Genomic DNA, 57,067 nt, shown 5'->3' on the forward strand with positions numbered 1-57,067 from the left:
GGTTGAGCGAGGTGTAGGCGAGACCGTTGAGCAGGACCCGCTCGGGCAGCATCTCCGGTTCCAGGAAGAGGACTTCGAGCTGGGCCCGCCGCAGATTGAGCGAGCCCTCCACGGGCGGACCCTTGCGCATCCAGAGCTCCCCGATCGTGCTGCTGCTCAGCCGCAGCGCGGCATGGTCCGGGTTCGACAGCTGGGTGTACGACAGGTCAAGGCGTCCCCCGATCCGGGCGCCGCGCAGTCCGATCCAGCCCTGTACGCGCGCGCGGCGCACGAGGACATGACTGCCGACGCTGAGCGTCTCCCCGTCCAGAGCGGCGAGTTCGGGCCGGGTGAGCCGGGCCTCGTCGAGGTTGACCGAACCGCCGACCTCGGCGCCGGACAGCCGTATCTCGCCCTCCACCCGCAGCCCGGGTGCCCACAGGTCGTCGCCCACGGTCGCCTGGTTGAGCTGGAGCGCCGGTTCCGGCGCCGCCGGCGCGCTGATCTCCGCGCCCTCCATGTACAGGCTGCCGGCGATCTGGGCCCCGGCGAGCCGCACCACACCCCGGAACCGGGAGCGCGTCATGCGCAGGATGCCCTCCACGTGCACGCCGTGCGAGACCAGGCCGGGCAGCACCGACTCGCTCAGGTTCAGTTCGCGCAGCCGGCAGCCGTAGAAGCGGGGCACCTCGTCGAAGTAGCAGTGCCGCAGGCGGGCGGGGTGGTCGATGGCGCCGTACTGGAGGTCGAGCATGCCCGTGATCCGGGCGCCCGCCAGGTGGAGCGTTGCGATCTCGCCGTCCTCCTGGGGGCCGCCCAGGAGCAGCGACCGCAGCACGACCGCGCGCACCGTCCGTTCCGGCCCCCACCGGGCTCCCGCGGCCGCGTCCTCGTCCTGCGCGCAGCGGAAGTCCACCGGCTCCCCGCGCGCGAAGGCGTGCCACACCCGTCGTTCGGCCGGTGTCAGGTCCTCGATCTCCATCGCGGGGACTCTGACCCGGCCGGACCACGCATGTCAACAGGGCTTCTACGGACGCACGTTCCACTCGGCGACGACCGGCCGGCCGTGCTCCGTCGACAGCCGGCTCACCGTCCCCGTCGCCAGCTGGAAGAGGCGGCCCTCGGCGGGCGGCAGCCCGAGCCGGCGGGCCGCGAGGACGCGCAGGAAGTGGCCGTGCGCCACCAGGACCACGTCGCCGTCGGTGAGCAAGTCCCCGATCCGGGCGAGGACCCGGTCGGCGCGGGCGCCGACCTCCTCGGGCGACTCACCCGGGTGGCCCTCGGTGCCCGGCGGCACCCCGTCCGTCCACAGGTTCCAGTCGGGACGGGTGCGGTGGATCTCCCGGGTGGTGATCCCCTCGTAGCCGCCGTAGTCCCATTCGTGCAGGTCGGGATCGGATATCGCCCCGACGACGCCCGCCAGCTCCGCGGTGCGCGCGGCGCGGCTCAGCGGGCTGGTGAGCGCGCGCGCGAAGGCCCGGCCGGCGAGGAGTGGAGCGAGGGACTTGGCCTGTTCCTCGCCGTGCCCCGTCAGGGGCAGGTCGGTCCAGCTGGTGTGCTGTCCCGTGACGCTCCACTCCGTCTCACCGTGGCGGACCAGCAGAAGATCCCCCACGGCCCGCTACTTCTCCGCCGACTCGACGGCGTGCCCGCCGAACTGGTTGCGCAGGGCCGCGATCATCTTCATCTGGGGCGAGTCGTCCTGCCGGGACGCGAACCGCGCGAAGAGCGACGCCGTGATCGCGGGCAGCGGCACGGCGTTGTCGATCGCCGCCTCCACCGTCCAGCGGCCCTCGCCGGAGTCCTGCGCGTAGCCGCGCAGCTTGCCCAGGTGCTCGTCGTCGTCGAGGGCGTCGACCGCGAGGTCCAGCAGCCACGAGCGGATGACGGTGCCCTGCTGCCAGGAGCGGAACACCTCGCGGACGTTGTCGACCGAGTCGACCTTCTCCAGCAGCTCCCAGCCCTCGGCGTAGGCCTGCATCATGGCGTACTCGATGCCGTTGTGGACCATCTTCGCGAAGTGGCCGGCGCCCACCTTGCCCGCGTGGACGTAGCCGTACGGGCCGTCCGGCTTGAGCGCGTCGAAGATCGGCTTCAGCCGGTCGACGTGCTCCTTCTCGCCGCCGACCATCAGCGCGTAGCCGTTCTGCAGGCCCCACACGCCGCCGGAGACGCCCGCGTCGACGAACCGGATGCCGTGCTTGCCGAGCTCCTCGGCGTGCTTCTCGTCGTCCGTCCAGCGGGAGTTGCCGCCGTCGACCACGGTGTCGCCGGGCTTGAGCACACTCGTCAGCTGGTCGACGACGCCCTGGGTGACGGCGCCGGCCGGGACCATCACCCAGATCACGCGCGGCGCCTGGAGCCGGTCGGCGAGTTCCACCAGGTTCTTGACGTCGGAGAGCTCGGGATTGGTGTCGTACCCGACGACCTCGTGGCCGGCGTTGCGCAGGCGCTCGCGCATGTTGCCGCCCATCTTGCCGAGACCAACAAGACCGATCTGCATGTCAGCTCACTTCCTGAATTCGCGGTAGGCGGCCACGAGCGCGGCCGTGGACGGGTCGAGACCGGGCACCTGTGCGCCCTCGGTCAGGGCGGGTTCGACGCGCTTGGCGAGGACCTTGCCGAGCTCGACGCCCCACTGGTCGAAGGAGTCGATGTTCCACACGGCGCCCTGCACGAACACCTTGTGCTCGTAGAGCGCGATGAGCTGGCCGAGCACCGACGGGGTCAGCTCACGGGCCAGGACGGTGGTCGTCGGGTGGTTGCCGTGGAAGGTCTTGTGCGCGACCAGTTCCTCCGCGACGCCCTCCGCGCGCACCTCCTCCGGCGTCTTGCCGAAGGCCAGTGCCTGCCCCTGCGCGAGCATGTTGGCCATCAGCAGGTCGTGCTGGGCCTTCAGCTCGTCGCTGAGCTCCGCGACCGGCCGGGCGAAGCCGATGAAGTCCGCCGGGATCAGCTTCGTGCCCTGGTGGATCAGCTGGTAGTAGGCGTGCTGCCCGTTGGTGCCGGGCGTGCCCCACACCACCGGACCCGTCTGCCACTCCACCGCCCGGCCCTCACGGTCCACGGACTTGCCGTTGGACTCCATGTCGAGCTGCTGGAGATACGCGGTGAACTTCGACAGGTAGTGGCTGTAGGGCAGTACCGCGTGCGACTGGGCGTCGTGGAAGTTGCCGTACCAGATGCCCAGCAGACCCATCAGCAACGGCGCGTTGGCCTCGGCCGGGGCGGTGCGGAAGTGCTCGTCGACCAGGTGGAAACCGTCGAGCATCTCCCGGAAGCGGTCCGGGCCGATGGCGATCATCAGCGACAGCCCGATCGCCGAGTCGAAGGAGTACCGGCCACCGACCCAGTCCCAGAACTCGAACATGTTGGCCGTGTCGATACCGAACTCCGCGACCTTCTCCGCGTTGGTCGACAGCGCCACGAAATGCCGGGCCACCGCCCGCTCGTCACCCAGCTCCGCCAGCAGCCACGAACGCGCCGACGTCGCGTTGGTGATCGTCTCGATCGTGGTGAAGGTCTTGGACGCGACGATGAACAGCGTCTCGGCCGCATCCAGGTCCCGCGTCGCCTCGTGCAGGTCCGCGCCGTCCACGTTGGACACGAAGCGCACCGTCAGCTCACGGTCGGTGAAGGCCCGCAGCACCTCGTAGGCCATCGCCGGACCGAGGTCGGAGCCGCCGATGCCGATGTTGACCACGTTGCGGATCCGCCGGCCGGTGTGCCCGGTCCACTCACCCGAGCGGACCCGCCCGGCGAAGTCGGCCATCCTGTCCAGCACGGCGTGCACGCCGGGCACGACGTTCTCGCCGGCGACCTCGACCACCGCGTCCCGCGGCGCGCGCAGCGCGGTGTGCAACACCGCACGGTTCTCGGTGGGGTTGATCCTCTCGCCCCGGAACATCGCGTCCCGCAGCCCGAAGACGTCCGTGGCCACCGCCAGCTCCTGGAGCAGGGCCAGGGTCTCGTCGGTGACGAGGTGCTTGGAGTAGTCGATACGCAGATCGCCGACGGTGACGACGTACCGCCGCGCACGCTCGGGATCGGCCGCGAACAGCTCCCGCAGATGCGCCTTCCATGCGGCGCGATGGTCCTCCAGAGCGGTCCATTCGGGCCGCCGCGTCAGCAACGGGGTGTCAGACATGAGCAGGCGTCTCCTTGGTGCCCTCGCCCCGCAGGGCCACGGCGTACATCTCGTCCGCGTCGAGGCGCCGCAGCTCCTCGGCGATCAGTTCGGAGGTGGCGCGCACCTTCAGCGCGAGGGTGCGCGGCGGCTGGCCCGGCAGGGACAGCGTGGCCAGCGGGCCCTCGGGCCGGTCGATGAGGATCTCGCCGCTCTCCGTGCCCAGCCGCACCCCGGTCACGACCGGGCCCGCGGTCTGCACCCGGTCGACCGTGACGTGCAGCCGCGCCTCCAGCCAGCGGGCCAGCAGCTCGGCGCTCGGGTTGTCGGCCTCGCTCTCCACGGCCGCCGAGGTGATCGGCAGCCGGGCCTGGTCCAGGGCCGCCGCCAGCATCGAGCGCCAGGGGGTCAGGCGGGTCCAGGCCAGGTCGGTGTCGCCGGGCGCGTACGACCGGGCGCGGGCGTCGAGCGCGGCCAGGGGCGCCTCGACGGCGTACATGTCGGTGATCCGGCGCTGGGCGAGCGCCCCGAGCGGGTCCTTGGCGGGCACCTCGGGCGCGTCCACCGGCCACCACACGACGACCGGCGCGTCGGGCAGCAGCAGCGGCAGCACCACGGAGTCGGCGTGGTCGGACACCTCGCCGTAGGTGCGCAGCACCACCGTCTCGCCGGTCCCGGCCTCGGAGCCGACGCGCACCTCGGCGTCCAGCCGGGACTGCGTGCGGTCGCGCGGGGAGCGGGCGTGCCGCTTGATCACGACCAGGGTGCGCGACGGGTGCTCGTGGGAGGCCTCCTCGGCCGCCTTGATCGAGTCGTAGGCGTTCTCCTCGTCCGTGACGATGACCATCGTCAGGACCATGCCCACGGCCGGGGTGCCGATGGCGCGGCGGCCCTGCACCAACGCCTTGTTGATCTTGCTTGCCGTGGTGTCGGTCAGGTCGATCTTCATGGCCTGCGCCAGCTCCGTCCGTCTCGTGCGAGCATCTCGTCGGCTTCCGCGGGACCCCAGCTACCCGCGACGTACTGCGCGGGCCTGTCGTTCGCGGCCCAGTACCCCTCGATGGGGTCGAGGATCTTCCAGGACTCTTCCACTTCCTGGTGACGGGGGAACAAATTGGCGTCACCCAGGAGGACGTCGAGGATGAGCCGCTCGTACGCCTCGGGGCTCGACTCCGTGAAGGACTCGCCGTAGGCGAAGTCCATCGTCACGTCCCGGATCTCCATCGACGTGCCGGGCACCTTCGAGCCGAACCGGACCGTCATGCCCTCGTCCGGCTGCACGCGGATCACGATCGCGTTCTTGCCGAGCTCCTCGGTGGCCGTGGAGTCGAAGGGGGAGTGCGGGGCCCGCTGGAAGACCACCGCGATCTCCGTGACCCGCCGGCCGAGGCGCTTGCCGGTGCGCAGGTAGAAGGGGACGCCCGCCCAGCGGCGGTTGTCCACGTTCAGCTTGATCGCGGCGAAGGTGTCCGTGGTGGACGCCGCGTCGATGCCGTCCTCCTCCAGATAGCCGAGCACCTTCTCGCCGCCCTGCCAGGCCCCCGTGTACTGCGCGCGCACCGTGTGCAGGCCGAGGTCCTCGGGCAGCTTCACCGCCTTGAGCACCTTGAGCTTCTCCATCAGCAGCGAGGAGGCGTCGAAGGAGGCGGGTTCCTCCATCGCGGTGAGGGCCATCAGCTGAAGGAGGTGGTTCTGGATGACGTCCCGCGCCGAGCCGATGCCGTCGTAGTAGCCGGCGCGGCCGCCGATGCCGATGTCCTCGGCCATCGTGATCTGCACATGGTCCACGAAGGACCGGTTCCAGATCGGCTCGAACATCTGGTTGGCGAAGCGCAGCGCCAGGATGTTCTGGACGGTCTCCTTGCCCAGGTAGTGGTCGATCCGGAACACCTGCTCCGGGTCGAACACGTCGTGCACGATCGTGTTGAGCTCCTGCGCCGAGCGCAGGTCGTGGCCGAACGGCTTCTCGATCACGGCCCGCCGCCAGGAGCCCTGCGGCGCGTCGGCCAGCCCGTGCTTCTTCAGCTGCCGGACGACCTTCGGGAAGAACTTGGGCGGCACGGAGAGGTAGAAGGCGTAGTTGCCGCTGGTGCCCCGGGAGGCGTCCAGCTCGTCGACGGCCGAGCGCAGCTGCTTGAAGGCGGCGTCGTCGTCGAAGTCCCCGGGGACGAACCGCATGCCCTCGGCGAGCTGCTGCCAGACCTCCTCGCGGAACGGCGTCCGCGCGTACTCGCGCACCGCGTCGTGCACGACCTCGGCGAAGTCCTGGTCCGCCCAGTCCCGGCGGGCGAACCCGACGAGCGAGAAGCCCGGCGGCAGCATGCCCCGGTTGGCCAGGTCGTAGACGGCCGGCATCAGCTTCTTGCGCGAGAGGTCACCGGTGACGCCGAAGATCACCAGCCCCGACGGCCCGGCGATCCGGGGCAGGCGACGATCCCGGGCGTCGCGCAGCGGATTGCTCCAGTCGGGGGAGGACCCGGCCGGCCCGGCCGCCGCCTCGGCGACCTGCTCCCCTGTGGTCGGTTCGGTGCTCATTCCCCGTCAACTCCCTTGCCCGTCAATGACTTCGTCACGGCGTCCAGCAGCTCCTGCCAGGCCGCCTCGAACTTGGCGACCCCCTCGTCCTCCAGCTGCCGCACCACCTCGTCGTAGGAGATCCCCAGCCGCTCCACGGCGGCCAGGTCGGCCCGTGCCTGCGCGTAGCCGCCGCTCACGGTGTCGCCGTGGATGCGGCCGTGGTCGGCGGTGGCCTCCAGCGTGGCCTCCGGCATGGTGTTGACCGTGCCGGGAGCGACCAGGTCCTCCACATACAGGGTGTCCTTGTACGCCGGGTCCTTCACACCGGTCGAGGCCCACAGGGGGCGCTGCTTGTTCGCCCGCGACCCGGCCAGCACGGTCCACCGGCCGGCCGAGAAGACCTCCTCGTACGCCGCGTAGGCGAGCCGCGCGTTGGCCAGCGCCGCCCGGCCCTTCAGCGCCAGCGCCTCCTTCGTGCCCAGTACCGTCAGCCGCTTGTCGATCTCGCTGTCGACGCGGGAGACGAAGAAGGACGCGACGGAGTGGATGCCGGCCAGGTCGATCCCCGCCGCCCGCGCGTTCTCCAGGCCCGCCTGGTAGGCGTCCATGACCTCGCGGTAGCGCTCCAGCGAGAAGATCAGCGTGACGTTGACGCTGATGCCCGCACCGATCACCTCGGTGATGGCCGGCAGGCCCGCCTTCGTCGCCGGGATCTTGATCATGACGTTGGGCCGGTCGACCAGCCAGGCGAGCTGCCGGGCCTCGGCGACGGTGGCGCGGGTGTCGTGCGCGAGGCGCGGGTCGACCTCGATGGAGACCCGGCCGTCGCGGCCCCCGGAGGCCTCGTACACCGGGCGCAGGACGTCCGCGGCGGCCCGGACGTCGGCGGTGGTCATCATGCGCACGGCCTCGTCGACCGTGACGCCCCGCACCGCGAGGTCGGCGAGCTGCTCCTCGTAGCCCTCGCCCGAGCCGATGGCGGCCTGGAAGATGGACGGGTTGGTCGTGACGCCGACGACGTGCCTGGTCGCGACGAGCTCGGCGAGGTTGCCGGAGGTGATCCGGCTGCGCGAGAGGTCGTCCAGCCAGATCGACACGCCCTCGTCGGACAGCCGCTTGAGTGCTCCCGCGGTGGCGGATGCTTCGGTCACAGTGATCATCTTCTTTCTTGCGATCGGATCAACCACGCGCGGCAGCGAGCGATTCCTTGGCCGCTGCGACGACGTTCTCGGCGGTGAAGCCGAACTCGGCGAACAGGGTGGTGGCGTCGGCCGAGGCGCCGAAGTGTTCGAGGGAGACGATGCGTCCTGCGTCACCTACGAAGCGGTACCACGTCAGGCCCACGCCCGCCTCGACAGCGACACGCGCCTTCACGGACGGCGGGAGCACCCGCTCGCGGTACTCGCGCGGCTGCTCCTCGAACCACTCCACGGACGGCATCGACACCACCCGGGTCGGCACACCGGCCTCCTGGAGCCGCTCGCGGGCCTCGACGGCGAGGCGCACCTCGGAGCCGGTGGCGAGGAGGACGACCTGGGGCGTGCCGCCCTCGGCCTCGAAGAGCACGTAACCACCGCGCGCCGCGTCCTCGTTCCGCTCGTAGGTCGGTACGCCCTGCCGGGTGAGGGCGAGGCCGTGCGGGGCCGGGTTCGTGGTGTGCCGGCGCAGGATCTCGGCCCAGGCGACGGCGGTCTCGTTGGCGTCGGCCGGACGGACGACGTTCAGCCCCGGGATGGCCCGCAGGGCGGCCAGGTGCTCGACGGGCTGGTGCGTCGGCCCGTCCTCGCCGAGGCCGATCGAGTCGTGCGTCCACACGTAGGTCACCGGCAGCTGCATCAGCGCCGACATGCGCACGGCGTTGCGCATGTAGTCCGAGAAGACCAGGAAGGTGCCGCCGTAGACGCGGGTGTTGCCGTGCAGGGCGATGCCGTTCATCGCCGCGGCCATCGAGAACTCGCGGATGCCGAAGTGGATCGTACGGCCGTACGGGTCGGCCTCCGGCAGCGGATTGCCCTTCGGCAGGAAGGACGACGTTTTGTCGAGGGTCGTGTTGTTCGAGCCGGCCAGGTCGGCGGAGCCGCCCCACAGCTCGGGGATCACCGGGCCGAGCGCCTGCAGCACCGCGCCGGAGGCGGCGCGCGTGGCGACCGACCGGCCGGCCTCGAAGACCGGCAGCTTCTGCTCCCAGCCCACGGGCAGCTCGCCCCGGCTGACACGGTCGAACTCGGCTGCCCGCTCCGGCTCGGCCTCCCGCCACCGCGCTATCCGCCGGTCCCAGGCGGCGTGCGCCTGTGCTCCCCGGTCGAGGGCACGGCGGCTGTGGGCGAGCACCTCGTCGGCCACCTCGAAGGTCCTGTCGGCGTCGAAGCCGAGCACCCGCTTGGTCGCCGCGATCTCGTCCGCGCCCAGGGCCGAGCCGTGCGAGGCCTCGGTGTTCTGCGCGTTCGGGGCCGGCCAGGCGATGATCGTGCGCATCGCGACGATGGAGGGGCGGTCCGTCTCGGCCTGGGCCGCGCGCAGCGCCGCGTACAGCGCCTGCACGTCGATGTCGCCGTTCTCGGCGGGCTCCACGCGCTGGGTGTGCCAGCCGTAGGCCTCGTAGCGCTTCAGCACGTCCTCGGAGAACGCGGTCGCGGTGTCGCCCTCGATGGAGATGTGGTTGTCGTCGTAGAGGAAGACGAGGTTGCCGAGCTTCTGATGGCCCGCCAGGGACGATGCCTCGGCGGAGACGCCCTCCTCCAGGTCGCCGTCGGACACGATCGCCCAGACGGTGTGGTCGAAGGGCGAGGTGCCCTCGGCGGCGTCCGGGTCGAACAGGCCGCGCTCGTAGCGGGCGGCCATCGCCATGCCGACGGCGTTGGCGGCGCCCTGCCCGAGCGGCCCGGTGGTGGTCTCGACGCCCGCGGTGTGGCCGTACTCCGGGTGACCCGGGGTCTTCGAGCCGTGCGTGCGGAAGGCCTTCAGATCGTCCAGGCTCAGTTCGTACCCGGCGAGGAAGAGCTGGGTGTAGAGGGTGAGCGAGGTGTGGCCGGGGGACAGGACGAAGCGGTCACGGCCGGTCCACTCGGGGTCCGCCGGGTCGTGCCGCATCACCTTCTGAAAGATCGTGTACGCCGCCGGGGCGAGGCTCATCGCGGTGCCGGGGTGGCCGTTCCCGACCTGCTGTACGGCATCGGCCGCCAGCAGGCGGGCGGTGTCGACGGCACGCCGGTCGAGATCGGTCCACTCGAAGTCGCCGGGCCCGTCGGGTGTCTGCGTGCTCATCTGTAGGCAGTCCTCTTCAAAAGGTCATCGAAACCAGCGTTCTGGCTGGTCGGACGCGTTCGACCTTAAAAGTCTGACTTTTTGGCGGGAAGGTGGGGGTGTGCCAGCCTGTGGTGAAAGTGGGACACGCCTGCGGGCGTCGAGACGGTGCGAGAAGGACATGGCGGACAGATCCATCCAAGGTGGTAGCAGGGGGGACGGCATCCGGACGTTCGCCTTCCCGGTCGAGCAGAGCGTCTGCGGCGTCGGCATGCAGGTCGGCGTCATGGATCCCGACAGCGACTGGCACGCGGACGCTCCGGTGGACCGCATTCACCGCATCGACTTCCATATCGTCATGGTCTTCGGCGGACCCGTACGGCACATGGTCGACTTCACCGAGTACGAGGCGAAGGCCGGCGACGTGCTGTGGATCCGCCCGGGGCAGGTGCACCGCTTCACGGCCCCGAGCGAGTACCGCGGAACGGTCCTGACCATGCAGCCCGGCTTCCTCCCGAGGGCCACGGTCGAGGCCACCGGCCTGTACCGCTACGACCTCCCGCCCCTCCTGCACCCCGACGCCACCCAGCACTCCGCCCTGCGCGCCTCCCTGGCCCATCTGCGACGCGAGTACGAGGACGCGGCGACGCTCCCCCTGAGCCTGCACACCGCGGTGCTGCGGCACTCCCTCAGCGCGTTCCTGCTCCGCCTGTCCCACCTGGCCGCCAGTGCGGCGACGGCGGCGGAGCAGCAGGCGGGCACCACCTTCACGCTGTTCCGCGAGGCGGTCGAGCGGGACTTCGCCACCAACCACAGCGTCAGTGCCTACGCCGACGCCCTCGGCTACTCCCGGCGCACCCTCGTCCGCACGGTCCGCGCCGCCACCGGCGACACTCCCAAGGCGTTCATCGACAAGCGCGTCGTCCTGGAGGCCAAGCGCCTCCTCGCCCACACCGACCTGCCCATCGGCCGCGTCGGCGCCGCGGTCGGCTTCCCGGACGCGGCGAACTTCTCCAAGTTCTTCCACCAGCACACGGACACGACACCAGCGGCGTTCCGCGCGGAACTGCGCTAGGGCCGGAGCCGGCGGTACCTCGGTGTCAAAGGCCCCCGGCGGCTCCGGCCCGCAGATCCAGGGCGCGCAGCGCCAGATGGTCCCGGACCCGCTGGACGCAGGTTCCCCACTGGCGGCTGAATCCGGGGTGCGCCTCCAGGTGTGCCCAGACCGCGTCCAGCCGGGACGGGCCGCCGACGTTCGGAAGCCACAGGTGCAGCAGCTGATCCACCACGGTGCGCAGTTCACCCGTGGCTCGGACGGAGTCGTGACCGGAGCAGGCACGGTCCACCACGGGGGTCACGGTGGACAGCAGCCAGTCGTGCAGGGCGATGTCCTCACACAGGGTCGCCAGTTGCCCGGGCGTCGCCGCGGTCGTCGCGGCGAAGCCCAGGCGCAGGGTTCGAAGTTCCTGGTCGACGAGCGAGAACTCACCGCGGAAGCCGTCGCCCGCCAGTACCGAGGCCCAGCGCAGCCTGGTGCGCCGGGCCCGCAAGGGAGTCCGCCGATCGAGCGACGGCGCCGATCTGATCCGCCCGAGCAGGGCCTCGCTCACCGCCCCCGGGTCCAGGTCGGCGGGATCGCGTCCGGTCAGGAAGCGGTGCGCGACATCGGCCGGAGCACCTCGGCCGCTCAGCTCGACGACGCCCGGACGCTCCAGATAGTGGCCCCAGGGCAGCCGCCGCTCGCCCCCGGTCGCCAGTACGGCACGTGTCGAACCCTGGACCACTCGGCCGTCGAGCACGCCGGCCCGCGTCAGCAGCGTCCCGATTCCGCGCACCCTCGCTCCGGAGCCGGCCGTGAGCGGACAGTCCACGCCGTGGACGACGTCGGCGGAGACCGCACGCCGGACCGGCCGCTCACGCGCCATGACCCGCTCACCCGGTACGAAATCCAGCAGCGTCACCACAGCTTGAGGCGGCAGCGGCCGCAAGTTCATGAGCAGTGCGGTGCGAACCTCGCCGATCACGACCAGAGGTTCGCCGGACGTCGGGGACGCGCCGCTCATGCTCCGCCGCCCAGGGTGCCGCTCGCGGTGAAGGCGTACAGCACCCGCTCGGTCAGCGCGGGGGGCAGCTCCATTCCCTCGGCCCCGGCGCGCTCGATCACCTGACGCACGGCGGCGGGGTCCGCCGCGGTGTGGTCGAGGATCACACGCACGGCGTGCTCGACGGGGAGGAAGCGGCTGTCCAGCACGGAGAAGGTGCGGTACGCGCAGAACGGCGCGGCCCGCGAGTCGAGCCGGACCAGCGGAGCCAACTCCTGCCAGTCGTCCGGAAAGCCGTTCTCGTCCCAGGGCTGTGCCGGCAACACGGCCTCCCCCTCGTTCCGTAGCAGTCCCAGCCGCAGCATCTGCCACACGGCCGCCAGGAAGGGGCACGACCACAGACGCCCGCCTGAGGCGTCCTGCGACCACAACTGTGCGTCGAGGAACACGGAGTGCCGGCGCGCGCCCAGTTCGGTCGGCGCCTGCCAGGCCGGAGCGGACATGGCTTCGGGCGCGCGGTCGGACGGGGAGCGCTCGCCGTTGCACAGCCAGCCGGACTCCTCGACGGGCGGGCGGGCGCCATTGCTGCCCACGGAAGGTTCCGGGACCAGCCGGGCGAGCAGGAGCGCGGCGGTCTCCACACCGGGCACCGCGGCACAGGCCGACTCACGCGCGAGATAGTCGATCCGCAGACCGGCCTGGTCCGCGGCCCTCAGCACCATGGGAACCACTTCGGCCGGGGAGGCGAACGGCGTGAAGTAGTCGTCGATGAGGAAGCAGGTGCTGACCCGCCGCTTCGGGCCGGCGAGCGCATGGGCCGTGGCCGCCCAGGGCGCGACATGGGCGAAGTGAGTGCGTAGCCGCTCAGGCCCCTCCGCGAAGTCCTCCATGTACAGGTGCCCCAACTCCACGGAGAGATGGGAGTAGGGCACCGCCCGGGTGCGCAGGTCGGCCGACCACTCGCGGTAGCCCCACTCCCTGTCCGCCCCCGCCCGTGATGCGTCGGGAGCACCCGTGTCGCCCCCGGTCACAGGATCTCCCACCGCTCGTCGTCCGTGAGGGCGTCGGCGAGGTCACGGAACGCCGTGACGGTTTCGGCGTTGGCGATGGCAGGCTTCAGGACGTCCTCGTCGGTGATGATCTGTTCCTTCCACTGCAGCACCGGATCGAGCGGCACGGTGCCCAGGGTCGAGGTACGCCCCAGCCCGAGCCGGCCTGAACGGCGGGTGAGGTCCGCGTCCACCTCCCTCAGCCACTCCGCCTGCTCGGCCCTCAGCCCGGCCACGGACGAGGCGCCGGTTCCTGGTACGGCGGCGCGTACGTATCTGATCCTGCGGCCGAGTTCGTCGGCGTCGTGGCCCCAGTGGACGCCGACGCCGAGGATCCCGCGCTCGTGCCCGACCAAGGCAGCCGTCGCCTCGAGGTGCTGGCGAGTCCAGCGGTGGAAGACCAGCCATCGCGTGACGACGTTCTCGAACTCCGGGCGTGCGGTGGTACGCAGCGCGATGTCGATGGCGTACGAGCGACCCGCACTGAGATCGACGATGGTCACGTCGAACTCCTGCTCCATGGCCAACAGCAGTGCCGCGCAGCGCCGCGTGACGGCCTCGTCGGCCGGGAACTCGCCGCCGCCGGGGTCGCCCGGAACGAGGCACAGCCTTCCCGCGCTCGCCAGCGTCCGGCGCAGTGCGTCGCTCTCGGACGACAGCCAGACGTCCAGCCGGGCCGGTTCCGTGGTCCGGCCGAGCAGGCAGGAGTGCACGCCACGGTGGGTGACGCCGTGCACGGCCGAACCCAGCTCGAACACGGTCGCGGCCGTGGGCGATCCGAAGTCGAAGTCGACATAGGCGACGTCGTCCCCGCCGAGGGCGCGCCGGTAGGCGATGTTGGCGCAGGTGACCGAGCGGCCCGTGCCGCCCTTGTCCGACGTCGCGAAGACGATCATCTCGTCACCCCTCTCTCGCTGCCCTGGCCCTCGCGAGCGCGAGGCCGTCGAGCTCCCGGAGCGCCTCGCCGGCGAGTGCGACCGCGACACCGGGACGCGAGTCGACGACGTCGCGAGCGCGTCGCAGGGTGGCTTCGATACGGATGAGCACGGTCTCGGCCGCGCTGCCGGCGACGGGCCGGCTCATCAGCTCCTGGGCGAACAAGTGGTCGGCCTCGCGCAGCAGTTCGCCCGCGGTCTCGAAGAGCTGCGCGCTGCGCGCGGGCGGGGAGCTGACCGTCGTGGCCGCGACGACCAGGACCTCCACGACCCGCTCCGTCAGGTGCCACGAGGGGGCAGCCGGGGCCGGCCGGGACAGCGCGTACACGGCGCCCGGCGCGTCCCACAGCCCGGCCGCCCGCCCGCCGGTCAGGCGCCTGCGCCACAGATGGTCCGTGATCTCGCCGGCCAGTGACAGCAGCCGGTCGCGCTGTCGCAGATCCTGGGTGAGCGCGGCGGCCTGGAGCATCCGTTTGAGGAGCATCGGCGCGTAGTCCGACACCCGCCAGGTCAGGGCCGGCCCATGGCGCTCGCTGCCTGGGAGAGGGAGCGACTCGCCCGGTTCGTGGATCTCCACCACGCCCCCGCGCGCCGACGGCCGCCGGGTGATGCCGCCGCGTGCCGCCAGCTCCTCCAGGACGTCTGCCAGCGGTGTCAGGTCGTCGACAGGTGCCACGCCGTCCACGCCGTGCTGACGCATGAGGTTGTGCACCACGATGGATGCCACCTGAAGCGTGGCGTACTCGGACTCCTCGGTCCGCCCGGTGCGCCACGGCATGTCCTCCAGCGGCCAACGCGCGCCGCCGAACCGGGCCAGAGCGGTCCAGTAACTCTGCGTCAGTTCCCAGCGCAGACGCAGTGCGTGGGCGAGCGCCTGCTGTTCGGGGCCCAGCAGGCCCAGCAGCAGCGTCTGCCGCGAGAAGAAGTCCACGATCCCGTCCATCGCGACCACGGTGAAGTGCAGGGACGGCACCGGATCCGCCACTCGCGGCGGACGGTCGTCCTCGGCGGACCGCACCGGCCCCCAGGCCCAGCCGCACTGGAAGAGCAGCGACTCGTCCGCGAGGAGCTGAGCGCTGGAAGCGCTGAGCGGCAGACCACGCAAGCCCGCCCGCACCGGCCGCAGTACGGCGCGCAGCCGGTCCGCGAGGACGGCGGGTGACTCCCGGCTCTGGTTGAGTGTCCGCAGCAGGGTGTCGCCCATGGCGGAGTCCGCACGGAAGACGTCGACGGCGAAGCTCTCCAGGAGCCCGTGCATGGCACGCGTCAGCCTCCGGTTCAGCGTCTCCTCGGTCGCCCGCAGCGCCGTGCCGAGTTCCGGGCCACGGACGTGCTTGGCGAAGCTCCGGACGAAGGCGAGACCGGAGAGCGACAAGGTGACCGACATCGAGTAGGCCTCGACGGTCTCCAGGCCGGCCTGTTCGAGCGACGGCACGGACCCCTCGCCCTGCGCCCGCAGCCGGTCGCCCGCCGGGAACACCGGGACGCCGTCCGCCGTGGAGTAGGTGGCCAGATAGCCTTCGACGATCCTGGCCAAGGCCCTGGGCGCCCCCGTCCAGTCGCCCAGCGGCGAGAGGGCTTCCTGGACGTCCGGCTCCGTCGCGTCAGGCGCGGAGAACTCCAGCCCCGAGATCTTGAACGCCGGGTACAGGAGACAGACCAACTGTTCCGCGTCACTGATCGCATTGCTGCCGTCGCGGCCGGGGTTCTTCCATCCGTGATCGTCGAGGGAGCACCTCAGCAGCGAACTCCAGACGTCGAGCAACCTCCCGCGAGGCTGGATCATCATGCGTGAACGGCCTCCCGGCAGCGCTATTTGATATGACCATGAACGAGGATCATGCCGCTGTAGCCCTCTCTGATGGGCTTGGCTCCGACCTCGACGCGATGGAACTCCAGCTCGTTCCCCAACTCCGCCAACTCGTTCTGCACGTCGGTCATGTCGATCCTCAGGGCCGGAAAGGGGCGCCCACCCACTTCGTAGCCACTGGAGTTCTCCATGAACGTCATGGCGAACGGTGCGCCCGGCTTGAGCAGGGCACAGAACTTCGCGATGGCAGCCGTGAATTCCTTGCGGAAAGTGGTGATCGACTCGGCGACGAAGAACATGGTCCCCAGGTCCCACTTCAGTTCGGGTTCGGGATCAAGGATGTCCCATTTCCGGACGGTTGCATTCCGGCCCAACCGCTCGCGCGGCCGGTCGACCGCCCTGTACTCCTCTTTCTCGGTCAACACCTGCCAGAAGCTGTCCCAGTTCGTCGAGTACCGCCTCAACTGGTTCAGCAGCCAGGTGCGGTTCGCCGTGGAGAACTCCAGCAGGCTGATGTGCCGGCAGAAGGGAAGCATGGCGAGCGCCGGGTACAGATTCGTTCCGGTGCCGACATCGACGCCGCGGGTCTCCGGGTCGAAGGACTGGCTGCACAGGAAGTCGCGGACGACGTTCAGGATCTGCCGGTCCTCGTCATGGAGGTCGGCGTAATTCTTCTCCAGGTAGGCCTCCGAATCGAATGCATCCCAGTCGTACGCAGCGTTCTTTGCCATGCGTCTCCCCGGAGCGAGCCGGCCTGGAAGGTCGAGAGTACTACCAACTCCTGTGTAATGATGCTACTTTACGAGGATCTGTACGGGACTCTCGTGAGAAGGATCAGGCGTTTGCCCTCAGGTATCTCAACCAGCGGGCAAGATCGGTTCCGCCCACCCGAAGAAGTGGATCTTCCCGACCTCTATCGGCTCGATCACGAGGCATTCGGAGAAGACGAGGGGTACCCTTACTTCTTTCTCAGGCAACTGTTCGACGCCCATCGCCGTGATTTCCAGTTGATGGAGCGGGACGGTGTGCTCTGCGGGTATTCCCTGGCCGTGCGCGCGTCGGGCGAGGAGCATGCCTGGTTGCTGGCTCTCGGCGTCCTTCCGTCCTTCCGGAACCAGGGCTGTGGACGGGCGTTGCTGGACGCCGCCGTGCAGCACGCCAAGGACGTTGGAGCGCGTCGGCTGCACCTCGTGGTGCGGCCCAACAACGACCCCGCGCGGCGCCTCTATCTGAAATACGGCTTCCGCGAGGGCGCCTACCGGAAGAACTACTACGGGCGCGGACGCGACCGCGTCTTCATGAGTTTCGAGATGGGCTGACGGCGGGACCGGGGTGCCACGGGGGAGACGAGGCCATGTCCACGAACGGTGGTGCGAGACGGAGCGGCAGCTGGGCCGGCGGCCAGGCGAGAAGCTGGCTCATCCTGGCACTGGGAGTGGTCACGACCGGATTCGGTGTCGCCTTCGCCGCCGCCGCGGTGGGCGACGACGGGCGCATCTCGCTGGCCAACCAGGAGATCTCCGGTGTGCTCACGGCCGTGGGCGGTGGCATCGTCGGTGCCGTGATCAGCATCATGGTCGCCAGGGCTTCGGACCGTGAGACCCTCCAGCACATCACGGACGTCCTGGAGGAGTCGCTCACCAGCACGTTGAGGTCGGACAACGCGCGGCTGGCCCCGGCGAGGGAGCTGTGGCACCACTACTACCTGACAAAGCTGCGCGGCCAGTACGTGTGGCGCTACGAGAAGTACCCGTTCCACCTGAGTGCCCATGTCGGCTCGCTGGCGGTGGAGATCGACGTGCCGACGGACAGTGGCCGCACCCACAAGTACCTGGTGGAGGCCTTCGTGCGGCACGAGCGTCTCACCATCGTCAGCCACAAGTCCGGCGAGGAGGCCAACGTCTTCGAGGAGATCTACCCCCAGTTCGACGGCGAGCTGTCCGAGTACTTCGGTCTGGGGGTGGTCAGGACCTGGGACGCCACCAACATCGTCACCAAGGCCGTCCTCAGCCGGCTTCCCCTGGTGCCGGGCGCGGAGGGAACGCTGGCCCAGGAACACTTCCCGGAACTGGAGCGACTCTGGGAACAGGGCTTCAAACGACTCAACGAGGTGCTGCCCGACTGCCCCTGAGGCGGGGTGAGGGGCCGGAGCACGCATGCCCCGGCCCCTCCGCCGGCCGGTCAGCGGCCGAAGGTGAACCAGTTGACGTTCACGAAGTCGGCCGACTGGCCGCTCGTGAAGGTCAGGTAGACGTCATGGGTACCCGTCACCGCCGAGATGTTGGCGGGGATCGTGCGCCAGGACTGCCAGCCGCCGGTGTTGCCGACCGCGAAGCTTCCGACGGGGGCGCTGGTGCGGCTGTCCAGGCGCACCTCGACCAGTCCGCTCACGCCCGCCCCCGCGCCGCTCGCGACCCGCGCGCTGAACTGCCTGGCAGGTGAGGAGCCGAAGTCGACGCCCCGGTACAGCGCCCAGTCACCGTTCGCCAGCGCGCCGATGTTCTGGCCGCCGCCCGTGTCGGAGGTCCCCTCGGTCATCGTCCCGGACTGCCCGTCGTGGGACTCGGCCTGGAGGGCGCTGTAGGCGTCCCGGTTACCGGTGGGCGGAGGCGTGGTACCGCTCCCACCGGACGACAGCACCTGGACGTAGTCGACGACCATCGGGTGACCCGGCACCGTGGCCGCGTCCGGGCCGCCGCCGAAGGCGTCCACGAAGCCGCCGCCCATCGCCACGTTGAGGATGATGAAGAAGCCGTGGTCCGTGGCGTTCGTCCAGGTCGTCGCGTCGACCTGGTTCTCCCGCACGGTGTGGAAGTGCGTGCTGTCGACGTAGAACCGGATCTCCTCGACGCTGCCGGAGCGGTCCCACTCCATGCGGTACGTGTGGAAGCCGGACTGGCAGGTGCTGCCGGGACAGGGTGTCGAACCGCCGATGCCGGTCGTCTCGTTGCAGGGGCCGCCGGGTGAGGTGCCGCAGTGCATCGTCGCCCAGACGTTGTTGAGGCCCTGGACGTTCTCCAGGATGTCCAGTTCGCCGACGCCGGGCCAGTTCCAGTAGTTGCCACGGAAGGGCGCGCCCAGCATCCAGAAGGCGGGCCAGTAGCCGCGGGCGGCGGCGCCGGTGACGTTGGGCATCTGGATGCGCGACTCGACGCGCAGGACGCCGCCGGCCGGGGGCTGGAAGTCGGTGCGGTTGGTCTCGATGCGGCCCGACGTCCAGTTGCCCGCGGAGTCGCGGCGCGGGGTGATGCGGAGGTTGCCGCTGCCGTCGAGGGCGACGTTGCTGGTGCTGGACGTCATCGTCTCGATCTCGCCGGTGCCCCAGTTGGCGGGGCCGCCCGGGTAGCCCTTCCCGGTCGCGTACTGCCAGTGGGCGGTGTTGACGCCGGAGCCGGCGGCCCCGTCGAAGTCGTCGACGAAGACCTGCGTCCAGCCCGACGGGGGCGGTGGGGCGGCGGCGGTCGCGCTCGGCGTCACGGTGGTGGCCGCGAGCGCGGCGAGCCCCAGCGTGCTCAGGACGGCGAGCAGGGCCCGCCGGTAGGGCCCGCGTCTGCGGGGGGTGCCGGAGGTTTCACTCATGGGGTGCCTCTCGGTACGGGAGTGGGTATGCGCGCGAACCCTGTCCGAGAGCACCCGTGGGGGGTGTTTGAGAGCGCTCTCAGACAAGGGGTGCGCGGTTAATGTGCTCCCGGGCACTGCGGCCGTCAAGAGGTGCAGCCGAGAAAGTCGTTGAGCGGCGGGGGAGTTCAAGTGCTGAAGGCGGACATGCTCGGCATCTCGGCCGTGGCGTCTCGCCGCGTCGGTATTTTGCCGCCTTGCTGTCAGTCCCGCAGTCCCGGTGTCTCGGCGTGGTGTGTCGCGCTCGGTGTGGCGGGCGCGACTGGGGTGCCGCTTGTGGGTGACGTCCGGTCAGGCGCCGGTCACGTCGACGAAGACGGGGTTCGAGTAGAACCACGTGTCCGCCCAGGGGTCGCCGTCGCCCGGTGTGTGGGTGATCGGGCCGTGCGGGTCGACGGACGCGCCGAGGTACCCGGCGCCGTTCCGCCTGCCGTCGCTGCCGCGGAGCCGGACGTAGAACGACTCGTCCCCGGCGGTGAGCGGGATGCGCAGGGTGTACGTGCCCTTGCGGCCGTCCACCGCGCGGGAGTCCACGACCCGGGTGTCGGGCGCCCGCCAGCCGTCCCGGTCGTCGGCCGGGCCGCGCACCGCGCCCCGGATGACGTCGACGTGCGCCAACCCGGGGAGGATGCCCGCGGGGTTGTGGCGGGAGGCGGTGGTCACCGTGACGTGCAGCGTGAGCCGCTCGCCCTTGCGGACCCGCAGCCGGCCGCCCAGCGTCACGCCCCGGGACTGGTCGCGGTCCCGGCGCAGCCGCACTTCCAGGCCGTCCAGCAGATGGCCGTGGTCCAGCCAGACCCGGCCGGCGCGCAGGCCCGCCATCACCGCCCGGTAGCCGTACCGGGTGACGCCGACATGGGTGCGGCTGAACTGGCCGGGCCAGAAGTCGCTGCCGGGCTGCGGGGTGGTGGTGTGCACCGGGTCGGGCAGCCGGCCGGTGTTGTCGAAGGTCTGGCCGGGCTGCCAGTCGCCGTTCCGCCAAGTGTCGAAGACGATCCGGTGGGCGTCGGAATTGGTGGTGACCGAGAACAGCTTGCCCTCGGAGAGCAGGGCGTCCCACAGGCCGCCGACCGTGGCCGTCGCCCAGTCGAAGCCGCCGTAGGTGAGGTAGGCGTCGGCCGGGTAGCCGGGCCAGGACTGGGCGGACGGCTTGTTCTCGTACTCGCCGCGGATCGAGTTCGCCCCGCGCCAGCCCGGGATCGCGGCACCCTGGGCGCCGGGCGCGCCCTCCATGCCGATCATGACCTCGGGCGCCGCGTCCCGCCACGCGCGTATCTCGTGCGGGGAGTCGATGCCGAGCCGCATCGGGTGGTTGGCGAGCACCAGCACGTCGTCGACGTACCCGGTGCGGCGCTGTTCGGCCAGCCATCGGATGGCCTGCACCGCGTGCGCCTCGTTGCGCGCCGTGTCCGCGTGGCCCGGCGCACCCTCGGTCCACCCGAGCAGCTTGCCGTCGAAGGCGCGCTCGAAGCGGGTGAGCAGGTCCACCTCGTGGGGGCCGGGCGCCGTGATGACCGTGCAGTGCTCGGCGGCCGGGATGTACCACTCCAGGCCCTGGAAGATCAGCCGGCGCGGATTCTCCGCACGGGCACTGCGGATCTCCTCGTGCTCCAGCGCGGCGCCGAGGTCCGCGTGCCCGACGTTGGAGTGCTCGGTGAACACCATCCAGTCCAGGCCGTACCTGGCGCCCGCCTCGGCCAGCTGCGAGAAGGTGTACTTCGCGTCGTGGCTGTAGACGGAGTGGATGTGGTGATCGCCCACGAGATAGGCCAGGCGCGGGTCGCTGCCGCCCGGCGGGCGCCCGCCGGCGGCCGCGGGGGAGGCGTTCCCCAGGGCGAACGTCGTGCCGAACAGGCCCGCGGTGGCGAGGAGCTGGCGCCGGGACACGCCCTGCGGGTCGAGGTCGGCGGGCGGGACGGTGGGGTCGGCCCACTCGGGCAGCTGCTGCTCGGTCATGACGTTCCTCGAAGGGTCGGTGGGGGGCTCAGTGGTTCATGAACTGCGTGACGGGCAGGGCGCGGTCGACGATCCGGACGTCGCCGAGCCATCCGTGGTGGATCTGGTCGATGCGGCCCCCGTACTCGTAGCCGCCGAGCAGCCAGGGCAGCCCGAGCGAGGTCAGCCCGACGGAGCGGGCGGTGGGGTTGCGCACGACGGGGCAGCTCTCGACGTACATCGTGGTGTGCCGTCCGTCGTTGACGACGGCCACGTGCCACCAGGTCTCCCGGACCGTCTCGTGGCCCCAGTTGGTCACGATGCCCTGCTGGTCGAGCGGCCGCACCGCCCACTGCGGGCCGGGCCCGTCGGAGAGCGACAGCGTGGCGAGCGGCTCGTCGGGGTCGCCCTCGGTCTTGCCCGCGGCGCCGCCCGTGCCGGTCCGGCTCACCAGCCCGCCCCAGGCGTTGCGGGACCCGCTCCAGGTGTCCGGGACCTTGTAGAAGGCCTCGACGGTGTAACCGCGCGGGAAAGTCGCCGCGTTGAGCGGCGCGCCGTCCACCGTGCGCAGGTACGCGCCGCGCAGCGGCGACTTGTCGCCGTGGAACCGCACGCTGCCGTGTCCCGGCTGGTCCGGGTGGTGGCCGGCCGACCAGGTGAGGGCGCCGTCGCCCACCCGGACGACGGTGAGGTCGTTGCCCCGCCCGGACAGGTCGCGGACGGTGCCGGTGACCGGGGCGCCCTCCTCGTGGCCGTCGAAGCGCCAGTACGCGACCGTGCCCCGCAGCAGCATCGCGGCGGCGGGCCGCGCGGGCCGGGCGGGGACCGGGGCGAAGCCCGCGAACCGCCGCTCGAAGTCGATCTCCACGGAGAACCGGTCGCCAGGTCCGGTCAGTTCGCTCTCCTGACGCTCCAGCGCGTTGAGCCCCTTTGCGGCCCGGCCCAGGATCCACGGGGAGACCGTCTCGACGTCGATGGTGTTCCGGTCGAGGTCGAAGCGGTAGAGGCGGATCATCGCCGCGCCGCCGTAGTACCGGTTCTGGTAGTTCGTCAGGTGCAGGTGGACGTCGTTACCGGCGGCGTTCTCGCGCACCGCGCGGGCGGCCGGCCAGTAGTGGCCGTTGAGGGTGAGGAAGATCTGGTCGTGTTCCGCGATCAACTGGTCCCAGAGCGTCTGCCCGTACGCGGAGAGCGTGTCGTCGCCGGACACCAGCTCGTGCGTGGTGAGGATGACGGGTGCCTTCGGGTGCCGGGCGATGACCTCCTTCGCCCAGGCGAACCCCTTGGCCGACAGCCGCCAGTCCAGGGCGAGCACGAGCCACTCCCGCCCGGCCGCCTCGAAGACGTGGAAGGTGTTGTAGCCGTCGGGCGAGGCCCCGCCGAAGGTGTCCTTGCCCTGGTGGCGATCCGGCCTGAAGGCGTCCAGGAACGGGGTCGGGCCGCGCTGGTCGTCGGTGGAGGACCGGACGTCGTGGTTGCCCGCCGGCACGCTGTAGCCGACGCCGTGCCGGTCGAGGAGCGCGAAGGCGCGGCTCGCGGCCTCGACCTCGGCCGTGGTGCCGTTCTCCGTGAGGTCGCCCAGGTGGGAGAGGAAGACGATGTTCTCCTCACGGCCCTGCTCCAGCAGGAAGCGCAGGGAGGCCTCGATCGGCTCGGGATCGATGCTGGGCCCGTCGAACAGGTACTGCGTGTCCGGCATCACGACGAAGGTGAACCGCCGGCTGTGCGGATCCGGCCGCCACCGTGCCTGCCCGGCCGCCTCGGCGGCGCCGGCGGGCAGCGCGACCCCGGCGGTCGCGGCGGCGCCGATCAGTGCGGTGGCCCGCAGGAAGTTGCGTCTGCCGGCGTCGGCCTGCGGGGATTCCCCCTGCTGCGGGTCATGCGAAGTACACACGTCTGCTCCGTGGGCGGCGAGGTGAACGGCGATGTGGGCGGAGATGTGAACGGCGGTGCGGCCGGTGACGCGGGCGGTGAGGGGGCTGCTCACCCCGCCTCCCTGCCGACCCGAGGGGCCGGACGCGCGCGGCTCAGAGCACGCGCAGCGTCCAGCCCCAGCGGTGGGTGCCTGTCGGGACGAGGTACTCCGGCGAGGTGTCGGGCCCGCACGAGGCGGTGCCCAGGCCCCGGTGGGCGGCGTCGATGTGCACGACACAGCCCTCCCTCGGGACGAGTTCGTCGTGGTGGGCGGCCGCGGCGAGGTCGGCGGCACGGTACCGGTTGACGGAGATCTGGCTGGGCCGCCCCAGCTCCACCGCGAGCCCGGTGGCGTCCGGTGCCGACAGCCTGAAGTGCCGTACGCCGTGCCGGCCACCGCTCTCCTGCGGGCGCAGGTAGGGGGTGAACAACTCGTCCACGGGCAGTGCGTGATGGCCGACCGGCGCGCCCGCGCTGCGGTCCGGGTACGACTCCCAGGGCCCCTGCCCGAACCACTCCAGCAGGTTCAGCCCGGCCACCGTCTCGAACACCGACCCGACCCGGGCCACGTCGTCCAGTGTCGGGGGCAGCTCGGCCGACTCCTCGACGCGGATCCCGCCCTCCACGGCCGTGAACACCTGCTCGTGCCGCACGACCCCGCCCTCGCAGACGTACTCGGCGAGCACCCCGACGCTCCCGCCCGCCCGGCGCACGGCGACCAGCCTGCGGGCGGGCGAGGTCAGCCCCCACTCCCGCCAGCGGTCGGCCATGCCGCCCAGCTCGTCGTTGTCGGTGGGCGCCCGCCACAACGACAGCGTGGGGGCGGCGATCAGCAACGGGTGGACCAGCAGGCCCTCCGCGTCGACCTCGACGCTCCGGTCGGCCACCGGGAGGCTCCGCCGCACGGCGGCGGCCCGGAGCCGTACCTGGGGCAGGCACACGACGGTGCCGCGCGGCGCCCACGGCTCGTCCCGCGCGGTCGTCACCCGCAGCGTCAGCCACGCCTCGTCCGCGTCCTTCGGCAGCTCGAACGGCAACGGCACCGCCGCCGTCTCGCCGGGCCGCAGCTCGGGCAGCTCGGCCGGCGCGCTCAGCGTCCGGCCGTCCGCGAGCGACATCCGCCATTCGGCGGCCAGCCAGTCCAGACCACGGAAGTGCTGGTGGTTGCGGATCACCGGCCCCTCGTGCCGGAGGCACTCCAGCCGCACCGGTGCCGCGATCTCCCGGTGCTCGTACAGCACCGGCTTGGGCGTCCGGTCGGGAAAGACCACGCCGTCCGCGATGAAGGCGCCGTCGTGCGGCACCTCGCCGAAGTCGCCGCCGTACGCCCAGCGGTGGCCGGGCGCGGCGACCCCACGCTCGTAGAGCCCGGCGCCCGCGCGCCCGGCCGGTCTTCCGTCGCTCACGTTCTGGAGGATGCCGTGGTCCCAGAACTCCCAGATGAAGCCGCCCTGAAGACCCGGGGTGGCCTCGATGGCGGCCCAGTGGTCGGCCAGGGTGCCGTTGCTGTTGCCCATGGCGTGCGAGTACTCGCACTGGATGAGCGGCTTGGTCTGCCGCCCGGACAGCGCGTGGGCGACGCACTCCTCGATCGGCGCGTACATCGGGCAGGCGATGTCGGAGGCCACGCCGGGATCCGCCCAGTCGCGCTTGGCCGCGCCCTCGTACTGCACCGGCCGCGTCGGGTCGTGCCGCCGCGTCCACCCGGCCGCCGCGTCGTGGTTGGCGCCGTAGTCGGACTCGTTTCCCAGCGACCAGATGATGACCGACGGGTGGTTCTTGTCGCGCAGCACCATCCGGGAGACGCGGTCGACGAAGGCGTTCAGGTAGCGCGGGTCGTCGGCGATCTCGTGGGCGTGGTCGTGGGACTCGACGTCGGCCTCGTCGACGACGTAGAAGCCCAGCTCGTCGGCCAGGTCGTAGAGGGCCGGGTCGTTCGGGTAATGGGCGGTGCGGATCGCGTTGAAGCCGAAGCGCTTCAGCAGCACGAGGTCCGCGCGCATGTCCTCGGAGGACACCGTGCGGCCGGTCAGGGGATGGAAGTCGTGCCGGTTCAGGCCCCGGACGAACACCCGCTCCCCGTTGACCAGCAGGTCCCGGCCGACGATCTCGACGTCACGGAAGCCGACGCGGTGGTACGAGGAGTCGGCGACCGTCCCGTCGGCGCGGTGCAGCCGGACGGTCAGGCCGTACAGCTCGGGTGTCTCGGCGGTCCAGGTGCGCACGTCGGGCACCGTGGCCCGCAGGCGCGCCTCGCCGAGGAAGTCGGAGACCCGCTCGTCCTCGGCGTTGGCCCGGTCGAACTCCGCGTCCTGCGTCACGGGCCGGCCGTCCAGCTCCCCGCCGAGGTACCACCCCGCGGGCAGCGCGCCGCCCGCGTGCCGCACCTGGCAGTCCACCCGCAGGTCGCCGTCGCGCCGCGCCCGCACCGTCACGTCCGCCAGGTACAGCGGGTCGGTGGCGTACAGCAGCACCGGCCGGGTGATCCCGCCGTGCCACCACTGGTCCTGGTCCTCGATGTGCGAGGCGTCCGACCACTTGACGACGGTCAGCCGGACCACGGCGGACGCGCCGGGGCGCACGACGTCGGTGAGGTCGAACTCCGCGGCCAGGTGCGAATCCTTGGAGATCCCCACCGGCCGCCCGTCCACCTCCACCAGCAGCACGCTCTCGGCGGCCCCCACCTGGAGCACGATCCGCCGCCCGGCCCACTCGCCCGGCACCTCGACGGCACGCTCGTACACCCCGGTGGGGTTGGCGGCGGGCGCGTGCGGCGGGAACTGCGGGAACGGCATCCGCACGTTGGTGTACCGCGGCAGATCGTCCGTGCCCTGGAGGGTCCAGGCGCCCGGGACGTCCGCCGAGCCCCACGCGTCGCCCACCGGCGCGTCCGGCGTCGGCAGCAGCTGGAAGCGCCACTCGCCGTCCAGCGGGACGGAGCCGTGACGCCGGTCGACGGCACACATCGGCAGCCGCCCCCAGGAGGTCACCTCGGGTGCCTCCCAGGGGCGGAGCCAGGAGAACGGCGCGGTCATCCGCGGACGGCCCCCTTGGCGAGGTCACCGATGATCTGCCGGGCGCCCACGGCGAAGACGATCAGCAGCGGTATCAGGGCGAGCAGGGCGCCGGTCATCACCATGCCGTAGTCGGTGGTGCCGTGGTTGCCGTTGAGCTGGGAGAGGGCGACCTGCAGGGTGACGTTGTCCGGGTTGGTCAGGGCGATCAGGGGCCAGGCGTAGTCGTTCCACTGCGCCATGAACGTGAAGATGCCGAGGAAGGCGAGGCCCGGCCGCACCACCGGCAGCGCCACGTGCCAGTACTGGCGCAGGAACCCGGCGCCGTCCAGCCTCGACGCGTCCAGCAGTTCGTCGTGGATCGCGCCCTTCATGTACTGGCGCATCCAGAAGATGCCGAACGCGTTGGCCGCCGCCGGGACGATCAGCGCGGTCATGGAGCCGATCCAGCCGATCTTCGCCATGATCACGAACTGCGGGATGGCCGCGAGCTGCGCCGGCACCATGAAGATGAACATCAGCAGCCCGAACAGCACGCCCCGGCCGGGGAAGTGGAACTTCGCGAAGACGAAGGCCGCCAGCGAGTCGAAGAACAGCACCAGCACGGTCACCGAGACGGCGACCAGCAGCGAGTTGAGCATCGAGCCGATGAAGTCGATGTTGTCGAAGAGGTGGCGGACGTTCTCGCCGAAGTGCGAGCCCGGCAGCAGCTTGGGCGGGTAGGAGAAGATCTCGGTCGACGTGCGGGTCGACATGATCACGGCCCAGTAGAAGGGGAAGGCCGACAGCAGCAGCCCGCAGACCAGCACCGCGTGCAGCGCGATGCCCCGGCTCCGGGAGCCCTTGATGGTGGATGCCATGGTGAGGGGGCCTCCCTAGTCTTCGCCCCGGCGCTGCACCAGCCGCCAGTTGATGATCGAGAAGAGCACGACGACGAGGAAGATGCCCCACGCCACGGCGGCGCCGTAGCCGAAGTCGTTGTTGTCGAAGGTCTGCTGGAAGAAGTAGAGGACCATGGTCCGTCCGGCGTGGTCGGGGCCGCCGGAGAACGTCGACTCGTTCGCCGTCGTCTGCAGCAGCACCTGCGGTTCGGCGAAGCTCTGGAGTCCGGTGACGGTCGAGACGACCAGGACGAACAGCAGCACCGGCCGCATCAGCGGCAGCGTGATCCGGAAGAAGGTCTGCACGGGTCCGGCGCCGTCGATCCGGGCCGCCTCGTACAGGTCGCTCGGGATGGTCTGGAGCCCGGCGAGGAAGATGATCGCGTTGTAGCCGGTCCACTGCCAGGTCATCAGCGTGGCGATGGCGACCTTGATCCCCCACGGCGTGTTCAGCCATGCCACCTGGTCCAGGCCGACGGCCTGCAACAGGGCGTTCATCAGTCCGAAGTTGGTGGAGAAGACGGACCCGAAGATGATCGCGACCGCGACGATCGACGTGACGTTCGGCAGGAAGAAGGCGAACCGGTAGACGTTCTTGAGGCGCACCGCCGAGTTGAGCATCACGGCCGTCACCATGGCGAGGAGGAGCATGGGGAAGGTGGCCAGCGCCCAGATGACGAGCGTGTTCCCGATCGACTGCCAGAAGTCGCTGTCGCTCAGCAGGTACTGGTACTGCGCCAGGCCCGCCCACTCCATCGAGCCCAGTCCGTCCCAGCGGTGGAAGGAGAGGAAGAGCGAGAAGCCGACGGGGACCAGCCCGAAGGCGAGGAAGAGGAGGTAGAAGGGGGAGATCGCGGCGTAGAGGTGCCAGTACTTGCGCAGACCGGTGCGGGGCCGCGTGGCCGGCGGGTGAGCCGCGGGGGCCGGGGGCCTGTCGATCGCGGGGAGCGTCGCCATCAGTAGTCCACCCCCAGGTGGTCCGCGATCCGCCGGCATGTGCTCATGGCGTCCCTCCAGGCTGTGCGGGGGTCCTTGCCGAGGACACCGACGTTCTTGATCTCGTCCCGGATCGGCTGTCCGAGCGCGATGTCGTAGGGGCTGTTGAAGGCGACCGGGATCTTCTCCGCGGCCGGGCCGAAGACGTCCATCGTGATCTGGTCGCCGAAGAACGGGTCGGGCTCGCGCAGCTTCGCCATCTCGTACGAGGCCGGGGTGGACGGGAACAGGCCGGCCTCGACGAAGCCCTGGGCCTGGTTCTGCGCGCCGAGCATCCAGGTGATGATCTCGAAGGCCCGCTCGGGTTCCCGGCACGCCTTGGTGATCGCGAGGAACGAGCCGCCGACGTTCGAGGGGCCGCCCGGGCAGTCGGCCACCCGCCATCGGCCCTCGGTCTTCGGGTACTGCAGCTTGAGGTCGCCGGCCGCCCAGGAGGCGTTGAGCTGGCTGGGCAGCTGCCCCTTCTCGGTCGCCGAGATCGAGTCCGGCGTGCCCGTGACGATGTCGGAGACGATCCCGCGCCGCTTGGCCTCCACGGCCCGGTCCCAGCAGGTGCGGACGTGCTCGCCGTCGCCGATGAAGACACGGTCGCGGTCGACGAACCGCGTGGTCCCCTGGCCGATGGACATCTCGAAGACGCTGCCGACGTCGGTCAGGATGTACGTCCCCGGGATCCGCTTCTTCAGCCGCTCGCCGGCCGCGAAGAACTTCTCCCAGGTGTCCATCTCCCGTGAGACGTCCGCGGGCTCGGACGGCAGTCCCGCCTTGTCGTAGACGGCGGGCTGGTAGTACTGCACCACCGGGCCCACGTCGATCGGGAACCCGATCAGGCTGCCGTCCGGAGCGACCCCCTGCTGCCACTTCCAGTCCAGGTAGCGGCTCTTGAGCCGCTCCGCGCCGAGCGTGCGCAGGTCCACGAACTGGTCGGCGTTCGGTAGGTACGATGCCATGTCCTCGCCCTTGAGCCCCGCGATGTCGGGCACGTGGGCGCGGCCGGCCATGGTGGTGATCAGCTTGGACCGGTAGTAGCCGCCGATCTGCTGGGCCTTGAGGCTGACGACGTCGTCGTAACGGGCCTTGGCCTCCTTGACGACGGTGTCGCTCAGACCGCCGCTCCAGTACCACATGACCATGTTCCGGCCGGTCGAGCCGGCCGGGACGGCGCAGCCGGACGCCAGGCCGCCGAGCGCCGTGGCGGCCGTACCGGCCAGCCCCGCGCGGAGCAGGCCTCTTCGTGAGAGCCGCACTGCTCCCACCGCCTTTCGGATCTGTTCTGAACTTCGCATGGGACGGGCATGTGGGGGGTGGGGGAGGGGGGTTCAGTGCTGTGGTGCGGGCGGGGTGACGGGGGCGTACGCGACCGGTGGCCCGGGATCCGCCGGCAGCCGGTCCGCCAGGAACCCGTACGCCCGCCGCAGCGCGGGATCGGTCAGCGAGCGCCACCACCGGTCGACGCCGTACCAGCCGGGCGCGGCCAGGGCACCCCCGTGGTGGCGCACGGACAGACCGGCGGCCAGGACCGCGAACCGGAGCCGCTCCTCCAGTGGCCAGCCGCCGAGGGAGGCCGCCACGAAGCTCGCGCCGAAGACGTCCCCGGCGCCCGTGGCGTCCAGGACGTCGAGGTCGAGGGCGGGCACGTCCGCGTACTCGCCGGTCGTCTGGTCCACGGCCAGCGCGCCGTCGCCGCCGCGCGTGACGACCGCGACCGGCACCAGTTCGCCGAGCCGCGCGAGGGCGGCCGTGGCGGTGCCGGTGCGGGTGTAGGCCATCGCCTCGGCCTCGTTGGGCAGGAAGGCGTGGCACAGGGCGAGCTGGCCGAGCAGGTCGCGCGACCACTGGCGGGTGGGGTCCCAGCCGACGTCGGCGTAGATCCGGGTGCCGTTCGCGGCCGCCTTCGCGAGCCAGGCGCGCGGCTCCGCCTCCAGATGGACGAGCGCGGTGCGCGCCGCGGGCGGGTCGCCCATCAACGCGTCCTGCGAGTACGGGGGCGCCTGGCCGTGGGTGACCAGGGCCCGGTCGTGACCGGTGGCCAGGGAGACGGTGACCGGGGTGTGCCAGCCCTCGGCGGTGCGGGAGGGGGACAGGTCGACGCCCTCCTGGCCGGCGAGGACCTCGCGGCAGTAGGCGCCGTAGAAGTCGTCGCCGAACACCGTGGCCAGCGAGGTGCGCAGGCCGAACCGGGCGGCGGCCACCGCCAGGTTGGCGATCCCGCCCGGGCCGCAGCCCATGCCGGCCGTCCAGATCTCCTCGCCCGGCGTGGGGGGCCTGCCCAGACCCGTGAGGACGAGGTCGTAGAAGAGCAGCCCGGTCAGCAGCACATCGGGCCGATCGTCGTCCACGGAAACGTCCTCTCGTCAAAACTCTTCAATTCGGTGACCGGAATCGTGCGCCCCTCGACGAGATTGGTCAATACCCGAGCAGAAATGAGCATGGCGATGATTGAAGATGACGAGTACTGTGCATCGCGTGCTGGCAGAACGACGACACCAACTCATCCTGCGGGCCCTGCGGTCCGGCGGGCCCGCGGCCGTGACCGATCTCTCCGAGCAACTGGGGGTGAGCCCCGCCACCGTCCGCCGTGACCTCGTGAAGCTGGAGGAGGACGGCCTGCTCACGCGGGTGCACGGCGGCGCCGTGGCCGAGGAGGGCGACCAGCCCTTCGCCGAGGTCGCCGAGGTGCGGGTGCCGGCGAAGGACGCCATAGCCGCACGCGCGGCCGCCATGGTCGAGGACGGTCAGTCGGTGCTGCTCGACATCGGCACCACCGCCTACCGGCTGGCCCGGCAGCTGCACGGCCGCCGGCTCACGGTGATCACCAGCAATCTGGTGGTCTACGAGGAGCTCGCCGACGACGAGGGGATCGAACTGGTGCTGCTCGGCGGCATGCTCCGCCGCGAGTACCGCTCCCTGGTCGGCTTCCTGACCGAGGACAACCTCCGCCAGCTGCACGCCGACTGGCTCTTCCTCGGCACCAGCGGGGTGCGGCCCGGCGGGCAGGTGATGGACACGACCGTCGTCGAGGTGCCGGTCAAACGCGCCATGATCAAGGCCGGTGACCGGGTCGTCCTGCTCGCCGACGCGGCGAAGTTCCCGGGCACGGGCATGGCGAAGGTGTGCGGTCCCGAGGACCTGGACGTAGTGGTGACGAACGCGCCGGTGAACGCGCCGACCGGGGCCTCCCTGGAGGAGGCCGGAGTCGACGTGCTCGTGGCAGGAGAGGTGCAGACGTGAGGCTGACGATTCTGGGCGGCGGCGGATTCCGGGTGCCCCTCGTGTACGGGGCGCTCCTCGGCGACCACGCCGAGGGCCGGGTCACGCACGTCGTGCTGCACGACCTCGACGCGGACCGGCTGCGCGCGGTCACCCGCGTCCTGGCCGAACAGGCCGCCTCGGTGCCCGACGCGCCCGAGGTCACCGCGACCACCGATCTCGACGAGGCCCTGCGCGGCGCCGACTTCGTGTTCTCCGCGATCCGCGTCGGCGGTCTGGAGGGCCGCGCCCACGACGAGCGCGTGGCGCTCGCCGAGGGCGTCCTCGGCCAGGAGACGGTCGGCGCCGGCGGCATCGCCTACGGCCTGCGCACCGTCCCGGTGGCGGTCGACATCGCCCGCCGGGTCGCCCGCCTCGCCCCCGACGCCTGGGTCATCAACTTCACCAATCCGGCCGGACTGGTCACCGAGGCCATGTCCCGCCACCTCGGCGACCGCGTCATCGGCATCTGCGACTCGCCGGTCGGCCTCGGCCGCCGCATCGCCCGCGTGCTCGGCGTGACGAACCCGGCCGAGGCGTGGATCGACTACGTCGGCCTCAACCACCTCGGCTGGGTGCGCGGCCTGCGCGTCGCCGGCCGCGACGAACTGCCGCGCCTGCTCGCCGACCCCGGCCTGCTCGGCTCCTTCGAGGAGGGCAAGCTCTTCGGCGCCGACTGGCTGCGCTCGCTGGGCGCGATCCCCAACGAGTACCTGCACTACTACTACTTCAACCGGGAAGCCGTCCACGCCTACCAGCAGGCCGAACGCACCCGCGGCGCCTTCCTGCGCGACCAGCAGGCCCGCTTCTACGAGCGCACGCGCGACCCCGACACCTCGGCGCTGCGTGCCTGGGACGCGACCCGGGCCGAGCGCGAGGCCACGTACATGGCGGAGAACCGCGAGACGGCGGGCGCGGGCGAGCGGGACGCCGACGACCTCTCCGGCGGCTACGAGAAGGTGGCCCTCGCGCTGATGCGGGCCATCGCCCGGGACGAGCGCACGACACTGATCCTCAACGTCCGCAACCGTGGCACGCTCCCGGTGCTCGACACCGAGGCCGTGATCGAGGTGCCGTGCCTGGTCGACGCCAACGGCGCGCACCCGGTGGCGGTGGACCCGCTGCCGGACCACGCCACCGGCCTGGTCTGCGCGGTCAAGGCGGTCGAGCGCGAGGTGCTGTCGGCCGCCGGCTCCGGCTCCCGCTCGACGGCCGTGAAGGCCTTCGCGCTGCATCCGCTGGTCGACTCGGTGGGCGTGGCCCGCCGGCTCGTCGACGGCTACAGGGCCGTCCACCCCGGCCTGTCGTACCTCAAGTAGAGCCTCAGCTCCTCAGCCCGAGCCCTCAGGAGGGGTTGTCCCATGCACGACGAACGCCGCCGGATCGAGGAGCGCGTCGAGCGCGTCCTGAACCAGCGCATCAGGCCCGCGATCTACGCGGCCACCGTCCCGCTCACGGTCGAGTCCTGGCAGGCGCCGGGCGAGCCGGTGCCGTTCACGGAGGCCGCCGCGGCCCCCTACGCGCCCTTCGCCATGGGCACCCCCTGGGGCCCGCCGTGGGGCACCACCTGGTTCCGGATGCGCGGGCGGGTGCCGGCCGAGTGGGCGGGCCGGCGCGTCGAGGCCGTCATCGACCTCGGCTTCGTCGGCGACTGGCCGGGCAACCAGGCCGAGGCCCTGGTCCACCGTGTGGACGGCACCCCGCTGAAGGCGGTCAACCCGCAGAACCAGTACGTGCCGATCGCGCACCCGGCGGTGGGCGGGGAGGAGATCGACTACCTCGTCGAGGCGGCCTCCAACCCCGACATCCTCGCGAACGACTTCGCGGCCCCCACCCCCCTCGGCGACGTCCTCACCGCCGGGGACGAGCCCCTCTACACCTTCCGCCGTGCCGACCTCGCGATCCTCGACGAGGAGGTCTGGCACCTCCATCTCGACGTCCAGGTACTGCGCGAACTGATGCTGGAGCTGGGCGAGCACGACCCCCGCCGGCACGAGATCGCGCACGCGCTGGACCGTGCGATGGACGCCCTCGACCTGGACGACGTCGCGGGCACGGCGGCCGACGCCCGCGCCGTGCTGCGCCCCGTCCTGGCCAAGCCCGCGCACGCCAGCGCGCACACCCTCTCCGCCGTGGGCCACGCGCACATCGACTCGGCGTGGCTGTGGCCGATCCGTGAGACCAAGCGGAAGACCTCCCGCACCTTCTCCAACGTCACGGCGCTGGCCGAGGAGTACGAGGAGTTCGTCTTCGCCTGCTCGCAGGCCCAGCAGTACGAGTGGGTGCGCGACCACTACCCGCAGGTCTGGGAGCGGATCAAGAAGGCCGTCGCCGACGGCAGTTGGGCGCCGGTCGGCGGCATGTGGGTGGAGGCCGACGGCAATCTGCCCGGCGGCGAGGCCATGGCACGCCAGCTGATCCACGGCAAGCGCTTCTTCATGGAGCAGTTCGGCATCGAGACCAAGGGCGTGTGGCTGCCGGACTCCTTCGGCTACACCGCCGCCTACCCGCAGCTCGCCCGGCTGGCCGGGAACGACTGGTTCCTCACCCAGAAGATCTCCTGGAACCAGACCAACAAGTTCCCGCACCACACCTTCTGGTGGGAGGGCATCGACGGCACCCGCGTCTTCACGCACTTCCCGCCCGTCGACACCTACAACGTCGAGTTCTCCGGCAAGGAGATGGCCCACGCGGTCCGCAACTACCAGGACAAGGGCCGCGGTACGACGTCACTCGCGCCCTTCGGGCACGGCGACGGCGGCGGCGGACCCACCCGGGAGATGCTGGAGCGGGCCCGGCGCCTGGCCGACCTGGAGGGCTCCGCGAAGGTCCGCGTCGAGCATCCGGACGCCTTCTTCGCCGCCGCCCGCGCGGAGTACCCGGACGCCCCGGTGTGGGCCGGCGAGCTGTACCTGGAGCTGCACCGCGCCACCTACACCACCCAGGCCCGCACCAAGCAGGGCAACCGCCGCAGCGAACACCTGCTGCGCGAGGCGGAGTTGTGGGCGACGACGGCGGCCCTGCACGTGCCGGGCCACGCCTACCCGTACGAGCGCCTCGACCGGCTCTGGAAGACGGTCCTGCTCCACCAGTTCCACGACATCCTGCCCGGCTCGTCGATCGCGTGGGTGCACCGGGAGGCGGAGGCGGAGTACGGGCGCGTCGCCGAGGAACTCCGGACGCTCACCCGGGAGTCGCTCGCGGCCCTGGGCAGCGGCGAGGAACGGGCGTTCAACACCAGCCCGTTCGGCCGGGACGAGGTGGTCCGCGGCGCCGACGGCCGACCGCGTACCGTGCGGGTGCCGGCCGGCGGCAGCGCGCCGCTCGGCGACACCCCGGCCCACGACCCGGTCACCGTCACCGACCGCACCCTCGACAACGGCCTCGTCCGGGTCGAGCTCGCCGACGACGGCACGCTCGCCTCCGTCCGCGACCTCCGCGCCGGCCGCGAGGTCCTCGCCGGGCCGGGCAACCTGCTGCGCCTGCACACCGATCTGCCCAACTACTGGGACGCCTGGGACATCGACAAGCACTACAGGAACCGCTACACCGACCTGCTGGACGCCGAGTCGATCACCGTCGTGGAGCGGGACCCCCTGCTCGGCGCCCTGAGGGTCGAGCGCGCCTTCGGCCGGGGCTCGCGGATCACCCAGACGATCACGCTGCGCTCCGGCAGCCCGCGCGTCGACATCGAGACCGAGATCGACTGGCACGAGGCCGAGAAGATCCTCAAGGCCGCCTTCCCGGTGGACGTCCGCGCCGCCCACTCGTCCGCCGAGATCCAGTTCGGCCACGTCCAGCGCCCCACCCACACCAACACCAGCTGGGAGTCGGCCCGCTTCGAGGTCTCCGGCCACCGCTGGGTGCACATCGCCGAACCCGGCTACGGCGTCGCGGTCCTGAACGACTCCACCTACGGCCACGACGTCACCCGCACGGTCCGCGAGGACGGCGGCACGACCACCACCGTCGCCCTCAGCCTGGTCCGCGCCCCGCGCGTGCCCGACCCGCAGGCCGACCAGGGCCGCCACCGCTTCACCTACGCGCTGCTGCCCGGAGCGAGCATCGAGGACGCGGTCGCCGAGGGCTACGCCCTCAACCTCCCCCTGCGCGTGGCGGACTCGGCGGGCACCCCCGCGCCCGTCGTCTCGGTGACCGGCGAAGGCGTGACCGTCGAGGCCGTGAAACTCGCCGACGACCGCTCCGGCGACGTCGTCGTACGGCTCTACGAGTGCCGCGGCGGCCGGGCCCACGGCGTCCTGCGCACCGGCTTCCCGCTCGCCGGCGCCCAGGTGACCGACCTGCTGGAGCGGCCGCTCCACGACGCCGACCTCGACGGCGACGGCGGCGTCCCCGTCACGCTGCGGCCGTTCCAGATCCTCACGCTGCGCCTGCGGAGGGGCTGACCCGTGCCCATGCAGCAGTGGTTCACCGACGCCAAGCTCGGGATCTTCGTCCACTGGGGGATCTACGCCGTGGACGGTGTCCAGGAGTCCTGGTCGTTCTACGACGACATCGTGCCCTACGACCGGTACATGTCCCAGCTGGACCGCTTCACGGCCGCCCGCTACGAGCCGCGCGAATGGGCGGAGCTCTTCGCGCGAGCCGGCGCGAAGTACGCCGTGCTGACCAGCCGTCACCACGACGGCGTCGCCCTGTGGGACAGCGCCCACGGCGAGCTGAACATGGGCCGCGACCTGGTGGCCGGGTACGCGGACGCCCTGCGCGAGCGCGGCCTCAAGGTCGGCCTGTACTACTCGCACTCGGACTGGAGCCACCCCGACTACGCCTCGACGCGCAAACCGGGCCGACCGCCGGAGCTGGAGGACAACCGCTACTCCGAGGTGGCCGCCGAGTGCGAGGACCTGGCCGCCTGGGAGCGCTTCCTCGCCTACCGCGACGGCCAGATCCGCGAACTCACCACCCGCTACCGGCCCGACCTGATGTGGTTCGACGGCGAGTGGGACCGCAGCGAGGAGCAGTGGCGGATCCCCGAACTGGCCGCCCTGATCCGCTCCGAGGTGCCCGACGTCGTCTTCAACGCCCGCATGCTCGGCGAGGGCGACTACGCCACGCCCGAGCAGGGCGCCCCGGTGGTCCCGCCCGAGGGTCCCTGGGAGCTGTGCCTGACGATCAACGACTCCTGGGGGCACCAGCACCACGACCACCACCACAAGTCGGTCGGCCAGCTGGTCCGCTACTTCACCGAGACGATCGGCGGCGGTGGGAACCTGCTGCTGAGCGTGGGACCCCGCGAGGACGGCACCATCCCCCGGGAGCAGGCCGAGCGGCTGGAAGGGCTCGGCGCCTGGATCCACCGGCATGCCGAGGCCGTGTACGGGACCGTGCGCGGACTGCCCGCCGGGCACCACTACGGCCCGAGCACCCTCGCCCCGGACCGCCGCACCCTCTACCTCGTCCTCTTCGACGCCCCGCGCGCCGAGATCAACGTACGCGGGCTGCTCGGCGGGGTGCGCCGGATCACGGTGCTGGGCACCGGGACCGAGCTGTCCCACCACGTCACCGGCGGTCTGCACGAGACGCCCGGCGTGCTCTGGATCGAGCCGCCCGCCGCCGCCGACCTCGACCCGCACGCCACGGTCCTCGCCGTCGAACTGGAGGGAGAACTGCGGCTGTACCGCGGGGCGGGCCGGTTCTGACGCACCGCCGTGCGCGGGGCAGGCGGGGGGCACTTTCCAGGAAGTTTTAAGGAAGCGGCGACGCGCCAGGTCACCGGGGGGACGACGCCGCCCGCGACCCCGGCGCTTCTCCCCTCGGACACCTGGAGTTCGCCTGCGACCCGTGACATTCGGAGGCACGGCGACACAGAGGGGTGGCACGGTGCGAGACCCGCGTATGCCTTCGATCGGCAAGGGACTCAGGCGTCGAGGGAGGCTGATGATCCAGGCCGTGAGCCCACCGCGCCGCGCCCTGAACGCGATCCCGGCGCCCCGGGCGGGCACGGCGAAGCCCGCGTTCACCGCGCCGCCCGCGCCCCGGCTGGTGGACTCGCCGGTCTTCGTGCTGTCCTCGGTGCGCTCCGGCTCGACCCTGCTGCGGGTCCTGCTCAACAGCCACAGCCGCGTGCGCGCCCCGCACGAGATGCACCTGCGCACCGTCCACGTCCAGCTGACCCGCAGTTTCACCGCGGCGGCCATGCAGGAGCTCCAGCTCGACAAGGAGGAGCTGGAGCACGTCCTGTGGGACCGCGTCCTGCACCTGGAACTGACCCGCAGCGGCAAGGACGTCATCGTGGACAAGACGCCGCCCAACACCCTCATCTGGCCCCGGCTGCACCGATGTTGGCCGAACGCCCGCTACATCCTGCTGCTCCGCCACCCGGGCGCGATCGTCGCCTCGCTGATCGACCGCCGCGAGGAGCCCGACCTGACGGCCATCCACGCCGAGGTCCTGGACTACGCCGAGAAGCTGGAGGAGGCGCGGCGGCACCTCGACGCCCATGTGATGACGTACGAGGACCTCACCGCGGAGCCGGAGCGGGCGACGCGTGGCGTGTGCGAGTACCTCGGCGTCGAGTGGGAGAGCGGCATGCTCGACTACGGCAGCCGCGACCACGGCAGGTTCCGCCCCCAGCTCGGCGACTGGAGCAGCACCATCAAGTCGGGCCGCATCCAGCCCGCCCGCACAGCCGACACCACCACAGAACTCCCACCCCGCCTGAAAGCCCTGTCCCACCAATGGGGCTACCACCCCTGACCGCCCCCCACGACCCGCACCCGCAGCGGCAGCACGCATCGCGCGGAGGAGCCGAGCGCCTGTCCCGCCCCCGCGGAGGCGCCGCTAAGGGGCGCGGGGAACTGCGCGACCAGCCCCCACGACCCGCACCTGGCGCGGCAGCACGCACCGCGCGGATGAGCCGAGCGCCTGTCCCGCCCCCGCGTAGGCGCCGCTAAGGGGCGCGGGGAACTGCGCGACCAGCCCCCACCACCCGCACCCGCAGCGGCAGCGGCAGCACGCCCCGCGCGGAGGAGGCGAGCGACTACCCGCGCCCGCGCCGGCGCCGCTCAGGGGCGCGGGGAACTGCGCGACCAGCTCCCACGACCCGCACCCGGCACCGAACCTAGAGCGGCAGCGCCTGCGCCGCGGACCCGGACCCGACCGGCGCCGGCGCCGGAACCGCCGGCAGCACCGGAGCCGCATCCTCCTCCGCCCGCCGCTGCGCCGGCACGGCGACCGGCCGCAGCTGCCGAGGAGCGGACACGACCGTGTAGTCCTGGCCGAGGAACGGCGGCACGATCTCCCCGGGGTCGTCGCCCAGCGCCAGCCGCACGGCGGCCCAGGGGGCGTTGACCCCGCACAGCGACAGCTGGTGCAACCCCCCTGCCGGACGGGTGTTGACATCCATCAGCACAGGCTGCTCGCCGAACATCCGGAACTGGATGTTGGAGAGATGATGCAGCCCGAACCCCTCGGCGATCCGCCGCGCCGGCTCCACGAACTGCTCGTGCAGCGTGAACCCGCGCCGACGCCCGTTCTTCGTCCGCCCGATCGCCATCCGGACCACGTTGTCGCGCCCGGTGAGGCAGTCGACGGACACCTCCGGCTGCTCCAGCCGGGGCATCACCAGCCAGTCCACCGGCTCATCGGCCTGCCGCAGCGCCTCCAGCACCAGATCGAGCTGGACGTAGGGGGTGGGGAACCCACCGAGGTGCAGCAGCGAGAACGGGGCCCGCGTGATCACCCGGAAACCCACCCCACCCGCACCGGACGCCGGCTTGAAGCACGCCTTGTGCCCGCCCGCCTCCAACTCCTCGACGGCCGCCACGAGTTCCTCCGCACCACGTACCCGCCACCACGGCGGCACCGGCACCCCGATCGCCTGGACGGCCTCGTAGGCGATCACCTTGTCGTGGAAGACGGCCACGGCCTCCGGCGGCGGCGCCAGCAACGCCGTTCCGACCGCCTCGAACTCGGCGCGGTGCGCCACGATCGCCGCCTGGTGCAGACGCGGCACGAACACGTCGATCGCGCGCCGGGCGCACACGTCCAGGGCGAATTCGACGTACGCGGCCGGGGACAGCCCCTCCGGCTCCAGCTCCGCGGTGTCGGCGGCGGCGAGGACGGGGGAGTCGGGGTCGCCATGGGTGGCATGGATCTCGACGGCCCGGTCGCCGGGATTTCTCCGCAGCTGATCCATGAAGAACACGTTCTCCGCGTACGTGCGGTTGAGCCAGACGCGTACGCGAGAGACCATGCAGGCCGCCTTCCACGGTTCGCGGGCACGGCGGAGCGGGGCCGGCCCGGCCAGGGGGGTTGGGGAGGGACACCGAAGCGCCCTTGCGTGAAGGGGGTTCGTGGGCGCCGATGTTGGGGCGATCATACGGCTTCGCGAGCCCGCCGCGTGCAACGTGCGGGTTACGGAATTGCCGATCCCGCCCTCTCGTCCTGGGGGTCCCTGATAACCCCTAATACACTCCGGTGGCCCTTGCCGACCGAGCCGCGCATGTGTTGTCGTGGTGCCTCCGTGTGATCGTGAGGGGGCAGACAGGTGACATCGACGGCCGGCGGTGCCGGACAGCTGCTGGCCATCAGCGACCTGCACATCGGGTACGCGGAGAACCGCGAGCTGGTGGAGAAGATGCGCCCCGACACCGACGACGACTGGCTGCTGGTGGCCGGGGACGTCGCGGAGAGCGTGTCCCGCATCCGCTGGGCCCTGGAACTGCTCGCCGGACGCTTCCGCAAGGTGATCTGGGCCCCCGGCAACCACGAGCTGTGGACGCACCCCTCCGACACTGTCACCCTGCGGGGCGTCGAACGCTACGAGCACCTGGTGGCGATGTGCCGCGAGCTCGGCGTGACGACCCCGGAGGACCCGTACCCGGTCTGGGACGGCCCCGGCGGCCCGATCGCCGTGGCGCCGCTGTTCCTGCTGTACGACTACTCCTTCCTGCCCGCCGGCTGCACGACCAAGGACGAGGGACTGGCCTACGCGCACTCGACCGGGATCGTGTGCAGCGACGAGCATCTGCTGCACCCCGACCCCTACCCCACGCGCGAGGCCTGGTGCCGGGCGCGGGTCGAGCAGACCGAGCGGCGGCTCGCCGAGATCCCCGAAGAGCTGCCGACCGTGCTGGTCAACCACTACCCGCTGGACCGCCACCCGACCGAGGTCCTGTGGTACCCCGAGTTCGCCATGTGGTGCGGCACCCGGCTGACGGCCGACTGGCACCGCCGCTTCCGGGTGGAGACGATGGTCTACGGACACCTCCACATCCCGCGGACCACCTGGCACGAGGGCGTCCGCTTCGAGGAGGTGTCGGTGGGCTATCCGCGCGAGTGGCGCGGACGCGAGCAGCCGCCGGGCCGGCTGCGCCGCATCCTGCCGAAGGAGGACACGACGCCGTGATCGAGGAACTGCTGCCCGCCTCGGTCGTGGCCGTGGAGGTGCACGGCGACGACGGGAGCGAGCCCGCGCCGCTGTACCCGCAGGAGGCGGCCGTCGTCGCGCGCGCCGTCGACAAGCGGCGGCGCGAGTTCGCCCTCGTACGTGCCTGCGCCCGCCGTGCCATGGAGAAGCTCGGCGTGCCGGCGCAGGCCGTGCTGCCCGGCGAGCGCGGCGCCCCCGGCTGGCCCGCCGGACTGGTGGGCAGCATGACCCACTGCGAGGGCTACGGCGCCGCGGCGCTGGTGCGTGAGGCCGACCTGGTCTCGCTCGGCATAGACGCCGAGCCGCACGAGCCCCTCCCGCCCGGGGTGCTGGAGGCCGTGGCGCTGCCGGACGAGCAGGCCCGGCTCAGGCAGCTGGCCGCGGGCCACCCGGGCGTCCACTGGGAACGTCTGCTCTTCAGCGCCAAGGAGTCCGTGTACAAGGCGTGGTTCCCGCTCACCGGGAAGTGGCTGGACTTCTCGGAGGCCGACATCGAGATCACCGTCGGTTCCGAGGGCACGGGGCACGGGCGCTTCCAGGCGAAGCTCCTCGTGCCCGGCCCCGTCGTCGGGGGTCGCCGGCTCGGTGCCTTCGACGGCCGGTGGACGGTCCAGAGGGGGCTCGCGGCCACCGCGGTGACGGTGCCGCACGCCTGACGGCGCGCGGCCCTCGTCCCCCGAGCGCTACGGGCGCAGGTCTCCGGGGCACCAACTCCGCAGCAGGCCGAAGAAGGCCTCCTCGTTGCCCGTCAGGCCGGCCCGCGCCAGCGCCTGTTCGGCCTCGGCGAGGACGGCGGGCGGGACGACCGGCGGCCGAGGGGAGTCGGGTGGCCCGGCCGCGGTGTCGAATGCCGCTCGTACGGTGTGCAGCAGGCGCAGATAGGCCTGCACGGCGGTGCGTTCCCGGTCGGTCAGTACGGCAGTGGGCATCGGTCGGCTCTCCCCGTCTCGTCGTCGCCACCCGTGCCGGAACGGCACGTACGCCCCCGGACTCGACGGCGCACTCCCAGCTTGCCGTCCACCACTGACAATCCGGCTTGGAGGCGCCCCGGTTCGCCCGCTCGGCGGAGGTGTGACGCACCGCGGCGCGGCGCGAAGGCGCTGCTCCGCGCCGGTGCGAGGAGGTTTCGGGCGGAAGCCGGCGGACAGGTCCTAGTGCTGTGGCCCGACGTAGCCCAGCGACGCCTCGATCCGGCCCGCCAGGTGGTCGCGCTGCACCGGTCCGCGCAGGGCCGAACCCGCGAGCCAGGTGCGGCACTTGCTGGCGAGCAGCAGCCCGAAGCTCTCGGCGTCCCGCTCGTCGGCCAGGTCGAAGCGGGTGCGGGCCGCCACTTTCAGGACGGTCGCCTGGAGGTCGGCGTCGTCGTCGAGTAAACGGGCCGCGACCGCGGCGCCCTCGACGTGATGGCTGCAGTGCCCGGCCTTCATGTGCCACAGCTCGTGCCCGAGGATCACCAACTGGTGGTCGGGGGCGGTGCGTTCCTCGATGACCACGAGGTCCTGGTCGGCCATGTCGAGCCACAGCCCGCTGGCCGTGCCGACGGGGAAGGCGGCCGTACGGAAGTGGACGGGGCGGCCGCGGCGTCTGCTCATGCCGTCGCACAGCGCGGAGTAGAGGTCGCTCGGGCGCGCCGGTGCGGACAGGGTCAGCTCCGCGACCAGCTCGCCGCACAGACGGCGCATTTCCTTACCGATGCCCACAGATTCTCTCCCGGATCACGACTCGGGCCGCTTGACGCTCTCCAGGAGCATGTCCAGCCATTCGGCGACCTTGTCGCGGTGCTGGTCGGTGGGCAGTTGGGCGGCCCGCCAGGCGATTCCGCGCACGCCGTGGTCCTGGAGCAGCCGTTCCAGCGGGTCGTCGGCCGCCGCGGCCGCCGCCCGCTCCCGGTCGGCCAGCTTCTGCAGCAGCTCCTGCTCGGTGCGCTGGAGGATGTCCGCGAGCGCCTCGGGGTCCTCGGCCGTGAGGAAGCCGGCGTGCACCCGGAAGAAGCGCTGGATGGCGTCGCAGTGCTCCATGGTGGGACGCCGGTCGCCGTTGATGAGGGCGCCCGCCTGCTGCCGTGACATCCCGGCGCCGTCGGCGATCTCCTGCTGGGTGTACCGGCGCCCGTTGCTTTTCAGCCGGGTGCGCCGCAGCAGGTCCAGGCGTTGCAGGAACCGCGCCTGCACATCGGGCTCGCCGGCCCGGCGGCCGCGCAGCAGGTCCTGGACGACGGGCTCGGGGACGCCGCAGGCCACGGAGAGCCGGGCGGTGTCGAAGACCTCCGCGTGCGCCACACCGAGCCGGTCGGCGAGCGCGGTGACGCGGTAGATCACGGCCGGCAGGGTGGCCGTCGCCGTGGCGCCCGGAACCTCGTAGCCATCCGTCACCGACAGATCTCCTACGTCTCTCACACACTTCTCGCGAGTAATTGGCGTGAACTTCCCGGAGAGTAGCGGGTGGTTCGAACTCACATCCAGGTCTCGCCACAACTGTGGCCAATTTCAGCCGTCGACCGGCATGAAATGCCACGATAGTTGACACGGCAAGCTTCGGGGCATCAGGATCGGGTCGCCGCGTGAAGGCCGCATAGGCAAGAGGGGTGACCTCCCGATGGCACACCAGGCAGGAGGGCAGCGGTCCGCGTTGCGGTCCGTCCCCGAGGATTCCGAGGCCCAGTCGTATCTGGAGGACTACGCCGCCTTCATGGAGGCCGTACCCTTCCCGTCCGTCGTCGTCGACCGGCGCTGGGACGTCGTCCTGGCCAACAGCGCGTTCGCGGCGCTCTTCCGCGGGGTCGCGCCGCATCCGACGGCCATGCCCGGTGACAACTTCCTGAGGTTCGTGCTGTTCCACCCGGATGCCGCGGGTGTGCTCGGGGACCACGAGTCGCGCTGGTGTCTTCCGATGCTGGCCCACTTCGCCGACGCGGTGGAGCGCCACGGTCACGACCACGGGCTGCAGGCCATCCGGCGGGAGATCGCGCAGGACCCCCTCATGGAGGCCGCCTTCCGGCAGGGACTGCCGCACTGGGTGCGGGCGGTCGGCGAGGCCGCCGTCGAGCACGACGGGGCGGTGCGCCCGCTGCTGCACCCCGACCCGCGCTGGGGAGCCACCGACTGCCGGATCGTCGCCGAGACACCGAGGACCCTGCGGGACCTCGGCTGCACCCGGCTGACCATGGTGCTGCGCGAGCCGCGCCGGCCCGCCCCGGCCCCCCGCCGACGGTCCCACGACCGTCGCCCCGCGAGCCATCTCACGGTGGTCCCCACCCCCGAGGCCTGACCGGGCACCGCCGGCGTTCAGGTCGCCGACGGCGCCACGGTCGGGCCGGGGTGACCACCCCGACAGCTCCAGCCCGCCGCTCCGGAACACCGCCGGTCCGGTGGTGATTTGTCAGGGGATCTCCGCGAAGGCCGGGACACGCCCTGGCACACCCCCGCGTACGCGCGACCTTCACGGTGACGCCATCGGGCCCTTCCCGGACGTTCGGTGCTCTTGAAACACTCCTTCCGCGCGCGTTTCGTCAGCATCCGGCCCGGTCGAACTCCTTCAGGACGAGAGGTCCCTCAGTCATGCCCGAAGTCAACCGGCGCAAGTTCCTCCAGATCGCGGGGGCCACCACCGCCTTCACCGCCCTGGCGAGCAGCATCGAGCGGGCCGCCGCCCTGCCGGCCAACCACCGCAACGGAACGATCGAGGACGTTGAGCACATCGTCGTCCTGATGCAGGAGAACCGTTCCTTCGACCACTACTTCGGCAAGCTCCGCGGTGTCCGCGGCTTCGGCGACCCGCGGCCGGTGAAGCTGGACAACGGCAAGTCGGTCTGGCACCAGGCGAACGCCGGCAAGGAGGTGCTGCCCTTCCACCCGGACGCCGACGACCTCGGCATGCAGTTCCTGGAGGGTCTGCCGCACAGCTGGAACGACGGCCAGCAGGCCTACAACGGCGGCAAGTACGACAAGTGGCTGCCCGCCAAGGGCACCACGACCATGGCGTACCTGACCCGCGAGGACATCCCGTTCCACTACGCCCTCGCCGACACCTTCACCGTCTGCGACGCCTACCACTGCTCGTTCATCGGCTCCACCGACCCGAACCGCTACTACATGTGGTCCGGTCACACGGGCAACGACGGCAAGGACGGCGGCCCGGTCCTCGGCAACGACGAGCTGGGCTACGACTGGACGACGTACCCCGAGCGCCTGGAGCAGGCCGGGATCTCCTGGAAGATCTACCAGGACATCGGCGACGGCCTGGACGCGGACGGCTCCTGGGGCTGGATCTCCGACCCCTACCGCGGCAACTACGGCGACAACTCGCTGCTGTACTTCAACAAGTACCGCGACGCCGAGCCCGGCGACCCCTGGTACGACAAGGCCCGCACCGGCACCGACGTGAAGAACGGCGACGGCTACTTCGACCGGCTCCAGGCCGACGTCAAGGCCGACCGGCTGCCGCAGATCTCCTGGATCGCGGCTCCCGAGGCCTTCTCCGAGCACTCCAACTGGCCGACCAACTACGGCGCCTGGTACATCGCCAAGGTCCTGGACGCGCTCACCTCCAACCCCGCGGTGTGGGCGAAGACGGCCCTGTTCATCACCTACGACGAGAACGACGGCTTCTTCGACCACGTGGTGCCCCCGCTGCCGCCGAAGTCCGCCGCGCAGGGCCTGTCCACGGTCGACGTCTCCCTGGACGTCTACCCGGGCGACAGCAAGCGCCCGGCCGGCCCCTACGGTCTGGGCCCCCGGGTGCCCATGCTGGTCGTCTCGCCGTGGAGCAAGGGCGGCTACGTCTGCTCCGAGACCCTCGACCACACCTCGATCGTCCGATTCATGGAGCGCCGCTTCGGTGTCGAGGAGCCGAACATCTCGCCCTGGCGGCGTGCCGTCTGCGGTGACCTGACGTCCGCCTTCGACTTCTCCCGCAAGGACACCAAGCCGGCCCGCCTGCCGGACACCGACGCCTACGAGCCGCCGGACCGGGAGCGTCACCCTGACTACCGGCCGACGCCGCCGGCCGACCCGGACATGCCGAAGCAGGAGCGTGGCCTGCGCCCGGCCCGCCCGCTCCGGTACTCCCCGGTGGTCGACGGCGCGGTGGACGCGGCCGCCGGGAAGTTCACGCTCGGCTTCGCCTCGGGCGAGAAGGCCGGTGCCGCCTTCCTGGTCACGTCGGGCAACCGCACCGACGGGCCGTGGCAGTACACCACCGAGGCCGGCAAGCACCTCTCCGACACCTGGAACTCGGCGTACTCCCAGGGCTCCTACGACCTGACCGTGCACGGCCCCAACGGGTTCGTGCGCGTCTTCAAGGGCCCGAACAAGGTGGCGGGCCCGGAGGTCACCGCGCGCCACTTCGGCGACGACATCGTGCTGACCTTCACCAACAAGGGCTCCGGCACCGCTCAGCTGCGGCTGGTCGACGGCTACACCGGCCGGGCGAAGACCCTGAAGGTGCGCGCGGGCTCGACGGTGAAGCACGTCGCCGACCTGTCGAGGAGCCGGCGCTGGTACGACCTGACGGTTACCTCCGACGCGGACCCGTCGTACCTGCGGCGCTTCGCCGGACACGTGGACAACGGACGCCCGGGTGTGAGCGACCCGGCGATCGTCACGGACTAGCGAGGATCGGCACGCCCTCTCGCCGCACCGGCCGCAAGCCCACGTACATCCCGTACGAGAGCTTCCGGCCGGCACGCCGAGAGGACGCACCGGACGCCGCTCCTCACGGGCCAACCCTGACGCGGCACCGGCGAGGATCGGCCGCCGCGCTCAGAGCGGCGTGAGGTGCCCCGGCCGCGACGGCCGGGGCATCACCGTCTCCGGCCCGGACGGCAGCGCGGGGCCCCGGCCGGAAGGCGTCCGGGACAGCAGCACCACGCCCCAGGACGCCAGCAGCGCCCCCGTGACGGCGAGCAGTACGCCCGTCGCCCCGCCCCGCAGCCGTTCGCCCAGCAGCGACAGGCCGACCACCGCGGCCGCCACCGGATTGCTCAGGGTCACCACCGCGAGCGGGGCGCCGAGCCCGTCCCGGTAGGCGGTCTGCGCCAGCAGCACGCCGCCGCACGCGAACACCGCGACGAGCAGGGCCACTCCCACGACCTGGAAGCCGAGCAGCGGCCCCGAGGAGTCCGTCGCGGCCACCGTCACCGTCTGGGTGAGGGCGGAGCCCACCCCGGAGGCGATCCCGGACGCGCCGGCGTGCCGCAGGCCGGGCCGGGTGCCGGGCCGGGCGAGCACGCAGATCAGCACGGACGCCGAACCCGCGACCGTGAGCGCCTCGGTCACGCCGAGCACGTCGTCGGGAGCGGGGCCCGACGCCGTGACGAGCAGCGCGCCCAGACCCGCCAGCGTGAAGGCGGTGCCGCGCCACTCCACCGCGCTGACCCGTCGGCCCGCGAGCCGGGCTCCCATCGGCACCGCGGCGACCAGTGTCAGCGCCCCCAGCGGCTGCACCACCGTCAGCGGTCCGTAGTTCAGGGCGACGACGTGCAGCACCGCGCCGGAGGCGTTCAGCGCCACCGACACCCACCACGCCGCGCTGGCCAGCAGCCGCAGCACCCCCGAGCCGGCCGCGCGGGCGGCGAGCCGTTCCTGGGCGACCGCGGCGGCGGCGTAGGCGACCGCGGAGAACAGCGACAGGACGACGGCGAGGCCGGTGGCGCTCATCGGCCCGCCTCCGCGAGCACCGGCTCCCGCGCCGGCGACGCCGCTCCGGGCGCCGCGGCCTGAGCCGTCGCCCGCACCGTCCGGCCCGCCGGTACGAGGAGGCGGCCGGGCGGCGCGGCCGTGCGCGGCGCGGGGCGGATGAGCGCCAGCGCCCCGGCCAGCAGGACGGCCGCGACGAGGGCGTCCAGCCAGTAGTGGTTGGCGGTGCCCACGATCACCAGCAGGGTCAGCAGCGGGTGCAGCAGCCACAGCCAGCGCAGCCGCGAGCGCGTCGCCACGATCACCCCGACGGCCAGCAGCAGGGCCCAGCCGAAGTGCAGCGAGGGCATGGCCGCGAACTGGTTCGACAACTGGTCGGTCTCGGGGGAGCCGTACACGGACGGCCCGTACACCTGCCCCGTGTCCGTCAGCCCGGTCGCCGCGAGCATCCGCGGCGGCGCGAGCGGGAAGGCCAGATGCAGTACCAGTGCGGCGGCGGTGAGGGCGGCGAGCACCCGGCGGGCCCAGAGGTAGTGGCCGGGGCGCCGCAGGTACAGCCAGACCAGGAAGGCGGCGGTCGCGGGGAAGTGGACGGTGGCGTAGTAGGTGTTCGCCAGCCGCACCGGCGCCTCGCCGTGCAGCAGCAGGGACTGCACCCAGCCCTCGGCCGGGAGGTGGACGGCCCGTTCCAGGTCCCACACCCGGTGGGCGTTGCGGAAGGCCGCGTGGGTGTGGTCGGTCGCGAGCAGCCGGCCGGACTTGTAGACGAGGAGGAGTCCCGCGACCAGCAGGAACTCCCGGACAAGAGGCGGCCGCGCTATCGCGGAGTCGTCCTCGGCAGGCTCGGTGCGGGCATTCATCCCCCGGCCCCTTCACTGACGGTGGTGCTGAAAGCTCATCGATACGGTGACGTACCGGTACGCCAGTGTACCGATACGTCTTTGTACCGGTACACTGGCGTATCGATTGCGTACGACACACTGGACCACGGGCCCCTGGCCGCAGGACCGGAAGTGACCGGAGCGAGGAGACGGACCCATGACGTCGCAGGCCGCGGACCGACCGGAGACGGTCGGCGCCTCGCGCCGCTCCAAGCTGACGCGGGAGCGTGAGCAGGAGTTCTTCGACGCGGTGATCGAACAGATTCGCGAGTGCGGATACGACGCCGTGACGATGGACGGTGTCGCCACCAGCACGCGGTGCAGCAAGTCCACGCTGTACCGGCAGTGGAAGACCAAGCCGCAGTTCGTGGCGGCGGCGCTGCGCTCGCGGCGCCGGGTGTGCTTCGAGGGGATCGACAGCGGCTCGCTGGCCGGGGACCTGCGGCAGGTCGCGCGGGTGCTCGGGGAGTGGTCCGGACGGGACCATCGGCTCGTCCAGGCGCTCGGTCACGCGGTACTGGAGGACCAGGAACTGGCGCAGGCGCTGCGCGAGACGCTCGTCGAACCCGATCTCGCCGCGGTCGAGCGGATCCTGCGGCGCGGTGTGGAACGCGGGGAGATCGCCGCCGACCATCCGGCGCTGCCGTACGTGGCCGCCCAGATCTTCGGCGTGCTGCGGGTGCGGCCCATGCTGGAGGGCCGGGACGCCGACCCGGACTTCCTGGTGGAGTTCGTGGAGTCCGCCGTGCTGCCGGCGCTCGGACTCACCTGAAGACCCAGGCCGAGTCGTCCGAGGGATGACGGGACGACCGGCCTGCTCGCGCCGCACCGTGGGGACGGGGGCGGCGCGCACCCCCGGCCGGGTGGGGTACCTCTGGAGCGGAGAGGTTCCCCGCCCGGCCGAACAGGGCGGAAAGCTAGACGCTCCGCCCGTCGCCGCCGCCGGAGGACACCTTGATCCCCTCGGTGATCTCGTCGATCAGGGACACGTCCTGGTCGGCGTCGATGCCGAAGCGGACCACGACGAGCCGCCCGGAGTCGCCGGGCGAGGGGAACACCAGCGACTCGACCAGACCGTCGGCACCCTTGCTGGTGACCGCCTTCCAGCGGACCAGATAGCCCTTCTGCCCGGCCACGGTCACCGCCTCGGACGCCAGCACCCGGTGCGAGGTGATCTTCCCGTAGCTGTTGCCGCCGTAGGACTCCTCGGCGTTCGCCGCGATGTCGGCCTTCGCGACCTGCTCGGGCGTGCTGCCCTTGGTGCCGAGCACCTCGGCGGGCGCCGAGTACGCGCCGCCCTTCGTGCACGACTTGGACGTGTCGCCGGGGCACTTGTAGCTGTCCTCGGACGTCATCTGCGCGCCCACGTCGAAGGACTGGCCGCTCCAGCCCTCGGGCACCGTCATGCTGATCCCGTTGACGGGGTCGGACAGCGTGCCGCCGCCCTCGACCTCCGGCGCCTGCGGCCGCCCGGACTCGGGGGACTCGCCCTCGGGGCCGCCCGAACCGCCGGAGCCCTCGTCGCCGAACGGCCCACCCTGGCCGCCGTCCCGCCCGTCCGGTCCCTGCTGCTGCGAATCGGCGCGGCTGGCACCGCCGTCGTCCTTGGTCAGCGCGTAGACGCCGACCCCGATGCAGGCGAGGACCGCGGCCGCCGCCGTGACGGCTATCGCGGTGCGCAGGCCGCGCCGCCGCCCGCCCGGCGGCTGGACCGGATACCCGGGATATCCCGGGTGCCCGGGGAACCCCGGGTACGCCTGGTGCCCCGCTGGGCCCGGAGCCCCGGCACCTCCCGGATACGCGGGAAACGCCGGCTGGGTCTGCTGCCCGTGGGCGGCCGGCGCGGGCCCCGCCGGGGGACCCCAGGCCGCGGCCGACCCCGCCGGACGGGTCTGGTCCGTCCACGCCTTGCCGTCCCACCAGCGCTCCGTGGCGGGACCGTCACTTGTCTGCCCGGGGTCGGGGTACCACCCGGGAGGAGTCAACTGCGTCATGCCCCCACCGTATGAGGCCTCGGTGAAAGACGGATGAGAGGGACCCCCCGCCGGCCGACGGGAGCAGCGCCGGCACACGTCACCGGGGCCCCACGGACTGACGCCCGGTCATTCCAGCATCAGGCGTACCGGTGCGCGCGCGGCGGCCGACGGCAGGCGCAGTCCGTCCCGCCCCGGCGTCACCGACCCCAGCACGCTCGGATGCCGGGCCCCCGTGCTCGCCGGGACCGTGCCCGGCAGCCCGTGCGCCGTCAGGAACCCCAGGACCGCGAACGCGTAGGCCTCCTTCGCGTCGGAGGGGAGCCCGAGCTCGTCGGAGCGGCGCACCGCCACACCCGGCAGCGACTCCCCGAGCATCCGCATCAGCACCGGATTGCGGGTGCCGCCGCCGGACGCGATCACCTCCGTGGCGCCCACCGACCGCACGGCGTCGGCGACCGTGCGCGCGGTGAGCCGGGTCAGGGTCGCGATCACGTCCTCGGCGGGCAGGGTGCCGACCCCGGCCAACGCCTCGTGCAGATACCCGACGTGGAACAGCTCCTTGCCGGTGGTCTTGGGCGCGGGCAGCGCGTAGTACGGCTCCTCCAGCAGCCGCTCCAGCAGCACCGGCTGGACCCGGCCACGGGCGGCGAGGGCGCCGTCCACGTCGCAGGCGAGCCGTCCGCCGCTGAAGCCGTGTGCCGCCGCGTCGATCAGCGCACACGCGGGCCCGGTGTCGAAGGCGGTCCCGTCGACGGCGGTGAGATTGGCGATCCCGCCGAGGTTCAGGGCGACCGGGGTGCCCGGGCGGCCGCGCAGCCACAACAGGTCGATCAGGCTGACCAGCGGGGCGCCCTGACCGCCGGCCGCGACGTCCCGGGGCCGGAAGTCGGCGACGACGGGCAGCCCGGTCGCCTCGGCGATCCACGCGGGCTGCCCGAGCTGGAGGGTGCCGCGTACCTGGCCCTCGTCGACCCAGTGGTACACCGTCTGTCCGTGCGAGGCCACCAACTCGGCCCGTCCGTCGCACAGTTCCCGGTCGGCCCGGACGGCCGCCGCCGCGAAGGCCTGTCCGATCAGGGTGTCCATCCGGCACACCTGTGCCAGGGTCGTGGTCCCGGGTGGCAGGGCCGCCGCGAGCGCCGACCGCACCTCCTCGTCGTAGGGCTCACTCACCATCCCGAGCGGCTTCAGCACGAGGCCGTCTCCGACGAGGCTCAGCTCGGCCGCCGCCGCGTCGATGGCGTCGTACGACGTGCCGGACATCAGCCCGATGACCCGCATCCGTTCACCTCGCCTCCTTCGAAGGTCCCCTCGCCGGGAGGGTGGCGAGGGCCAGCACACTGACCGCGCAGGCGGCCGCCGCGTAGTACGCCGGGACGTCCACGTTCCCGGTCCGCTCGACCGTCTCCGTGATGATGAGCCCGGCACACCCCGAGAACACCGCATTGGACAGGGCGTAGGCGAGTCCCAGGCCGGTGTGGCGGACGGTGGTCGGGAACATCTCCGACAGCATCGCCGGGCCCGGCCCCGCCATCAGCCCGACCACCGCGCCGGCCGCGAACACCGCCAGGCCCTTGACGGACACGGCGGTGTTCGGGTCCTGGAGCAGGTTCAGCAGCGGCACCGCGAGGACCACCACCAGCAGCGCCCCGCAGAGCATCACCGGCCGCCGCCCCACGCGGTCGCTGAGCAGCCCCGCCGGGACGATGGTCACCGCGAAGCCGAGGTTGGCCAGCACGGTGGCTAGCAGCGCCTGCTGGAAGCTCGCGTCCAGGCTGTTCTGGAGGTAGGACGGCAGCACGACCAGGAAGGTGTACCCGGCCGCGGCCCAGCCCATGATCCGCCCGGCGCCGAGCGCGATGGCCCGCGCCACCTCGCGCGGGGGCGGGCTGCGCAGCTCGCGCCGCTCACTGAACGCCGGTGTCTCCTCCAGCCGCAGCCTCAGCCAGAGCGCGCCCAGCCCCATCGGCAGCGTCAGCAGGAACGGCAGCCGCCAGCCCCAGTCGCCGAGTTGGGCCTCCGTCAGCACGGTGGCGAGCAGTGCCGCCGCGCCCGCCCCGCCGAGCAGGCCCAGCGCGACGGTGAACGACTGCCACGAGCCGTACAGTCCGCGCCTGCCCGGCGGGGCGAACTCGGTCATCACCGCCACCGCCCCGCCGAACTCACCGCCCGCCGACAGGCCCTGAAGCACCCTCAGGAACGTGAGCAGCCAGGGCGCGAGCGCCCCGGCCGTCTCGTACGTCGGCAGTGCTCCGATCAGGGTCGTCGCGCCGGTCATCAGCGCGATCACCAGGATCAGCACCGGCCGCCGGCCGATCCGGTCGCCGAGCCGCCCGAACAGGGCGGCCCCGACGGGCCGGAAGAAGAAGGCGAGGGCGAAGGAGGCGTACGTCTTCACCAGGGCCTCGGCCTCGCTGCCGCCCTCCGGGGTGAAGAAGCGGGCGGCGATGACGGTGGCGAAGTAGCCGTAGACACCGAACTCGTACCACTCGATGAAGTTGCCCACCGAGCCCGCGACCAGCGCCCGGCGGGACCGTTCCGGCCTGGTGCCGGCCACCTTCGCGGGCGCCTTCATCAGGGGTGCCTCCCGTCCCGTCACCCCGCGGGTTCCCGGCAGGGGAAAATTAGCGTCAGTTCAGGGGCCGTCGGCTGTCAATAACTTTCACGAGGACGTCACCCAGGGCTACCACACTCCCCCCGACCACCCACCGCCGGACCTCCCGTGGGGCTACGCTCGCCCTGTACGTCGTTCGGGCGACCAGGGGAGGCAGCGGGATGACGGTGGATCCGCCGGCGGCGGGCGCCTCGGCTTCCCTGTGGGAACGGGACGAGGAGATCGCCGGGGTGGTCGAGGCGCTCGACGCCCTGTGCGGGGACCGCGCGTCGTCGGGCGGCCTGCTGGTGTTACGCGGCGAGGCCGGCTTCGGCAAGACCGCGCTGCTCGCAAAGACCCGCCGGCTGGCCGAGGAACGCGGCTGCGCGGTGTGGTCGGCACGCGGCGGTGAGACCCTGCGCTCCGTCCCCTTCAACGTCGTGCGCCAACTGCTGCAGCCCGCCCTCGTCTCCCTGCTCCCCGAGGAGGCCCGGGAGTACCTCGGCGACTGGTACGACGTCGCCGGCCCCGCCCTCGGCATCGCCGACCCCGGCGGGCGCCAGGCCGACCCGCAGGGCGTGTGCGACGGACTCGTCGTCGCCGTGCGGCGGCTGGCCAAGCGGGACTGGCCGCTGGTTCTGCTCATCGACGACGCGCACTGGGCCGACCAGGAGACACTGCGCTGGCTCGCCGCGTTCGCCGAGCGGCTGCACGACCTGTCCGTGCTGGTGGTGGTGGCGCGCAGGCCGGGCGAGGTGACCGGCGAGAGCGCCCGCCACCTCGACGCGGTCGCCGCCGCCGCCGGCCGCCCGGAGACGGTCCTGAGCGCCCTCACCCCGGACGCGACCGCCGGACTCACCCGCGCGACCGTCGGCCGGCACGCCGACGCCCCGTTCTGCCGTGAGGTCTGGGCCGTCACCGGCGGCAACCCCTACGAGACCGTCGAACTGCTCGCCAAGGTGCGGGACACCGAACTGGAGCCGACCGAGTCCTCCGCCGGTGAACTGCGCGCCCTGAACCGCTCGGCGCGCGGCGGCGGGCTCGTCGCCCGCCTGGAGGGGCTCGGCATCGACGCCACCCGGTTCGCCTGGGCGGCCGCCATACTCGGCACCGGCATATCCGTGGACCTGGTGGCCCGGCTCACCACCATGCGCCACGAACAGGCCCTGCGCTGCGCCGACTTGCTGTGCTCGGCCCGGATCCTGACCGCACCCGACCCGGCGGGAGCGCAGGCCGACGACGGCGACCTGGAGTTCGTCCACCCGCTGATCGCCACCGCCGTCTACCACTCGATCCCGGACGCCCTGCGCACCGCCATGCACGGCATCGCCGCACAGATCGTCACCGACTCCGGCCGCGGTGCCGCCGCCGCCTCCCGGCATCTGCTCCAGGTCCACCCGGACGACGACGTCGAACTCGTCGACCAACTGCGCGCGGCCGCCCGGGAACACCTCGCCGTCGGCGCCCCCGACGCGGCCCGCCGCTGCCTCGAACGCGCTCTGCTGGAGCCGCCCCGGCCCGACGTGCACGCGCGCGTGCTCTACGAACTCGGCTGCGCGACCCTGCTCACCGCGCCCGCCCGCACCATCGGCCACCTCCAGACCGCGCTCGCCATGCCCGGCCTCGACGGGGCCGCCCGCGTCGACGCCGTCTTCCGCCTCTCCCAGGCCCTGCTCCACAACGACCAGCTCGAACAGGCCGTACGCACCGTCGAGGCCGAGGCCGCCCGGCACGAGGAGGGTCCCGCCCGGTTGCGGCTGCGGGCCGTCCAGTACATGTGGGAGGGCATCCACGCCGGTGAGGCGCAGACACCGGGACGCTCCGAGCGGCTCGCCGAACTGGCCCGCACCTGCACCGGCCGCGACAACTCCGAGCGCGCGCTGCTCATCCTGCGCGGCTTCGACGCGATGAACCACGGGGAGAACGCCGAGGAGGTCGTCGGACTGTGCGACCGCGCCCTCGTCAACGGCCGGCTCGCGCCCGGACTCGGCTGGACCGACACCGAGTGGGGTGTCGAACTGCTGATGATGCTGGGCAGCTCCTACGCCTACGCCGACCGCCTCGACCGCGCGGAGAACCTGTTCGCCGAGGCCCTGCGCACCTACACCACGGCAGGCTGGAGCGGCGGTCACCTCGCCCTGGCCAACGCCTTTCTGGGCCTCGCCTTCCGCAGGCAGGGCCGGCTGCGGGACGCCGAGTCCGTCCTGCGCGAGTCGCTGCGCCTGGCCGAGCGGGTCGGCCGGGGACTGCCGCTGTACTGGTCGGCGACCTGTGGCCTCGTCGACACCCTGCTGGCCCGCGGCCACGTCCGGGAGGCCTGGTCGGTGGCCGAGCAGTACGGCTTCACCCCGCCCTACCCGTCCACCATCGTGCTGCCCGACACCCGGTCGGTGCGCGGCCGGCTGCTGCTCGCCGTGGGCCGCACCGAGGAGGGCGTGGGCGAACTGGAGGCCGCCCAGAAGGCCGCCGCCGTCCGGGGCGGTCACAACCCCGTGCTCGCGCCCTCGACCCTCGACCTCGCCGGGGCCCTCGCCGTGCGGGACCCGGCACGCGCCGCCCGGCTCGCGGCCGACGCCCGCCGTCAGGCCGAGCTGTTCGGCACCGACACCGCGATCGGCGAGGCCCTGCGCTGCGCCGCCCGCCTGGAGACCGGCCGGCGCAAGGTGAGCCTCGCCGCGCAGGCGGTCACGTATCTGGAGGCCTCGCCCTGCCAGTACGAACACGCAGCGGCCCGTGTCGAGTACGGCCTCGCCGCCCGCTCCACCACCGAACTGAACCGGGGCCTGACCCTGGCCCGTTCCTGCGGCGCCGACGGCCTGGCCCGCCGGGCCAGGGAGGCACTGGCGGAACTGGAGTCCTAGGACCTGGCGGACCGTCATGGCCAGAGGTCGCGGCTTTCGCAGATGCGCGCGTCCATGTTGCGTTCCATCATCCGCAGCGCCGCCTCGGCGAGGTCGGCGTGGATGTGGGCGACGGCGTCCCAGGGCACGATCACCTCGTAGTGCCGGATGTGGGCGTCGAGCGCCGAGTAGAGCACGCACTGCTCGGTCACCTGGCCGGACAGCACGAGCCGGTCGATGCCCTGCTGCTGGAGCAGGTAGTGCAGCGGCGTCTCGTAGAAGATCGAATGGCGGGCCTTGAGCACGAAGAGCGAGTCCGTGTCGGGTTCCAGCGGCGCCACGAGGTCGGCGTGCGGGCCCTTCAGCGCGTGCTCCAGAAGCTCACCGTGGTGCGAGCGCCACTCGCCGAAGTTGTCGTTGACGTAGATGACCGGAACCGACCGCCGCCGCGCGCGCCCGATCAGCTCGGCGACGACCGGCACCACCGCCCCGGCCGACGGGATGAGCAGTTCGGCGTCCTTGTGGTCGTACCTGTTGATCATGTCGATCACGGCCAGCGCGGTCTTGCTCATACGACCAGCATCGCACCACGCGCCGCACGGGCGACTCGGCCTCGGCTCCGGCCCGCCCGGCCGGCCGGAGGGGTCATGCGCGCCCGTCGTCCTCCTCGGCGAGCACCCGCCGGGCCGTTTCGAACGCCGAGTTCGCCGCGGGCACCCCGCAGTACACCGCCGTCTGCAGCAGCACCGCCCCGATCTCCTCGGGCGTGAGCCCGTTGGTCCGCGCCGCACGGACGTGCAGTGCAAGCTCCTCGTGGTGACCGTGCGCGACCAGCGCGGTCAGCGTGATCATGCTGCGTTCCCGGCGGGAGAGCGTCGGGTCGGTCCAGGTCTCTCCCCAGGCGCAGCGCGCGACGAAGTCCTGGAACCGCGCGGTGAAGGGCGTCTGCCGGGCCTGCGCGGCGTCGACGTGCGCGTCGCCGAGGACCTCCCGCCGCACCTCCATGCCCCGCCGTGCCGGCCCGCCGAGATGGGTGCGCAGGGCCGTGAGCACCGCCTCGGGGCACTGCGCGGGCGCGAGGTGCGAGGCGCCGGGGATCTCCACGAGCGCCGCTCCCGGCACGGCGTCCGCGATCTCCCGCAGATGCGCGGGCGGCGTCGCCGGATCGTCGCGGCCGGCCACCAGCAGCGTCGGCGCGCCGATCTCCCGGAGCCGCTCGCGCAGGTCGAACGCGGCGAGCGCGTCGCAGCAGGCGGCGTACGCCTGCGGGTCGGCGTCCCGGTGGTCCCGTACCAGCCGGGGCACCGTGAACCCGGGTGTGAACCAGCGGGCGTCCGCGCCCGCGGCGAGCGAGGCCAGTCCCTCGCGGCGCACCAGCGCGGCCCGTTCCCGCCACGGCCCCGCCCCGCCGAAGTGGGCCGAGGCGCAGATCACGGCGAGGGA

46 protein-coding genes (2 of these 46 only partly in view) are annotated in these 57,067 nt (G+C 72.0%); 14 read left to right on the top strand and 32 right to left on the bottom strand.

Annotated elements, in window-relative coordinates; all coding sequences use genetic code 11:
* The 8 genes in view from ACZ7LV_RS13775 to tkt are tightly spaced (at most 45 nt apart) and all read right to left on the bottom strand, a layout consistent with a single transcriptional unit that may run on beyond the window.
* On the bottom strand, positions 1-961 hold the 5' portion of the coding sequence (locus ACZ7LV_RS13775; RefSeq protein ID WP_471938974.1) for a membrane-associated oxidoreductase. The gene continues 503 nt to the left of window position 1, outside the view; the window shows 961 of its 1,464 coding nt (coding positions 1-961); it begins with the start codon at positions 959-961; its stop codon lies beyond the left edge, outside the window.
* Between the two features lie 45 nt (positions 962-1,006).
* A complete protein-coding gene (locus ACZ7LV_RS13780; protein ID WP_471938976.1) occupies positions 1,007-1,594 on the bottom strand; it encodes a histidine phosphatase family protein in 588 nt (195 codons plus the stop codon).
* 6 nt (positions 1,595-1,600) lie between these two features.
* Positions 1,601-2,482 (bottom strand): phosphogluconate dehydrogenase (NAD(+)-dependent, decarboxylating), encoded by an 882-nt coding sequence (gnd, locus tag ACZ7LV_RS13785; RefSeq protein WP_471938978.1) that lies wholly within the window; start codon positions 2,480-2,482, stop codon positions 1,601-1,603.
* Between the two features lie 6 nt (positions 2,483-2,488).
* Positions 2,489-4,126, bottom strand: a complete 1,638-nt coding sequence (pgi, locus tag ACZ7LV_RS13790; protein ID WP_471938980.1) for a glucose-6-phosphate isomerase — start codon at positions 4,124-4,126, stop codon at positions 2,489-2,491.
* Positions 4,119-5,054, bottom strand: coding sequence for a glucose-6-phosphate dehydrogenase assembly protein OpcA (gene opcA / locus ACZ7LV_RS13795; protein WP_401666112.1), 936 nt, complete (start codon positions 5,052-5,054; stop codon positions 4,119-4,121). The genes pgi and opcA overlap by 8 nt, the downstream gene beginning before the upstream one ends.
* Positions 5,051-6,640 carry a glucose-6-phosphate dehydrogenase gene (zwf, locus tag ACZ7LV_RS13800; RefSeq protein WP_471938983.1) on the bottom strand — a complete coding sequence of 530 codons (1,590 nt, stop codon included), beginning with the start codon at positions 6,638-6,640 and terminating at the stop codon, positions 5,051-5,053. Before zwf ends, opcA begins: the two co-directional genes overlap by 4 nt.
* A complete protein-coding gene (gene tal / locus ACZ7LV_RS13805; protein WP_471938985.1) occupies positions 6,637-7,782 on the bottom strand; it encodes a transaldolase in 1,146 nt (381 codons plus the stop codon). The genes zwf and tal overlap by 4 nt, the downstream gene beginning before the upstream one ends.
* Before the next feature lie 19 nt (positions 7,783-7,801).
* Entirely contained in the window at positions 7,802-9,886 is a 2,085-nt protein-coding gene (tkt, locus tag ACZ7LV_RS13810) for a transketolase (RefSeq protein ID WP_471938987.1), read from the bottom strand.
* Positions 9,887-10,046: 160 nt separating this feature from the next.
* On the opposite strand from tkt, the gene ACZ7LV_RS13815 reads away from it, so the two are divergent.
* Complete coding sequence (locus tag ACZ7LV_RS13815) at positions 10,047-10,940, top strand: helix-turn-helix domain-containing protein (RefSeq protein ID WP_471938989.1); 894 nt, start codon at positions 10,047-10,049, stop codon at positions 10,938-10,940.
* A gap of 25 nt (positions 10,941-10,965) precedes the next feature.
* Here the strand turns inward: ACZ7LV_RS13815 and ACZ7LV_RS13820 are convergent, their stop codons facing one another.
* Genes ACZ7LV_RS13820 through ACZ7LV_RS13840 form a run of 5 tightly spaced genes read right to left on the bottom strand, consistent with a single transcriptional unit; the run spans position 10,966 to position 16,432 of the window.
* Positions 10,966-11,928: an SCO2521 family protein gene (locus tag ACZ7LV_RS13820; RefSeq protein ID WP_471938991.1), complete on the bottom strand. Its 963-nt coding sequence runs from the start codon at positions 11,926-11,928 to the stop codon at positions 10,966-10,968.
* Positions 11,925-12,938 (bottom strand): SCO2522 family protein, encoded by a 1,014-nt coding sequence (locus ACZ7LV_RS13825; RefSeq protein WP_471938993.1) that lies wholly within the window; start codon positions 12,936-12,938, stop codon positions 11,925-11,927. The genes ACZ7LV_RS13820 and ACZ7LV_RS13825 overlap by 4 nt, the downstream gene beginning before the upstream one ends.
* Positions 12,935-13,852, bottom strand: coding sequence for an SCO2523 family variant P-loop protein (locus ACZ7LV_RS13830; protein WP_471938995.1), 918 nt, complete (start codon positions 13,850-13,852; stop codon positions 12,935-12,937). Before ACZ7LV_RS13830 ends, ACZ7LV_RS13825 begins: the two co-directional genes overlap by 4 nt.
* 4 nt (positions 13,853-13,856) lie before the next feature.
* On the bottom strand, positions 13,857-15,680 hold the full coding sequence (locus ACZ7LV_RS13835) for an SCO2524 family protein (protein ID WP_471938997.1): 1,824 nt from the start codon (positions 15,678-15,680) through the stop codon (positions 13,857-13,859).
* A 23-nt stretch (positions 15,681-15,703) separates the two neighbouring features.
* Positions 15,704-16,432: an SCO2525 family SAM-dependent methyltransferase gene (locus tag ACZ7LV_RS13840; protein ID WP_401666133.1), complete on the bottom strand. Its 729-nt coding sequence runs from the start codon at positions 16,430-16,432 to the stop codon at positions 15,704-15,706.
* 111 nt (positions 16,433-16,543) lie between these two features.
* On the opposite strand from ACZ7LV_RS13840, the gene ACZ7LV_RS13845 reads away from it, so the two are divergent.
* Positions 16,544-17,020, top strand: coding sequence for a GNAT family N-acetyltransferase (locus ACZ7LV_RS13845; RefSeq protein WP_471939001.1), 477 nt, complete (start codon positions 16,544-16,546; stop codon positions 17,018-17,020).
* 35 nt (positions 17,021-17,055) lie between these two features.
* Positions 17,056-17,832, top strand: a complete 777-nt coding sequence (locus ACZ7LV_RS13850) for a hypothetical protein (protein ID WP_471939003.1) — start codon at positions 17,056-17,058, stop codon at positions 17,830-17,832.
* A 50-nt stretch (positions 17,833-17,882) separates the two neighbouring features.
* On the opposite strand, the gene ACZ7LV_RS13855 is transcribed toward ACZ7LV_RS13850, so the two are convergent.
* From ACZ7LV_RS13855 to ACZ7LV_RS13890, 8 genes are all read right to left on the bottom strand, one after another.
* Positions 17,883-19,280 (bottom strand): glycoside hydrolase family 16 protein, encoded by a 1,398-nt coding sequence (locus ACZ7LV_RS13855; protein ID WP_471939005.1) that lies wholly within the window; start codon positions 19,278-19,280, stop codon positions 17,883-17,885.
* A 330-nt stretch (positions 19,281-19,610) separates the two neighbouring features.
* Positions 19,611-21,275 carry a PHP domain-containing protein gene (locus ACZ7LV_RS13860; RefSeq protein ID WP_471939007.1) on the bottom strand — a complete coding sequence of 555 codons (1,665 nt, stop codon included), beginning with the start codon at positions 21,273-21,275 and terminating at the stop codon, positions 19,611-19,613.
* A gap of 28 nt (positions 21,276-21,303) precedes the next feature.
* Positions 21,304-23,148 (bottom strand): LamG-like jellyroll fold domain-containing protein, encoded by a 1,845-nt coding sequence (locus ACZ7LV_RS13865; protein ID WP_471939220.1) that lies wholly within the window; start codon positions 23,146-23,148, stop codon positions 21,304-21,306.
* A 133-nt stretch (positions 23,149-23,281) separates the two neighbouring features.
* The gene (locus tag ACZ7LV_RS13870) at positions 23,282-26,203 is read right to left on the bottom strand and encodes a glycoside hydrolase family 2 TIM barrel-domain containing protein (RefSeq protein WP_471939009.1); all 2,922 of its coding nucleotides are present in this window, start codon (positions 26,201-26,203) and stop codon (positions 23,282-23,284) included.
* On the bottom strand, positions 26,200-27,042 hold the full coding sequence (locus ACZ7LV_RS13875; protein WP_471939011.1) for a carbohydrate ABC transporter permease: 843 nt from the start codon (positions 27,040-27,042) through the stop codon (positions 26,200-26,202). Before ACZ7LV_RS13875 ends, ACZ7LV_RS13870 begins: the two co-directional genes overlap by 4 nt.
* A gap of 15 nt (positions 27,043-27,057) precedes the next feature.
* Positions 27,058-28,020: a carbohydrate ABC transporter permease gene (locus tag ACZ7LV_RS13880; protein ID WP_471939013.1), complete on the bottom strand. Its 963-nt coding sequence runs from the start codon at positions 28,018-28,020 to the stop codon at positions 27,058-27,060.
* Positions 28,020-29,306, bottom strand: a complete 1,287-nt coding sequence (locus ACZ7LV_RS13885) for an extracellular solute-binding protein (protein ID WP_471939015.1) — start codon at positions 29,304-29,306, stop codon at positions 28,020-28,022. Before ACZ7LV_RS13885 ends, ACZ7LV_RS13880 begins: the two co-directional genes overlap by 1 nt.
* Before the next feature lie 72 nt (positions 29,307-29,378).
* Positions 29,379-30,398: a carbohydrate kinase family protein gene (locus ACZ7LV_RS13890; protein ID WP_471939016.1), complete on the bottom strand. Its 1,020-nt coding sequence runs from the start codon at positions 30,396-30,398 to the stop codon at positions 29,379-29,381.
* 127 nt (positions 30,399-30,525) lie between these two features.
* On the opposite strand from ACZ7LV_RS13890, the gene ACZ7LV_RS13895 reads away from it, so the two are divergent.
* The 5 genes from ACZ7LV_RS13895 (at position 30,526) to ACZ7LV_RS13915 (ending at position 38,025) form a co-directional block, all read left to right on the top strand.
* Entirely contained in the window at positions 30,526-31,290 is a 765-nt protein-coding gene (locus ACZ7LV_RS13895; RefSeq protein ID WP_471939018.1) for a DeoR/GlpR family DNA-binding transcription regulator, read from the top strand.
* Positions 31,287-32,627, top strand: coding sequence for a 6-phospho-beta-glucosidase (locus ACZ7LV_RS13900; RefSeq protein ID WP_471939020.1), 1,341 nt, complete (start codon positions 31,287-31,289; stop codon positions 32,625-32,627). The genes ACZ7LV_RS13895 and ACZ7LV_RS13900 overlap by 4 nt, the downstream gene beginning before the upstream one ends.
* Before the next feature lie 42 nt (positions 32,628-32,669).
* Positions 32,670-35,714, top strand: coding sequence for an alpha-mannosidase (locus tag ACZ7LV_RS13905; RefSeq protein WP_471939022.1), 3,045 nt, complete (start codon positions 32,670-32,672; stop codon positions 35,712-35,714).
* Positions 35,715-35,717: 3 nt separating this feature from the next.
* Positions 35,718-36,968 carry an alpha-L-fucosidase gene (locus ACZ7LV_RS13910; RefSeq protein WP_471939024.1) on the top strand — a complete coding sequence of 417 codons (1,251 nt, stop codon included), beginning with the start codon at positions 35,718-35,720 and terminating at the stop codon, positions 36,966-36,968.
* Between the two features lie 196 nt (positions 36,969-37,164).
* Positions 37,165-38,025, top strand: coding sequence for a sulfotransferase family protein (locus ACZ7LV_RS13915; RefSeq protein WP_471939026.1), 861 nt, complete (start codon positions 37,165-37,167; stop codon positions 38,023-38,025).
* 364 nt (positions 38,026-38,389) lie between these two features.
* Here ACZ7LV_RS13915 and ACZ7LV_RS13920 read toward each other — a convergent pair whose 3' ends face one another.
* Positions 38,390-39,523: an ATP-grasp domain-containing protein gene (locus ACZ7LV_RS13920; RefSeq protein WP_471939028.1), complete on the bottom strand. Its 1,134-nt coding sequence runs from the start codon at positions 39,521-39,523 to the stop codon at positions 38,390-38,392.
* Between the two features lie 294 nt (positions 39,524-39,817).
* Between ACZ7LV_RS13920 and ACZ7LV_RS13925 the strand changes: the two genes are divergently transcribed.
* Together ACZ7LV_RS13925 and ACZ7LV_RS13930 are read left to right on the top strand one after the other, a co-directional pair.
* Positions 39,818-40,678: a metallophosphoesterase family protein gene (locus tag ACZ7LV_RS13925; protein ID WP_471939030.1), complete on the top strand. Its 861-nt coding sequence runs from the start codon at positions 39,818-39,820 to the stop codon at positions 40,676-40,678.
* Positions 40,675-41,355: a 4'-phosphopantetheinyl transferase family protein gene (locus tag ACZ7LV_RS13930; RefSeq protein ID WP_471939032.1), complete on the top strand. Its 681-nt coding sequence runs from the start codon at positions 40,675-40,677 to the stop codon at positions 41,353-41,355. The genes ACZ7LV_RS13925 and ACZ7LV_RS13930 overlap by 4 nt, the downstream gene beginning before the upstream one ends.
* Before the next feature lie 27 nt (positions 41,356-41,382).
* Here ACZ7LV_RS13930 and ACZ7LV_RS13935 read toward each other — a convergent pair whose 3' ends face one another.
* From ACZ7LV_RS13935 to ACZ7LV_RS13945, 3 genes are all read right to left on the bottom strand, one after another.
* Entirely contained in the window at positions 41,383-41,628 is a 246-nt protein-coding gene (locus tag ACZ7LV_RS13935; protein WP_471939033.1) for a hypothetical protein, read from the bottom strand.
* A gap of 222 nt (positions 41,629-41,850) precedes the next feature.
* On the bottom strand, positions 41,851-42,381 hold the full coding sequence (locus ACZ7LV_RS13940) for a toxin-antitoxin system, toxin component (RefSeq protein WP_471939222.1): 531 nt from the start codon (positions 42,379-42,381) through the stop codon (positions 41,851-41,853).
* Positions 42,382-42,414: 33 nt separating this feature from the next.
* Positions 42,415-43,071 carry a helix-turn-helix domain-containing protein gene (locus tag ACZ7LV_RS13945; RefSeq protein ID WP_471939035.1) on the bottom strand — a complete coding sequence of 219 codons (657 nt, stop codon included), beginning with the start codon at positions 43,069-43,071 and terminating at the stop codon, positions 42,415-42,417.
* Between the two features lie 223 nt (positions 43,072-43,294).
* On the opposite strand from ACZ7LV_RS13945, the gene ACZ7LV_RS13950 reads away from it, so the two are divergent.
* Positions 43,295-43,966 (top strand): MmyB family transcriptional regulator, encoded by a 672-nt coding sequence (locus tag ACZ7LV_RS13950; RefSeq protein ID WP_471939037.1) that lies wholly within the window; start codon positions 43,295-43,297, stop codon positions 43,964-43,966.
* Positions 43,967-44,256: 290 nt separating this feature from the next.
* A complete protein-coding gene (locus ACZ7LV_RS13955) occupies positions 44,257-46,308 on the top strand; it encodes a phosphocholine-specific phospholipase C (RefSeq protein WP_471939039.1) in 2,052 nt (683 codons plus the stop codon).
* A gap of 150 nt (positions 46,309-46,458) precedes the next feature.
* Here the strand turns inward: ACZ7LV_RS13955 and ACZ7LV_RS13960 are convergent, their stop codons facing one another.
* Positions 46,459-47,355, bottom strand: coding sequence for a DMT family protein (locus ACZ7LV_RS13960; RefSeq protein ID WP_471939041.1), 897 nt, complete (start codon positions 47,353-47,355; stop codon positions 46,459-46,461).
* Positions 47,352-48,194, bottom strand: a complete 843-nt coding sequence (locus ACZ7LV_RS13965; protein WP_471939043.1) for a phosphatase PAP2 family protein — start codon at positions 48,192-48,194, stop codon at positions 47,352-47,354. Before ACZ7LV_RS13965 ends, ACZ7LV_RS13960 begins: the two co-directional genes overlap by 4 nt.
* A gap of 178 nt (positions 48,195-48,372) precedes the next feature.
* Here ACZ7LV_RS13965 and ACZ7LV_RS13970 point away from each other — a divergent pair, with 178 nt between their 5' ends.
* Positions 48,373-48,987: a TetR/AcrR family transcriptional regulator gene (locus ACZ7LV_RS13970; RefSeq protein WP_471939046.1), complete on the top strand. Its 615-nt coding sequence runs from the start codon at positions 48,373-48,375 to the stop codon at positions 48,985-48,987.
* Positions 48,988-49,132: 145 nt separating this feature from the next.
* Here ACZ7LV_RS13970 and ACZ7LV_RS13975 read toward each other — a convergent pair whose 3' ends face one another.
* The 3 genes from ACZ7LV_RS13975 to ACZ7LV_RS13985 all read right to left on the bottom strand — a co-directional run bounded on the left by ACZ7LV_RS13975 (position 49,133) and on the right by ACZ7LV_RS13985 (position 52,766).
* The gene (locus ACZ7LV_RS13975) at positions 49,133-50,209 is read right to left on the bottom strand and encodes a DUF2510 domain-containing protein (RefSeq protein WP_471939049.1); all 1,077 of its coding nucleotides are present in this window, start codon (positions 50,207-50,209) and stop codon (positions 49,133-49,135) included.
* 108 nt (positions 50,210-50,317) lie between these two features.
* Entirely contained in the window at positions 50,318-51,472 is a 1,155-nt protein-coding gene (locus tag ACZ7LV_RS13980; RefSeq protein WP_471939051.1) for an anhydro-N-acetylmuramic acid kinase, read from the bottom strand.
* 4 nt (positions 51,473-51,476) lie between these two features.
* Positions 51,477-52,766: an MFS transporter gene (locus ACZ7LV_RS13985; RefSeq protein WP_471939053.1), complete on the bottom strand. Its 1,290-nt coding sequence runs from the start codon at positions 52,764-52,766 to the stop codon at positions 51,477-51,479.
* 200 nt (positions 52,767-52,966) lie between these two features.
* On the opposite strand from ACZ7LV_RS13985, the gene ACZ7LV_RS13990 reads away from it, so the two are divergent.
* Positions 52,967-55,645, top strand: coding sequence for an ATP-binding protein (locus ACZ7LV_RS13990; protein WP_471939055.1), 2,679 nt, complete (start codon positions 52,967-52,969; stop codon positions 55,643-55,645).
* 14 nt (positions 55,646-55,659) lie between these two features.
* Here the strand turns inward: ACZ7LV_RS13990 and ACZ7LV_RS13995 are convergent, their stop codons facing one another.
* Together ACZ7LV_RS13995 and pcaDC are read right to left on the bottom strand one after the other, a co-directional pair.
* Positions 55,660-56,196, bottom strand: coding sequence for a cysteine hydrolase family protein (locus ACZ7LV_RS13995; protein WP_471939058.1), 537 nt, complete (start codon positions 56,194-56,196; stop codon positions 55,660-55,662).
* Between the two features lie 73 nt (positions 56,197-56,269).
* On the bottom strand, positions 56,270-57,067 hold the 3' portion of the coding sequence (gene pcaDC / locus ACZ7LV_RS14000; RefSeq protein ID WP_471939060.1) for a bifunctional 3-oxoadipate enol-lactonase/4-carboxymuconolactone decarboxylase PcaDC. The gene runs 324 nt beyond the window's last position; 798 of the gene's 1,122 nt are visible here — the last part of the coding sequence; its start codon lies beyond the right edge, outside the window; the stop codon is at positions 56,270-56,272.

The sequence above is a fragment of the Streptomyces sp. NPDC107562 genome (assembly GCF_055657325.1).

Excerpts from the sequence above, each read along its gene's own strand:
- ACZ7LV_RS13935 (WP_471939033.1), bottom strand. The coding sequence starts at position 41,628 with ATGCCCACTGCCGTACTGACCGACCGGGAACGCACCGCCGTGCAGGCC.
- ACZ7LV_RS13965 (WP_471939043.1), bottom strand. The coding sequence starts at position 48,194 with ATGAATGCCCGCACCGAGCCTGCCGAGGACGACTCCGCGATAGCGCGG.
- ACZ7LV_RS13905 (WP_471939022.1), top strand. The coding sequence starts at position 32,670 with ATGCACGACGAACGCCGCCGGATCGAGGAGCGCGTCGAGCGCGTCCTG.
- ACZ7LV_RS13835 (WP_471938997.1), bottom strand. The coding sequence starts at position 15,680 with ATGATGATCCAGCCTCGCGGGAGGTTGCTCGACGTCTGGAGTTCGCTG.
- ACZ7LV_RS13970 (WP_471939046.1), top strand. The coding sequence starts at position 48,373 with ATGACGTCGCAGGCCGCGGACCGACCGGAGACGGTCGGCGCCTCGCGC.
- ACZ7LV_RS13995 (WP_471939058.1), bottom strand. The coding sequence starts at position 56,196 with ATGAGCAAGACCGCGCTGGCCGTGATCGACATGATCAACAGGTACGAC.
- ACZ7LV_RS13820 (WP_471938991.1), bottom strand. The coding sequence starts at position 11,928 with ATGAGCGGCGCGTCCCCGACGTCCGGCGAACCTCTGGTCGTGATCGGC.
- tkt (WP_471938987.1), bottom strand. The coding sequence starts at position 9,886 with ATGAGCACGCAGACACCCGACGGGCCCGGCGACTTCGAGTGGACCGAT.
- zwf (WP_471938983.1), bottom strand. The coding sequence starts at position 6,640 with ATGAGCACCGAACCGACCACAGGGGAGCAGGTCGCCGAGGCGGCGGCC.
- ACZ7LV_RS13940 (WP_471939222.1), bottom strand. The coding sequence starts at position 42,381 with ATGCGCCGTCTGTGCGGCGAGCTGGTCGCGGAGCTGACCCTGTCCGCA.
- ACZ7LV_RS13855 (WP_471939005.1), bottom strand. The coding sequence starts at position 19,280 with ATGAGTGAAACCTCCGGCACCCCCCGCAGACGCGGGCCCTACCGGCGG.
- ACZ7LV_RS13830 (WP_471938995.1), bottom strand. The coding sequence starts at position 13,852 with ATGATCGTCTTCGCGACGTCGGACAAGGGCGGCACGGGCCGCTCGGTC.
- ACZ7LV_RS13950 (WP_471939037.1), top strand. The coding sequence starts at position 43,295 with ATGGCACACCAGGCAGGAGGGCAGCGGTCCGCGTTGCGGTCCGTCCCC.
- ACZ7LV_RS13815 (WP_471938989.1), top strand. The coding sequence starts at position 10,047 with ATGGCGGACAGATCCATCCAAGGTGGTAGCAGGGGGGACGGCATCCGG.
- ACZ7LV_RS13860 (WP_471939007.1), bottom strand. The coding sequence starts at position 21,275 with ATGACCGAGCAGCAGCTGCCCGAGTGGGCCGACCCCACCGTCCCGCCC.
- ACZ7LV_RS13920 (WP_471939028.1), bottom strand. The coding sequence starts at position 39,523 with ATGGTCTCTCGCGTACGCGTCTGGCTCAACCGCACGTACGCGGAGAAC.
- ACZ7LV_RS13955 (WP_471939039.1), top strand. The coding sequence starts at position 44,257 with ATGCCCGAAGTCAACCGGCGCAAGTTCCTCCAGATCGCGGGGGCCACC.
- ACZ7LV_RS13980 (WP_471939051.1), bottom strand. The coding sequence starts at position 51,472 with ATGCGGGTCATCGGGCTGATGTCCGGCACGTCGTACGACGCCATCGAC.
- ACZ7LV_RS13915 (WP_471939026.1), top strand. The coding sequence starts at position 37,165 with ATGCCTTCGATCGGCAAGGGACTCAGGCGTCGAGGGAGGCTGATGATC.
- tal (WP_471938985.1), bottom strand. The coding sequence starts at position 7,782 with ATGATCACTGTGACCGAAGCATCCGCCACCGCGGGAGCACTCAAGCGG.
- ACZ7LV_RS13870 (WP_471939009.1), bottom strand. The coding sequence starts at position 26,203 with ATGACCGCGCCGTTCTCCTGGCTCCGCCCCTGGGAGGCACCCGAGGTG.
- ACZ7LV_RS13850 (WP_471939003.1), top strand. The coding sequence starts at position 17,056 with ATGTCCACGAACGGTGGTGCGAGACGGAGCGGCAGCTGGGCCGGCGGC.
- opcA (WP_401666112.1), bottom strand. The coding sequence starts at position 5,054 with ATGAAGATCGACCTGACCGACACCACGGCAAGCAAGATCAACAAGGCG.
- ACZ7LV_RS13875 (WP_471939011.1), bottom strand. The coding sequence starts at position 27,042 with ATGGCATCCACCATCAAGGGCTCCCGGAGCCGGGGCATCGCGCTGCAC.
- gnd (WP_471938978.1), bottom strand. The coding sequence starts at position 2,482 with ATGCAGATCGGTCTTGTTGGTCTCGGCAAGATGGGCGGCAACATGCGC.
- ACZ7LV_RS13990 (WP_471939055.1), top strand. The coding sequence starts at position 52,967 with ATGACGGTGGATCCGCCGGCGGCGGGCGCCTCGGCTTCCCTGTGGGAA.
- pgi (WP_471938980.1), bottom strand. The coding sequence starts at position 4,126 with ATGTCTGACACCCCGTTGCTGACGCGGCGGCCCGAATGGACCGCTCTG.
- ACZ7LV_RS13880 (WP_471939013.1), bottom strand. The coding sequence starts at position 28,020 with ATGGCGACGCTCCCCGCGATCGACAGGCCCCCGGCCCCCGCGGCTCAC.
- ACZ7LV_RS13960 (WP_471939041.1), bottom strand. The coding sequence starts at position 47,355 with ATGAGCGCCACCGGCCTCGCCGTCGTCCTGTCGCTGTTCTCCGCGGTC.
- ACZ7LV_RS13840 (WP_401666133.1), bottom strand. The coding sequence starts at position 16,432 with ATGGCAAAGAACGCTGCGTACGACTGGGATGCATTCGATTCGGAGGCC.
- ACZ7LV_RS13985 (WP_471939053.1), bottom strand. The coding sequence starts at position 52,766 with ATGAAGGCGCCCGCGAAGGTGGCCGGCACCAGGCCGGAACGGTCCCGC.
- ACZ7LV_RS13975 (WP_471939049.1), bottom strand. The coding sequence starts at position 50,209 with ATGACGCAGTTGACTCCTCCCGGGTGGTACCCCGACCCCGGGCAGACA.